The 57,671-nt window shown below is 60.3% G+C and carries 42 protein-coding genes (1 of these 42 running past the window's edge); 14 read left to right on the forward strand and 28 right to left on the reverse strand.

Annotated features, from left to right (window positions below):
• The first annotated feature begins 119 nt into the window (after positions 1–119).
• Positions 120–1,778, forward strand: coding sequence for a phosphoethanolamine transferase (locus tag VLA07_RS19285; RefSeq protein ID WP_247269155.1), 1,659 nt, complete (start codon positions 120–122; stop codon positions 1,776–1,778).
• Positions 1,779–1,905: 127 nt separating this feature from the next.
• Here the strand turns inward: VLA07_RS19285 and VLA07_RS19290 are convergent, their stop codons facing one another.
• The 11 genes from VLA07_RS19290 to VLA07_RS19340 all read right to left on the reverse strand — a co-directional run bounded on the left by VLA07_RS19290 (position 1,906) and on the right by VLA07_RS19340 (position 12,687).
• The gene (locus VLA07_RS19290) at positions 1,906–2,184 is read right to left on the reverse strand and encodes a DUF971 domain-containing protein (protein ID WP_247269154.1); all 279 of its coding nucleotides are present in this window, start codon (positions 2,182–2,184) and stop codon (positions 1,906–1,908) included.
• Entirely contained in the window at positions 2,181–3,143 is a 963-nt protein-coding gene (locus VLA07_RS19295; protein WP_333990571.1) for a HEAT repeat domain-containing protein, read from the reverse strand. Before VLA07_RS19295 ends, VLA07_RS19290 begins: the two co-directional genes overlap by 4 nt.
• On the reverse strand, positions 3,140–3,988 hold the full coding sequence (locus VLA07_RS19300; RefSeq protein WP_333990573.1) for an ABC transporter ATP-binding protein: 849 nt from the start codon (positions 3,986–3,988) through the stop codon (positions 3,140–3,142). Before VLA07_RS19300 ends, VLA07_RS19295 begins: the two co-directional genes overlap by 4 nt.
• On the reverse strand, positions 3,988–4,770 hold the full coding sequence (locus VLA07_RS19305; protein ID WP_115989635.1) for an ABC transporter permease: 783 nt from the start codon (positions 4,768–4,770) through the stop codon (positions 3,988–3,990). Before VLA07_RS19305 ends, VLA07_RS19300 begins: the two co-directional genes overlap by 1 nt.
• A gap of 137 nt (positions 4,771–4,907) precedes the next feature.
• Complete coding sequence (locus VLA07_RS19310; protein ID WP_333990577.1) at positions 4,908–6,311, reverse strand: ABC transporter substrate-binding protein; 1,404 nt, start codon at positions 6,309–6,311, stop codon at positions 4,908–4,910.
• Positions 6,312–6,562: 251 nt separating this feature from the next.
• Positions 6,563–6,808 carry a 4Fe-4S dicluster domain-containing protein gene (locus VLA07_RS19315; protein ID WP_007959413.1) on the reverse strand — a complete coding sequence of 82 codons (246 nt, stop codon included), beginning with the start codon at positions 6,806–6,808 and terminating at the stop codon, positions 6,563–6,565.
• Between the two features lie 25 nt (positions 6,809–6,833).
• On the reverse strand, positions 6,834–8,564 hold the full coding sequence (locus tag VLA07_RS19320) for a fumarate reductase/succinate dehydrogenase flavoprotein subunit (RefSeq protein ID WP_333990584.1): 1,731 nt from the start codon (positions 8,562–8,564) through the stop codon (positions 6,834–6,836).
• Between the two features lies 1 nt (position 8,565).
• Positions 8,566–9,312 carry a GntR family transcriptional regulator gene (locus tag VLA07_RS19325; RefSeq protein ID WP_247269149.1) on the reverse strand — a complete coding sequence of 249 codons (747 nt, stop codon included), beginning with the start codon at positions 9,310–9,312 and terminating at the stop codon, positions 8,566–8,568.
• 223 nt (positions 9,313–9,535) lie between these two features.
• The gene (locus tag VLA07_RS19330; RefSeq protein WP_333990587.1) at positions 9,536–10,504 is read right to left on the reverse strand and encodes a Gfo/Idh/MocA family protein; all 969 of its coding nucleotides are present in this window, start codon (positions 10,502–10,504) and stop codon (positions 9,536–9,538) included.
• A 25-nt stretch (positions 10,505–10,529) separates the two neighbouring features.
• Positions 10,530–11,417: a Dyp-type peroxidase gene (locus VLA07_RS19335; protein WP_027613656.1), complete on the reverse strand. Its 888-nt coding sequence runs from the start codon at positions 11,415–11,417 to the stop codon at positions 10,530–10,532.
• 232 nt (positions 11,418–11,649) lie between these two features.
• Complete coding sequence (locus tag VLA07_RS19340; RefSeq protein ID WP_333990589.1) at positions 11,650–12,687, reverse strand: AraC family transcriptional regulator; 1,038 nt, start codon at positions 12,685–12,687, stop codon at positions 11,650–11,652.
• A 210-nt stretch (positions 12,688–12,897) separates the two neighbouring features.
• On the opposite strand from VLA07_RS19340, the gene VLA07_RS19345 reads away from it, so the two are divergent.
• From VLA07_RS19345 to VLA07_RS19355, 3 genes are all read left to right on the forward strand, one after another.
• A complete protein-coding gene (locus VLA07_RS19345) occupies positions 12,898–13,845 on the forward strand; it encodes a SphA family protein (protein WP_333990590.1) in 948 nt (315 codons plus the stop codon).
• Between the two features lie 253 nt (positions 13,846–14,098).
• Positions 14,099–14,293 carry a type II toxin-antitoxin system RelB family antitoxin gene (gene relB / locus VLA07_RS19350; protein ID WP_095136765.1) on the forward strand — a complete coding sequence of 65 codons (195 nt, stop codon included), beginning with the start codon at positions 14,099–14,101 and terminating at the stop codon, positions 14,291–14,293.
• The gene (locus VLA07_RS19355) at positions 14,226–14,567 is read left to right on the forward strand and encodes a type II toxin-antitoxin system RelE/ParE family toxin (RefSeq protein ID WP_222019420.1); all 342 of its coding nucleotides are present in this window, start codon (positions 14,226–14,228) and stop codon (positions 14,565–14,567) included. The genes relB and VLA07_RS19355 overlap by 68 nt, the downstream gene beginning before the upstream one ends.
• 49 nt (positions 14,568–14,616) lie before the next feature.
• On the opposite strand, the gene VLA07_RS19360 is transcribed toward VLA07_RS19355, so the two are convergent.
• From VLA07_RS19360 to gspG, 10 genes are all read right to left on the reverse strand, one after another.
• Positions 14,617–27,114: a filamentous haemagglutinin family protein gene (locus tag VLA07_RS19360; RefSeq protein WP_333990593.1), complete on the reverse strand. Its 12,498-nt coding sequence runs from the start codon at positions 27,112–27,114 to the stop codon at positions 14,617–14,619.
• Between the two features lie 219 nt (positions 27,115–27,333).
• On the reverse strand, positions 27,334–28,449 hold the full coding sequence (locus VLA07_RS19365; protein ID WP_330206100.1) for a substrate-binding domain-containing protein: 1,116 nt from the start codon (positions 28,447–28,449) through the stop codon (positions 27,334–27,336).
• A gap of 94 nt (positions 28,450–28,543) precedes the next feature.
• Entirely contained in the window at positions 28,544–29,656 is a 1,113-nt protein-coding gene (locus tag VLA07_RS19370; protein ID WP_333990595.1) for a substrate-binding domain-containing protein, read from the reverse strand.
• A 464-nt stretch (positions 29,657–30,120) separates the two neighbouring features.
• On the reverse strand, positions 30,121–31,332 hold the full coding sequence (gene gspF / locus VLA07_RS19375) for a type II secretion system inner membrane protein GspF (protein WP_333990597.1): 1,212 nt from the start codon (positions 31,330–31,332) through the stop codon (positions 30,121–30,123).
• Positions 31,332–32,738, reverse strand: a complete 1,407-nt coding sequence (gene gspE, locus VLA07_RS19380) for a type II secretion system ATPase GspE (protein ID WP_333990599.1) — start codon at positions 32,736–32,738, stop codon at positions 31,332–31,334. The genes gspF and gspE overlap by 1 nt, the downstream gene beginning before the upstream one ends.
• 184 nt (positions 32,739–32,922) lie before the next feature.
• Complete coding sequence (gspD, locus tag VLA07_RS19385) at positions 32,923–35,307, reverse strand: type II secretion system secretin GspD (RefSeq protein ID WP_333990600.1); 2,385 nt, start codon at positions 35,305–35,307, stop codon at positions 32,923–32,925.
• Entirely contained in the window at positions 35,304–35,852 is a 549-nt protein-coding gene (gene gspM, locus VLA07_RS19390; protein WP_333990602.1) for a type II secretion system protein GspM, read from the reverse strand. The genes gspD and gspM overlap by 4 nt, the downstream gene beginning before the upstream one ends.
• On the reverse strand, positions 35,845–37,029 hold the full coding sequence (gene gspL, locus VLA07_RS19395; RefSeq protein WP_247269138.1) for a type II secretion system protein GspL: 1,185 nt from the start codon (positions 37,027–37,029) through the stop codon (positions 35,845–35,847). Before gspL ends, gspM begins: the two co-directional genes overlap by 8 nt.
• Positions 37,026–37,979, reverse strand: coding sequence for a type II secretion system minor pseudopilin GspK (gene gspK, locus VLA07_RS19400; protein ID WP_333990605.1), 954 nt, complete (start codon positions 37,977–37,979; stop codon positions 37,026–37,028). The genes gspL and gspK overlap by 4 nt, the downstream gene beginning before the upstream one ends.
• Before the next feature lie 8 nt (positions 37,980–37,987).
• Positions 37,988–38,446, reverse strand: a complete 459-nt coding sequence (gene gspG / locus VLA07_RS19405) for a type II secretion system major pseudopilin GspG (protein ID WP_027613117.1) — start codon at positions 38,444–38,446, stop codon at positions 37,988–37,990.
• A 148-nt stretch (positions 38,447–38,594) separates the two neighbouring features.
• On the opposite strand from gspG, the gene gspI reads away from it, so the two are divergent.
• A complete protein-coding gene (gene gspI, locus VLA07_RS19410; protein WP_333990608.1) occupies positions 38,595–38,969 on the forward strand; it encodes a type II secretion system minor pseudopilin GspI in 375 nt (124 codons plus the stop codon).
• A 233-nt stretch (positions 38,970–39,202) separates the two neighbouring features.
• Here the strand turns inward: gspI and VLA07_RS19415 are convergent, their stop codons facing one another.
• Positions 39,203–39,562: a DUF6124 family protein gene (locus VLA07_RS19415; RefSeq protein WP_007968533.1), complete on the reverse strand. Its 360-nt coding sequence runs from the start codon at positions 39,560–39,562 to the stop codon at positions 39,203–39,205.
• 720 nt (positions 39,563–40,282) lie between these two features.
• Here VLA07_RS19415 and VLA07_RS19420 point away from each other — a divergent pair.
• Positions 40,283–42,598 (forward strand): P-loop ATPase, Sll1717 family, encoded by a 2,316-nt coding sequence (locus tag VLA07_RS19420; protein WP_333990611.1) that lies wholly within the window; start codon positions 40,283–40,285, stop codon positions 42,596–42,598.
• Positions 42,599–42,664: 66 nt separating this feature from the next.
• On the forward strand, positions 42,665–44,092 hold the full coding sequence (locus tag VLA07_RS19425; protein ID WP_333990613.1) for a hypothetical protein: 1,428 nt from the start codon (positions 42,665–42,667) through the stop codon (positions 44,090–44,092).
• 238 nt (positions 44,093–44,330) lie between these two features.
• On the opposite strand, the gene VLA07_RS19430 is transcribed toward VLA07_RS19425, so the two are convergent.
• Positions 44,331–44,762 carry a type II secretion system protein N gene (locus VLA07_RS19430; protein ID WP_333990615.1) on the reverse strand — a complete coding sequence of 144 codons (432 nt, stop codon included), beginning with the start codon at positions 44,760–44,762 and terminating at the stop codon, positions 44,331–44,333.
• 132 nt (positions 44,763–44,894) lie between these two features.
• Here VLA07_RS19430 and gspH point away from each other — a divergent pair, with 132 nt between their 5' ends.
• Complete coding sequence (gspH, locus tag VLA07_RS19435) at positions 44,895–45,347, forward strand: type II secretion system minor pseudopilin GspH (RefSeq protein WP_247269122.1); 453 nt, start codon at positions 44,895–44,897, stop codon at positions 45,345–45,347.
• Positions 45,344–45,952: a prepilin-type N-terminal cleavage/methylation domain-containing protein gene (locus tag VLA07_RS19440; protein WP_333990617.1), complete on the forward strand. Its 609-nt coding sequence runs from the start codon at positions 45,344–45,346 to the stop codon at positions 45,950–45,952. The genes gspH and VLA07_RS19440 overlap by 4 nt, the downstream gene beginning before the upstream one ends.
• A 328-nt stretch (positions 45,953–46,280) precedes the next feature.
• Here VLA07_RS19440 and VLA07_RS19445 read toward each other — a convergent pair whose 3' ends face one another.
• From VLA07_RS19445 to VLA07_RS19455, 3 genes are read right to left on the reverse strand one after another with little or no spacing between them, the layout of a single operon-like run.
• The gene (locus VLA07_RS19445) at positions 46,281–47,219 is read right to left on the reverse strand and encodes a FecR family protein (RefSeq protein WP_333990618.1); all 939 of its coding nucleotides are present in this window, start codon (positions 47,217–47,219) and stop codon (positions 46,281–46,283) included.
• Between the two features lie 31 nt (positions 47,220–47,250).
• Complete coding sequence (locus tag VLA07_RS19450; RefSeq protein ID WP_027613107.1) at positions 47,251–47,802, reverse strand: RNA polymerase sigma factor; 552 nt, start codon at positions 47,800–47,802, stop codon at positions 47,251–47,253.
• A complete protein-coding gene (locus tag VLA07_RS19455) occupies positions 47,799–48,464 on the reverse strand; it encodes a secretin and TonB N-terminal domain-containing protein (RefSeq protein WP_333990621.1) in 666 nt (221 codons plus the stop codon). Before VLA07_RS19455 ends, VLA07_RS19450 begins: the two co-directional genes overlap by 4 nt.
• Before the next feature lie 207 nt (positions 48,465–48,671).
• Here VLA07_RS19455 and VLA07_RS19460 point away from each other — a divergent pair, with 207 nt between their 5' ends.
• A complete protein-coding gene (locus VLA07_RS19460) occupies positions 48,672–48,986 on the forward strand; it encodes a hypothetical protein (RefSeq protein ID WP_108590594.1) in 315 nt (104 codons plus the stop codon).
• Between the two features lie 157 nt (positions 48,987–49,143).
• Here the strand turns inward: VLA07_RS19460 and VLA07_RS19465 are convergent, their stop codons facing one another.
• A complete protein-coding gene (locus VLA07_RS19465) occupies positions 49,144–49,584 on the reverse strand; it encodes a carboxymuconolactone decarboxylase family protein (protein ID WP_333990626.1) in 441 nt (146 codons plus the stop codon).
• A 312-nt stretch (positions 49,585–49,896) separates the two neighbouring features.
• Between VLA07_RS19465 and pdxR the strand changes: the two genes are divergently transcribed.
• From pdxR to VLA07_RS19485, 4 genes are all read left to right on the forward strand, one after another.
• Complete coding sequence (pdxR, locus tag VLA07_RS19470; protein ID WP_247269021.1) at positions 49,897–51,330, forward strand: MocR-like pyridoxine biosynthesis transcription factor PdxR; 1,434 nt, start codon at positions 49,897–49,899, stop codon at positions 51,328–51,330.
• A 123-nt stretch (positions 51,331–51,453) separates the two neighbouring features.
• The gene (locus VLA07_RS19475; protein ID WP_003225668.1) at positions 51,454–51,747 is read left to right on the forward strand and encodes a putative quinol monooxygenase; all 294 of its coding nucleotides are present in this window, start codon (positions 51,454–51,456) and stop codon (positions 51,745–51,747) included.
• Positions 51,748–51,943: 196 nt separating this feature from the next.
• Positions 51,944–52,345 carry a cupin domain-containing protein gene (locus VLA07_RS19480; RefSeq protein ID WP_115989607.1) on the forward strand — a complete coding sequence of 134 codons (402 nt, stop codon included), beginning with the start codon at positions 51,944–51,946 and terminating at the stop codon, positions 52,343–52,345.
• A gap of 241 nt (positions 52,346–52,586) precedes the next feature.
• Positions 52,587–53,300, forward strand: a complete 714-nt coding sequence (locus VLA07_RS19485) for an ATPase (RefSeq protein WP_247269019.1) — start codon at positions 52,587–52,589, stop codon at positions 53,298–53,300.
• A 165-nt stretch (positions 53,301–53,465) separates the two neighbouring features.
• Here VLA07_RS19485 and VLA07_RS19490 read toward each other — a convergent pair whose 3' ends face one another.
• Positions 53,466–57,671 carry the 3' portion of an NAD-glutamate dehydrogenase gene (locus VLA07_RS19490; protein WP_333990633.1) on the reverse strand. Its footprint extends 690 nt past the window's final position, so 4,206 of the gene's 4,896 nt are visible here — the last part of the coding sequence; its start codon lies off the right edge, out of view — the gene reads right to left on this strand; the stop codon is at positions 53,466–53,468.

Consider the following 57,671-nt stretch of genomic DNA (forward strand, 5'->3'; position numbering starts at 1 on the left):
ACAGGGTTTTGCGTTGACCTGAGTGTTTGTTACAGGATGTTTACGAATTTTTTACTATTGTTCTTCTACAGTTACGCGCGTTTCCGCGCGTGTTCTATTCGAGTAGAGGAATGTCTGTAATGGCTTTGGGCAAAGGACTGCGTTTACCGTCCATCACTTCAACCCGTCTGGTGCTGCTGTTTTCCCTGGCACTGGTGGCGCTGTACAACCTGGCGACCTGGAAGGCGCTGGGTACGCTGATCACCCTGCAAGGTGCACACAAACTGGCGTTTTTCGCTTCGTTCGGCCTGTTCCTGTGGGCGGCGATCACCCTGCTGCTGACCCTGGTGTCATTTCGCTGGACGCTGAAACCGGCGCTGACTGTGGTGGCCCTGCTCTCGGCCTGCGCTGCGTATTTCATGAACGAATACGGGATCACCATCGACACGGTGATGATCCAGAACGTGTTCGAAACCAATCCCGGCGAAGCCGCTGCGCTGTTCAACGGCAAACTGCTGGCTTACGTGTTGCTGCTCGGCGTGCTGCCGGCGGCGTTGATCTGGCGCTGGCCGGTGCGTTATCGGCCGTTCTTTCGCGGCCTGCTCAACAAGCTGCTGGTGATTGCCGCTTGCGTGCTGGTAATCGGCGCCTCGGTGGGCGCGTTCTATTCGACCTATGCGCCGATCTTCCGCGAAGAAGACAAGCTCACCCACTTCATCAACCCGACCAACTACATTTACGCCATCAGCAAATACACCAAGCAGCGCCTGGGTATCAAAAAGCACTTTGTGGTGCAGGCGATCGGTGAAGACGCGGTGATGAGCGCCAAAGCCGCCAGCCGCGAGAAGAAGTCGCTGATGGTATTTGTGGTCGGCGAAACCGCCCGCGCCGATCATTTCTCGCTGAACGGCTATGCGCGCGAGACCAATCCCGAGCTGAGCAAACTGGACATCCTCAACTTCACCCAGGTGCACTCCTGCGGCACGTCCACGGCAGTGTCGGTGCCGTGCATGTTCTCGATGTTCCCGCGTGAGGACTACAGCGACAAGAAAGGCAAAACCTACGAAGGCCTGCTGGATATCCTGCAACGCGCCGGCGTGCAAGTGCTGTGGCTGGACAACAACAGCGACTGCAAAGGCACCTGCCTGCGCGTGCCGCACCGCGACATCGCGAAGAACCAGCCGGGGCCGTTCTGCGACGGCAACAACTGCCTCGATGAGGCGCTGCTGGCCGACCTGCAAAGCTACATCGACAGCCTCAAGGGCCACGCGATCATCGTGTTGCACGCCGACGGCAGCCACGGCCCGGAATACTACGAGCGTTATCCGCAAGCGCTCGAACGCTTCAAACCGATCTGCCACACCAATCAGTTGGGCAGTTGCAGCCGCGATGAACTGGTCAACGTGTACGACAACACGATCCTCTACACCGACCACTTCCTCGCCAAGGTCATCGAGTTGCTCAAACGCAATCAGGACACCCTGGATACCTCGATGCTGTATGTCTCCGACCACGGCGAATCGCTGGGTGAAAACGGCCTGTACCTGCACGCCGCGCCCTATGCATTGGCGCCGGAAGCGCAGACGCATGTGCCGATGGTGATGTGGTTTGGCAACAACACGCTGGCGCAACTGGGCATTGATCGCGATTGCCTGCAAGGCAAGACCGGGCAGCCGGACCTGAGCCATGACAACCTGTTTCATTCGGTGCTGGGGTTGTTCGAGGTGAAGACCGCGCTGTATCAGCCGGGGCTGGATGTGTTTCGCGGGTGCCGGCCAGCCATGACGGCTGCGCAGTAACCCGGAGTTGCACCTATACCCTTGTAGGAGTGAGCCTGCTCGCGATAGCGGTGTGTCATTCAACAATGATGTCGGCTGATACACCGCTATCGCGAGCAGGCTCACTCCTACAAGGGGCTGTGGCACATCAAGAATCGAGTTGTGCCAGATAGTCCCACGGGTAGATCCCGCGTTGATGGCCGTCGCTGAACACCAGTTGCACGCCGTAGCCCTGCGGGTTGATCTCGATCAGGCGAACACGCTCATCCACCAGCGGAGTCACACCTTTCAGGCGAAACGCGCGGCACTGCGAGCACGGGCACTGGCGGCGCAGTTCGGCGTGATTGAACAGCGATTCGCGGCCGTCCGGCCAGCTCAGGCGCAACGTCTGCCGGCTCTGCGAATTGCCCACCGCCAGCGGATTCATTGCAGCTGACTCAGGGCAATCCGCACCGCTTTGCGCACTTCCGGGTCGCCGTCATCCTGCGCCGCCTGCAACGCCGCCACCGCGCCGCGATCATGCAACTCACCGAGGGCCAGCGCAGCTTCCTTGCGCAGGTTGCTGATGCGATGGCCGAGGGTCTCGATCAAGGCGTCCAGCGCCGGTGCAAAACGCAAGCGACCGAGGCTGCGGGTAGCACGCAGACGCACTTGCCAGTAGTCATCGCCGAGGGCTGCGATCAACGCCGGACCAGCGTCGCTGTGGCCGACCTTGCCCAGCGTCGTGGCCGCCTCTTCACGCACTTGCCAGGCATCGTCCTGCAGCGCTTGACGCAGGGCTGGCAGCACCTCGGCGCCGGATGCCAGACCGAGGGCACCGGTGGCGGCGCGGCGCACTTCGGTGTCCGGGTCGGCGCTGGCCAGACGCGCCAGAGCCGGCAGTGCGTCGAGCTGCTTGAGCCAGCCGAGCACACCCACGGCTTCGCGGCGCACATTGGCATCGGCATCGCTCAATGCGGTGATAGCAGCCGGCGCGGCATCGGCGAAACGCAACTCGCGCAAGGCACGGAACGCGGCGATTCGCACACTGACTGCGGCATGATCGGTCCACGGCAGAATCACCCGGCCTGCCGCTTCACTCTTGAGCAGGCTCAGGCTTTGCGCGGCGGCGGCCTGCACTGCCGCAGATGGATCGGTCAGCGCCTGACACAGCGCAGCCACCACCGGTTCGTCTTCCCACGCTTCCAGCAGCCGCGCAGCTTCGGCGCGGACTTCTTCGGCCGGATCTTCGCTCAGTCTTTCGACCAGCCACAGCAATCCGTCTGGCTCCTCCAGATCCGCCAGTTCGATCAGGGCAATACGTCGCACACCGGCATCGTCTGCGGTCAGACGCGGTTGCAGGGCGAGGATGTCGTCGTTATCGGTCACAGCAAAAAATGAGGTCATAGGGCAAATCGCGGCAAAGGGTTTTCGGGAGGCAGACCGAGCGGATTGAGGCGCGGCAGCGGTCGGGGGTTGTCGTGGCGCAGCAGGTCGAGGCAATGGCGCTTGAGGCGGGAGAATTCGGCACTGGTTACCAGCTCAGTGGTGCGCGGACGCGGAAAGTCCAGGCGCAGGTCTTCGATGATTCGCCCCGGACGTGCGCTCATCACCAGCAAGCGGTCGGCGAGAAACAGCGCCTCGTCGATATCGTGAGTAACGAACACCACGGTGGTGCGAATCCGTGTCCAGATGTCCAGCAGCAGTTCCTGCATGTTCAGGCGGGTCAAGGCATCCAGCGCGCCGAACGGCTCGTCCATCAGCAGCAGCCGTGGACGGTTGACCAGCACCCGGGCGATTTCCACCCGTTGCTGCATGCCGCCGGAAAGCTGATCGGGCCAGCGCTCGGCGAAGCCGTCGAGGCCCACCAGTTTGAGCATTTCATCGGCCTCACGCTGGCGCTCGGTTTTACCGATTCCGCGCATCTTCAGGCCGAAAGCCACGTTGTCGCGCACCGTGCGCCACGGGAACAGCGTGTGATGCTGGAACACCATGCCGCGTTGCGGCGACGGCCCGGACACCTCGCCGCCATCGACTTTGAGGCTGCCGGTATGGGCGCTCAAGTGTCCGGCGAGTGCGCCGAGCAAGGTCGACTTGCCGCAACCGGACGGGCCGAGAATGCACACGAACTGGCCCGGTTCGATCTGGCAATCCAGCCCCTGCAAGGCCTCGAAGGCTTGCTGCCCCTCACCGAGAACGATCGACAACTGGCGAATATCGATCCGCCCTTCGGGGGTTTGCATTGCGCTCATCAGGCTTTCCCTCGTGGTCGATGCCAAGGCGTGAACAGCCCGCCCAGGCGCTTGATCAGCAGACTGCTGCCCATGCCCAGCACACCGATCAGCAGCATGCCGACGACGATGTCAGCGTAGTTCTGAATGGTGTAGGACTCCCAGGTGTAGTAGCCGATGCCGAACTGGCCGGAGATCATCTCGGCGGTCACCAGACAGAACCACGAGGTGCCCATGCCGATGGCGAGGCCGGTGATGATACTCGGCGCAGCACCCGGCAAAATCACTTCCAGCAGAATCGCCCGGCGCCCTGCCCCGAGGCTTTTCGCCGAGGCGATCAGCCGTGGATCAACGCCTTCGACGCCGTGCACGGTGTTGAGCAGGATCGGGAACAGCGCACCGGTGAAGGTGATGAACACCATCGACAGCTCCGACGACGGGAACATCAGGATCGCCAACGGAATCCACGCCACCGCCGGGATCGGCCGCAGCACTTCCAGCGGTGGCAGCAACAGGTCTTCGGCCCATTTCGAGCGGCCGATGGCCAAGCCCAGGGCAATGCCGATGATCAATGCCGCGAGATAGCCAGCGAACACGCGGCCGAGGCTCGCGCTCAGGTGCTGCAGCAGCTTGCCGGAGTCGCCCAGACCCAACGCCGCTTCGATCACCGCCAACGGGGTTGGCACGTTGGCGAAGGTGACCAGGCCGAGGTTCCAGTGGTGGCTCGCGGCGAGTTGCCAGAACAGCAGGCAGAGCAGCAAAGAAGCAGCCCTTGGAACCCAGCGTAAATAAGATCGGTACACAATTTTTCCTCTCAACCCAAATCCCCTGTAGGAGTGAGCCTGCTCGCGAATGCGGTGTGTCAGTTGTTGATGTGTTGTCTGACACAACGCTATCGCGAGCAGGCTCACTCCTACAGTTGACCGAGTTGTTCTGCGGGTTAGCGGGCAGCCACGGCCTGGGTCGTGGCGTCGGTAAAGTCGAAGACCTTGCCACCCTGCGCCGCCGCATATCGCTGGGCCTGGCCCTTGAGCAGAAACGCGCTCAAGCGGCCCTTGGCATCGCTGGCGAACCACGCCTGATCGGCGAGCAATTTGATCCCGCTGTCACTGGCCTGGGCATACACCGCGCGGATGTTTTTGCCTTCCTGTTTCAGAGCGGCCAACGCGGTGAAGGCCGATTCGGCGGAGGCGTACTGGCGTACTTTGTCTTCGCCCCGCACCCAGATTTCGGCGACGTGGCTGAAGTCGGTGATGGCTTTGCCGGTCACCGCATCCAGCGCTTTCAACGGCGTTTGCGCGTAGTTGGCGAGTTGCGCGGTGTAGTCCAGATTCGAGGCCTTGAAGGCGGCGCGGATGTACTGATCATCGATGAAGGTGTTGAGGTCGAGGCCACGATCGGCCTTCTTCAGCAGCTTCAGGGTGTCGATCGCGGTGCCCACCGCCTGACGGTATTCCGGCTTCCAGCTCAGGTCGCGGGTCTGCACGCCGAGCGGGCCGTGGAACAGGTAGTTGACCTCGGCATCAACGCCGGTGACCTTGGCGATCAGCTCGCTGTACTTCTCAGGCTCAGCAGCCAGCAACTGATTGGCCTCGATGCTCGCGCGCAGGTAGGCGACAACGATTTCCGGGTACTGTTTCGCGTAGGCCTGATCGACCAGCGCGCCGTGGAAAGTCGGCGCATTGGCCTGGGCGCCGTCGTAAATCTTGCGGGCGAAACCACGGCTCGGGAACAGTTCGGCGAACGGCACAAAATCGGCGTGGGCGTCGATCTTGCCGGCCTGTAATGCGGAGCCGGCGACTTCCGGCGGCTGAGCGATGATGTTCACGTCTTTGAGCGGGTCCCAGCCCTGCTCCGCCACCGCGCGCAGCAACATGCCGTGGGCGGTCGAAGCGAATGGCACCGAGATGGTCTTGCCCTTGAGTTCACTCAACGACTGCACTCCGGACGCGCTCGGCACCACGATGCCGTTGCCACTGCCCTTGATGCTGCCCGACAACACACTGATGAACAGGCTGTGCTTGCCGGCGGTTTCGAACGCCACCCCGTTGAACGCGCCGGGGAAATCGGCCATGGCGCCGAAGTCGAGTTTGCCGGCGACCATCTCGTTGGTCAGCGGCGCACCGCTGGTGAAGTTTTTCCACTGCACGTCGTATTTCGCGTCTTTGTAGGCGCCGTCGTGCGGCAGGTATTTGTCGAGCAGACCGAGCTCGCGAATCAACAGCCCGCCGGCGGCGCAGTTGATGGTGGTGTCCTGAGTGCCGATGGCGATGCGGATGGTTTCGGCCGAGGCCGACAGGGTGAATGAAGCCAGTACCAGACCGGCGATTGCTGCACGCAACATGGTGTGTTTCCCCTCGAATCATTTATTGGATGTTCGTCTCCGCCGCGATCAGGGCGCGGTGGGAAACGAGGGGTTTCGGTTATTCCAGCGTCCGGGGTATGCCGGATGGCTTTTTGAGTTACCAACATTCCAGTGTGGGAGGGGGCTTGCTCCCGAATGCGGTGTTTCAGTCAATAAGGATGCCAGCCATGCCGGCCTCTTCGGGAGCAAGCCCCCTCCCACAGGGGATCTCCTGTCTGCTGGTATTTGTATCAGCGCAGGAGATAGGGGATTTCGACTTTCACCGCGCCGGTCGGGCAATCCTTTTCGCAAGGCATGCAGTACCAACATTCATCAAATGCCATATAGGCCTTTTGGGTGGCCGGGTTGATCGCCAGCAGGTCCATCGGGCAGACGTCGACGCACACGGTGCAGCCCTTTTCGGCGATGCATTTGTCTTCGTCCACGGTGACCGGGGCGTTAGAGCGGAAGAAGATTTCCTGGGCTTGATAGGCCATGGTTCAGACTCTCTCTGGTGATGCATCAAGCGGCGAACGCGCCCACCCGCAAGCGGTCGTAAGCCTGCATTTCTTCGGCATCGAGCGGGATGATGTACGGCTCGACAGGTTTCTTGAAACTGGTCATGCGGCCGTCTTCGCCCTTCTTCAAATGACAGTGGCAGAACCACTCACTGTCATTGCGCTGCGGGTGATCGACGCGGTAGTGGTACAGGCCCCAGCGGCTCTCGGCGCGGAACAGCGAGGCGCGTGCGGCCATTTCCGCGCAGTCGCGGATCACGCTGGTTTCCATCGCGCGCATCAGTTCGTGGGCGTTGTTGGCCTTCATCTGATCAAGGTCGCGCTCGATGTCGCTGAAGCGCTGCAAGCCGATCTGCATTTTTTTGGTCACTTTCGGCGGTTGCAGGTAGTCGTTGACGAAGCGCCGCAGCTTGTACTCGACCTGTGCCGGCGGCAGACCCTGTTCGCGATCCAGCGGTGCGTAGACCCGCGCTTTCTCTGCTTCGATCTGCGCGGCATCCAGCGCCGAGAACTCGCGCCCGGCGACAAAATCCGCCGCGTTGTGCCCGGCAAACCAGCCGTAGGTGAACGCGCCGAGCATGTAGTTGTGCGGCACGGCGGCCATGTCACCCGCCGAGTACAAGCCTTTCACCGAGGTTTCGGCCCGCTCGTTGACCCACACCCCGGACGCCGAATGGCCGCTGCAAAAGCCGATCTCCGAGATGTGCATCTCGACCATCTGCGTGCGGTAATCGGTGCCGCGATTGGCGTGGAACTGACCACGACTCGGGCGCTCGTTACTGTGCAAGATCTCTTCGATGTTCTGGATGGTTTCCTCGGCCAGGTGATCGAGTTTGAGGAACACCGGGCCGTTGCCGCTTTCCAGTTCCTGGTGAAACTCCCACATCATCTGCCCGCTCCAGTAGTCGCACTCGATGAAGCGTTCGCCCTTGTTGTTGGCGGTGTAGCCGCCGAGCGGGCCGGTCACATAGGCGCACGCCGGGCCGTTGTAGTCCTTGATCAACGGGTTGATCTGGAAGCATTCGAGGTTCGCCAGCTCGGCCCCGGCGTGATAGGCCATGGCGTAGCCGTCGCCGGCATTGGTCGGGTTTTCATAGGTGCCCATCAGGTAGCCCGAGGACGGCAGACCGAGGCGACCGGCCGCGCCGCACGCAAGAATCACCGCTTTGGCCTTGATCACATGGAAATCGGCGGTACGGCAATCGAAGCCCATCACCCCGTTGACCGCGCCCTCCGCGTCGGTGAGCAAACGGGTGCAAACCAGACGATTGGTGATACTCACCCGCGCGCGTTTCAACTGGCGGTAAAGGACTTTTTTGATGTCGTGCCCTTCCGGCATCGGCAGCACGTAGGCGCCCATGTGGTGGACTTTTTTCACGGCGTAATCGCCGGTTTCGTCCTTCTCGAACTTCACGCCCCAGCGATCCAGTTGCTCGATGGTTTCGAAGCTGTGAGTGGCATAGGCGTACACCGCCGCCTGATTGACGATGCCATCGTTGGCGATGGTGATTTCCTTGGTGTACTGCTCCGGCGTCGAGTGCCCGGGGATGATCGCGTTGTTCAGGCCGTCCATGCCCATGCTGATCGCGCCGCTGCGTTTGACGTTAGCTTTGTCCACCAGCAGCACGCGCAAGTCGCGGTTCTTCTCTTTGGCCTTGATCGCCGCCATCGGGCCGGCAGTGCCGCCGCCGATCACGACGATGTCGTATTCCTGTTCCAAGGTCTTGCGAGTCATGTCACGCCCCTTTTTGCCGGTCGATCCGCAGGCGGTACTGGAACGCATCGCCACGGTAGTAAAGATGTTCGAAGTCCAGCGGCTGGCCGTTGGCATCGTGGGTCAGACGCTCGATGCGCATGATCGGCGAGCCGGCCTCGACGTTCAGTGCCTGGGTCAAATCGCTATCGGCCAGCACCGCGTCGATCGCCAGATCGGCGTGGCCGAGGGCGATGCCGCAGTCGTTTTCCAGAATCAGGAAGATGTCGCGAGTCACCAGATCGGCCTTCTCCAGCCGTTCGCCAATCGCTTTGGGCAGGTAGGTGATTTCCAGCGAGATCGGTTCGCGGTTGATCAGCCGAACGCGTTTGATCTGCGCCACGGTCTCGCCTTCGGCGACTTGCAGGCGCTCGGCGACACGTTTGTCGGCGGGGATGAATTTGAAACTGCGCAGGCGGTTGATCACCTCGTAGCCGCGCCCGGTCATGGACTCGGCGAGGCCTTGCAGGCTGCTGACGTTTTGAAAGGTCTTCGGCTTGGCGACGAAGGTGCCCTTGCCGTGGATCTTGAAGATCAGCCCTTCTTTCTGCAGATCGCCCAGCGCCTGGCGCACGGTGATGCGGCTGACTTTGAACAGCGTGCCGAGCTCACTTTCGGACGGCATCTGGCTGTCTTGCGGGTATTCGCCATCAAGAATGCGTGAGCGCAGGACGTCGCGCAGTTGGGTGTGCAGCGGGACACTGGGTAAGGAGAGAACGTTATCGGTCATCAGGGATCACTTGTTATAACGAGTTATGACGTGATCTTAGAGACGTTATGACAAGCTTGAGAAATATTGTTTGGGCATAACCTTAGACACGACGACACACAGACTCTTGTGGGAGGGGGCTTGCTCCCGAAGGCGGTGTGTCAGGCGATGTAAATACCAGCAATGCCGGCCTCTTCGGGAGCGAGCCCCCTCCCACAAGGAAATGGTGTTGTGGTCTGGAGCATCAGTGCCGTTTGAGGATCTGGTCCATCACCCAATCGGTTTTGAGGGCTTGTTCGGCGACGGCCGGATGCTGCGAATCGCCACGAATATGCGCATTCATGCCCAGCACGTGATGCCACTGAATGTGCTCGTGATGGGGGATTTCCAGGCTGATCTGCTCATCGGCGAACAGCTGCACCGGATGCTCGTCAAACACGGAGAACGCGATCCGACCCTGACTGCCGATAATCTCTACCCGATCCTCGCGCCGATCCGCCACAAAGCTCCAGCAACCCATGCCCAGCGCGCCCGAGGCAAACCGCCAACTGGCGCTGACCGCATCTTCCGCCGCATACAACCCGGCCTGGCGCGCAGTAAAACCGGCGACTTCGACGATGTCGCCGAGCAGGTACTGGAACAGGTCGAAACCATGGCTGGCCAGATCGGCAAAGTAGCCGCCGCCGGCCACGCTCGGGTCGGTGCGCCAGTTGGCGCTGCCGTGCAGATCCGCCGCCGACGGGGCCTTGGTCAGCGTCCAGCTCAGGTGCCGCACCTCACCGATGCGGCCCTGCGCCAGCCATTGCCGCACCTGGGCAAAGCGCGGCAACGAACGGCGGTAGTAGGAAACGAACAGGTGCAGACCAGCATCAGCAAACGCCTGCTGCATCTCGCGGCTTTGTCCGGCGTTGAGCGCCATCGGTTTCTCGACGCAGCAATGCTTGCCGGAGGCAGCAACTTTCAGGCTGTAAGCGTGGTGGCTGTCGGGGGGCGTGGCGATGTACACCGCGTCCACCTCGGGGTCCTTGATCAGCGCATCGACATCGGTGTAGACCCGGGCGATGCCATGGCGCGCGGCGTAATCGGTCACCGCTTCAAGACGCCGGCCCATCACCGCCACCAGCGCCGAGCCGGGCGCCTTGTAGAAGGCCGGCCCGCTCTTGCGTTCAGTGACGCTGCCGCAACCGATCATGCCCCAACGCACCACGTCCATGGTCAACTCCCTGTGTTTGAACCAATCAGCCGATGCGCAACGCGCGCAGATCGAGGTGGCCGTCCTTCAGCGGCGGGCACCAGTAGTAGCCGCCGGTGATCGGTCGGCTGATGCGGTACAGACCGTCAGTGATGCCGTCTTCCAGACCGCTCATGCGCCGCAGTTGGGCCTCAAAGGCGTCCAGCGAAAAACCGAAGGCGAGGAACATCAGGCCGGCGCGATCACCATCGATCCACGGCATCGAACGGCGTACGACGAAGGCTTCGGGGGCGAAGCTTTCCTGGGCGGTACGTTTGACGTGGGCGGAGACTGGCGCGTCGTCAATCTCTTCGTTGTCGCTGAGGCGACGGCCCATGATGTTGTCCTTGTCTTCGGCAGACAATTTATGGAAACCCTTGAGGTCGTGCTGCCACTGCTGGATCGCGGCGAAGCTGCCACCGACCAGACCATCAGCGCCCTCGCCCAGCAACGCGGCGGCAATCGCGGCGTCATCGTGCGGGTTTTCGGTGCCGTCTTCGTAGCCCGTCAGGTCATGGCCGTCCTTGTGGCGGAAGGCTTCCTGCATGTCTACCAGGCGCAGCGCCGGGGCCAGCGCGGCTTCGAAGGCGTGGCAGCGATTGAGCAATTCGCCACGATCGACACCGTGCAGCCAGACCCACAGTGCGTGCTGGGTCGACGGGTTTTCCACGCCGACGCCGCTCATGGCCGGAAAGCTGCGCAGACCGTCGATTTGCACGTTCAGGGCTTTGGTCAGGGATTCACCGAAACCGATCACAGCCGACTTGCCGTCCACCAGATTCATCAGGTTGTCGATCGCCTGCGGCAGTGCTTCAACAGACGCAAGGGCAAAAAACAGGTGACGTGCTTGCGCAGGAACAGGGGTGGCGAGAATGCCCGGCTGGTAGTAACTCATGTGAACTCCTTGGGAAAGTGCGCGGGAGTTTACCTGTGGCCGGAGGGTTTGTGGGGCTGAAATACTGATGAGTGGCGCACGGAAGCCTGTGGCGAGGGAGCTTGCTCCCGCTCGGGGGCGAAGCACCCGCAAACCCCGCCGGCATGGTGTGTCTGGAGAAATGGCGTGGCAGGTTTTGGGTCTGCTGCGCAGCCCAGCGGGAGCAAGCTCCCTCGCCACAGGGGACCGATGTCTAAGCGGTGCTTGCATCCTGTCGCCACGCACTCGGGCTCATCCCCGTCCAGCGCTTGAACGCCCGGCGAAAGCTGCGCACGTCGCTGTAGCCAACTTCTTCAGTGATGCGCTCGATCGGCATGTCCGGATTGGCCAGCAGACTCATGGTGCGCGCCTGGCGCACCTGTTCCAGCAGCGCCTCGAACGTCAGCGCATGCTCGGTCAAACGGCGGCGCAAGGTGCGGCTGCTCATGTTCAGGTCGCCGGCGATTTTTTCGATATGGCTGCCTCTGCTCAAGTCCCGGGCAATCGCCCGCTCTACGGCCTGAATCAGATCGAGTTTCTGGTGCACCTGCGCCGCTTCCAACTCCAGCAACGCAACCGCCTGACGCAACGCCAGCGAATGATGATTGGGCAGGTTGACGTCCAGCCACCGGGCATCGATCAGCATGCGATTGTGCAGGCAGCCGAAGCGCACATCGGGCCCGAGCAAGCGGTGGTATTCGCTCAGATAATCCGGTGCAGCGTGCACAAACTCCACGGCGATCGGCTTGAAATCAACTCCGGCCAAGGCCCGGCCATATACCAGCAGGCTGGCGAAAAACTCTTCGACGGCGAACACCTGCACATCGGCAAACGGCAAGCGACATTCGGCATCGAGATGTACCTGATCGCCAATCACATCGACGCTGGACACCACGATTCCGCCGGAGGTGTGCTGATGGCGAATGCCGAGGGCAAAGGCATCGCGCAAGGTCTTGCACAGCGAAAGCACATGCCCGAGCAGCCCCAGCGTACCCAACACATTCTGCGCGCCGACCCACAGCCCCAGGCCCTGATTGGGCAGCACTTTGAGCGCCCGTTGAATCATCGCCACGGCCTGGCGGTAGGAAATCCGCTGCGCCGGATCCTGCAGATCTTCGAGGGTGAAACCCAGGCCACGGCACAGGCTTTCGGGGTCGATGCCTTTGTTGTGCACGACTTCGGCGAGGGTTTGCAGGAGGAACGGCGAGACCAGCGCCAATTCGAAAGTGGGGTCTTGGACTTTTACGTTCATGGGGGCTGACATTCCGGATCACGCTTGATTGTTATTTTTGTAACCGGTTATGTCGAAGGAAGTTAGCACAGGGTTGGCCGACTGTCCGCAGAAGTCCCCCTAACTGTCCGCCAATACCCTGCCCCGTCGGGCGCCAAGCGCTTATTTCTATGGTGCCGGACGTTCTGCGTACCGGCGCCACGTCCCACCACAATAATAATGAGGACAGCCATGAGCCCGAACCGCGCCACTTTCCCCTTGCGTCTGGCACTGACCTTGCTCGGTTGCACCGCGTCCCTGCCGGCCCTGGCCACCGAAGCCGGCGTCGACAACATCGGCCCCGGCACCGACGGGTTCTTCATGCTGCCGCTGGAAGTCGACAGCCTTCCGCAGAACATGGTCGCGTTCAACCTCTACTACAACCATTACAAGTCGACCAAGCTCAACATCAGCTCGTTGGGCGGCAAGGTGCCGAATGTCGAAATCGAATCCACGGCGGTGATCCCGCGTATTGATTACCTGAGCCCGGTGCGCGTGTTCGGCGGACGTCTGGCCGGCTACATCGCCCAGCCCTGGCTCAAGCAGGAAGTCTCGGTATTCGGCCTCAGCGATACCCGCGAAGGCATGGGCGACACCACCGTTGCGCCGATCATCCTGTGGGACATGGGCAAGAACCTGACCCTGGGTGCTGCCGTGGAGATCACCGTGCCCACCGGCGAATACAGCGTCGATCGGCTGGCCAACACCAGCAACAATTTCTACACCTACAAGCCGCTGTTTTCCTTCACCTGGCTGCCGACCGACAAGACCGAAGTGTCGATGAAGACCACTTACAGCTTCAACGAGAAGAACAAGGACACCGACTACAAGTCCGGGCAGATCTTCCACTTCGATTACTCGGCCAGCTACAAGATCACCGACGATGTGATGCTCGGCCTTAACGGCTATTACCTCAAGCAGACCACCGACGACAAACAGTACGGCCACACCGTGCAATTCGCCGGGCAGGATGTGGACGACGGCGTGCGCGGCCAGGTATTCGCGATCGGCCCGGCGTTGCATTTCACCTTTCTCAAATACGCCAGCGCGGAGATTCGCTGGGCCAAGGAGTTTGACGTGGAGAACCGGCCAGAGGGGGAAATGTTGTGGGCGAAGGTGAGTATTCCGTATGCGTTCTGAGTGCATTTGTAGGAAGGTGCGCGCGGATTTGTAGGCTGGCAACCTGAAAAACAGAGTGGAGGAATAGGCCTACAACGGCGGTCGAGATTGCCGGACAACGGAGGGAAACGTCCGGCAGACTCCAAAGGGGCGCTTGCAGATACTGGGCTTCGTTATCCCATGGTTCGTCGAGAGCTCATGGGGTACATCGTCTGCCAGTGACGACAATGGGCCATTCCCCCTTAAACTGCTGAGATTGATCACGGAGATCACTATGAGCTTATTACTTTCCCCGTTTTACTCTGACTTCGAATCCGAAGAAGAGGCAGAGAGCTACGATCGCTGGTTTCGTGCCAAGGTACAGGAGGCACTCGATGACCCCAGCCCTGGCATTCCCCATGATGAAGCTATGGCAATGCTTGACCAGATGCTGGAAGAGATGCGCAGGAAGCGCCGCGCTGCTGCTTGAATGGAGCGATCAAGCTCTGAACGATCTGGCTGACATTATCGATTACGTTGAACAATACAACTCCAACGCTTCCGTGGCTCTACAGCACAAGGTTGGTGCAGCAACGCAAAGGCTTTCATCAATCCCCTATGGTTACCGGGCCGGTCGAGTGCCAGGCACTCGGGAAATGGTGGTCAATCCGAACTATCTGCTGGTCTATCGAGTGAACGGGCGCATCAAAATACTGACGTTAGTCCACACCCGACGACAATACCCACGAACCTCATCAACATAAAAAAAAGGGCGGCCAAAAGGCCGCCCGAAGCGTACTACACGAGAGTCTTTCACAACGTCAGTTGCCCACGCTCCTCTTCGGTCAACTGCTGCTTGGCCTGTTCATCCAGCGCCCCCGCACCCAGCACCTGCACCGGGCTGTTCGGGTTATACCCCGGCGTACGCGCACGACTGGCACCATCACTGCTCGGCGCCAGTTGTTCGTTGCCGAAACTCAGCACCTGCACGGTAAACACCGACGCCTGGTTCTGCCGTGCTGCTGCCTGCTGCTGACGGGCCACGTCCTCAGCGGCCTGGGTTGCCGAAGATGCCGCCGAACTGGCCGAGGTGATCGCCCCGGTGTTCACCGCAGCCACCACCGGTACGCCACTGGTCTTGCCTTGCACGGCGATGTTGGCGGCGTTGACCACGGTCAGCGCGGCGATGTTGACGTTGCCCGAGACACGAATCCCCGCCTCGCCCGCATCGATGGTGCCCAGCGGCGCGATCAGGTCGATGTCGCCGGGTGCGACTTCGGCAATCGGGTTAAGGGTGGCGATACCCGCACCGGTGCTCGGCACCGATGGCGACAGGGTCACGTTGCCCCAAGTGTCATAGACACGTTTCGGCGGGGTGTAGACCACGGTGGTTTTCGAGCCGCGACCGGCGTTGATGTCGCCCTCGGCCGACCAGCCGAGGATCGAGCCGCCGAAGGTGGTCATGATCCGGCTCTGCCCCAGCAGAATGCTGCCCTGCGAGTAGAGCTGAATGTTGCCCGAACCCTGGGTGATAATCCCGGCGGTGGACGGTGGTGCTGCGCCTTCGATGCCGAACACCTGACCGCCGCCCGGCGTGAGCATCTGGATATCGCCGCCGAACAGCGTCTTGACCCCTGCTCCGCCATACAGCGTGATGTCGCCGTCGTAACGCAGCGGATTGCCCGCCACATCGGTGCTCGGGAACAGTGCGGCGATGGCGTTGCGACCGCGCAGATAACTGCCTTTGCGCGGGCCGTCAGCGTCGTTGTATTCCAGGCCGCCAGCGCGCAGTTCGGCGAAGTACACCTGGCGCGCAAAGATCGCCTGCTCGGCACTTGGCAGCGCGGCATAGAACGCCTGTGCCTGCTCCGCGTTGCCGCTGAAGCCGTAGCCGAGCGTCAGCCAGCTCTGCAACTCGTCGAGGTAGGTCTTGACCACTTTGCCCGGCTGGCCGTTGAGAGAGGCATTCGGATCAGCAAGGTTCTGCGGGCTCAGGTAACGGGCGATGAACTTTGTGTAATCCGGCCCCTGCGCGCCTGCGCCCGCCTGCAATACCACGCTGGCACCAGGCCGCAGATCCCCGGCCACTATCGAGCCGAGACTGGTGATGCTGGCGCGGTTTTCCATCAGGATGTTGCGCCCGGCATTGATATCCAGCGTTCCAGGTCCGGCGATATCGAAGCTGCTGTAGAGAATGTCGCGGCCCGCCGAGACGCGCGATACATCTCGCAGGTCATTGTGGACGAACAGGTTGCCGGTGGAGTTGATGCCTTCCCGACCCACGCCCATCTCATCGGGCTGCACGGCTGTCGGTCGACCCAGGTTGGTCCCGGATGCCACGATGTCGCGGCCGGCAATCATCCAGACAGGGCCTGCTGCTTCGTACCAAGTGCGTTTCGAGGTATCGAAACTCAACGTCTCACCACTGCGTATCCCCACCAGATCGCCGGTCAGGGCATAGAACCGTGCCGGCCCTTGCACATCATTCAAACCGGAATAGCTGTCGGGCCCAAAAGCGAACAATGGATAACGCGAATTACCATCCGGTTTAACACCGTCACTGCCGTAGTTGCTGGTGAGTGGCTTGTTGGGGTTATTGCTGGCAAAGGCCAGAAATGACGGCCTGAACGGCGTGGCGATGGCCAGCGGACTGGCACCGGACTGATTGATCGCATAGCCGCCGGCGTAGATCGACTCACCAGCCAACAGTTCGAGCTGTCCGGATGTCGAAGGGGCCAGCAACAGTGAATAAGCGATTGTCCGTGACAAGTCGCGCTCGCTGTAAGCCGCCGAGGGCCCGGCATAAATCGACCCCTGCGCCGCCACCGCCCGAAGAATCGACGGGTACACAAAACGTCCATCGGTGGACGACGAATTGGCACCGCTCACAGGGGTGAGATTGGCGTTTGCCTCGGCCAATTGAGTACTGGGCGTGAGATTGCCCCCAGCGGAAAACAGATCGATGGCCGTGTGGTCGGTCCACAGCGAAAAGCCGCTCAGGATGCCGCCAGTGCGGATATTGCCGTTGTCATCAAGCAGTGGCGTGGCATTGAGCAGGCGCACACGTCCGGGGTCTGCCGCACCGCCCAACACCAGGTCTCCACGGGTACTGAGGCTCATGCCCGAATCGCCGGGAATCAGTATCAGGCCACCGGAGGCATTGCTGGTCGTCGAGGTGAACGGATCCAGCGGTCGGGTTTCACGGACATCATGCAACTGCGAGTTGGCACCGTATTGCAGATTGATGCCGCCCAGTGCCCCTCCGGTCAATTGCGCTGCACCGCGCAAGTTGATCAGTGCGCCTTGCAGGTCGTGCCTCGGCGGCTGAGTCCCGTTATCCCCGGCCCGCGCTTGCAGCGATGGATTGAGTGCGCCGCCGAGGTGAATGTCCATGTCGCCACCGCCGGTCATCTGCACGCTGCCATCGCCGGCGACACGCCCGGTGCTGCCGACGGCAACGATCAGCCCTTGGCTGCGCGGATAATTGACCGCATCGCCCAACGGTCTGAGCATCCCGGCGTCGCCACCGGCACGCAGGCTGATGTTGCCGCCGCCCAGGGTGCCGAATCCGGTGAAGCCGACCAGGTAAGGTTCGGTATTACTGTCAGGCGTCATCAACCGAGTAGCGTAACTGCCAAAGTTGATCCACCACGCTGTGGGCACATCCGGGTTGCCCGTGCCTTGGCGCCACAACCAGTTGCCCACTGACGCACTGGCGATCTGTTCGCGGAAACCGCCATTCACCGATTGTGCTTTCGTGCCGACGGAATCGCCGGAAACCGAGCCACCGGCATTGATTGTCAGGTTGCCGCCCATCTGCGGATACCAGGCCTGATAGAGGCTGTCGCTGCCACCGTCGACCCATTTTTCATAAGCGGCACCGGAGCTGCCCAACACCGAATTGCTGTCCGACAGATGCCCACGTTTCTGGTTGTACAACGGATCGACGTTCGCTGATTGAGTGCCGGCGGTATAAACACCGAACGGTGAATCCATGCTGAGGTCGCCGGCAGCCATCAGATCGAGATCGCCTGTACCGGTGCGCAGCACACTGAACATCTGACTGTGGGCCTTGGCGGTTGTACCGGGATTATTGCCGATGCAGAACTCCGGATAGATTTCACAAAGGATCTGATACTCCTCGGGAACGGGTTCGTAGTCAGGTCCCTGACCATTGCCCGGCGCCCAGACCCAACGTGCCATCGGCACACAGAGCCCTTCCACCTGCGCACAGATCTCCAATTGGTCATCGGGCACAGGGTAATATCCCGGAAGGTCATACGGATTGTCGGGGGCCCACACGAGTATCCCCGTTGCCTGGGTAAGCGTGACACCGTAATGAGTGTCCGCCAGCCGCAGATTGCCATCGGTGGTCACAGGCTTCACGGCACGGCTGTCGGCCGCAGCAAGATCTGCACCCGCCACCACGCGCATCGACCACGACGCACTGCCCGACGGCAGCATGCTGGCCAGCGCCCAGTTCTTGCCCTGTTGTGTGCCGTTGAACGGCCGCAACTCGATCAGCGAAGTGCCTTCGGCGAGCTTCACATCGGTCATCGACGGAATCAGCGAACCGCGCAGCAAGGCCAGTTCGCCCTTTAATTTCACTCCGGAGAACGTAGTCAGGTCTGCATCGTAAACGCTGGGCAACGGCACACCCTTGGGCCAGTTCAGCGCTTGCAGGGCGGTGGCCTTGTTCAAACGGATCCCGGCACCCAGGCGAGTGTCAGCAGGCAACGTCACGCTGTCGCTGAGCAGCGTACCGGCGGCGTACAGCAGATGACCGTTGCTGTCGTGAATCGCCCCCGCCAACACCGTGCCGGCGCTGAAGGTATACGCCTCGTTGAGCACAGCTTGAGTCGGCAGCAACGTGCCACTGGCCAGAACCGCTGGTTGAATCGTCACGTCGTAATTGAGTGTCGCCCCCAGCGGAAACTGCGTGCCCTCGGCCAGCGTCACTCCGCTGCCCGGCACGATCAGATCGCCGCCGAACGGCTGCACACCGGCAATCAGTTTCCAGCCGGCATCGTCCTGGGTTTCCGGCGGCGGCGCGAAGCCGTCATTGATGCTGCCGTAAATATCGAGGTTGCCACCGGCGCGAATCACCAGGCTGCCCGCCTCCCCGGAACCATATACAGAAGGGTTCGGCTGCGTGTGCGGATTGAGGCTGGCGTAACGGTAACCGGACAAATCCAGATCGCCCTCCACCACCAGATCACTGTCAGCCGTCTTGCTGGCGATCTCCACACCGGGCCGCAAATGGAACACATCGGCATACGTGGCGTTGTTCAGCCCGGCGAGTTTGCGTTGCAGCAGATCGTTATTGCCTAGTGCGGCGTTGATAAAGTCATTGCTGTCGCCGTGAATGCGTTCGAGCATGGCCTGATCGATGACTTGATACGCTCGGCCACTGACCGCCGGATCGACACCATCGCGGGCATCGGTGTAGCGGCGCATACCGTTGAGGCCGATGGAGCGAGCGCCCTGAATGGTCAACACACCACTGGCGTCGATGGCGATGTCATTGCTGCCCAGACGCGGCGCGTTCAGCTCCAGCGTACCGCGCAGCATTCCATCGTGTTGCCCGGCAAGGAAACCGGGCACGGCATCAGTGCCGTGGCGCAAATCGATCCGCGCGCCGTTGCCCAGCGTGAGCAAACCATCGCCGGAACTCAGTTCGACCGTGGCACGGTTGGGCGCATCGATGATCTCGCCGTAGCTGTCGACCCGCAGCACGCGACCATGGGCATCGAGCACGCTGCTGCCAGTCAGCGTCAGGCCATTTTTCGCCGACAGACGAATGCTGCCGACACGCTCGCCGCTGGCATCGATCAGACCAGCCACCGTCAGGCTGCCATTGTCCACCGAGACATTGATTTCGCCGGCCTTGAGACCGTCGCCGATCACCAGATTGCCTTGCTTGAGTTGCAGGCTGCGGCTGCCGTACACCTGCCCGGCGTTCAGACGCTGATTGAGCGCGGCGAATTGCTCGGTGGCGTCACCTCCCAGGCGCTGCGCGCGAATGTCCACGCCACCGGCTTTGTACGGCACCAACGTGCCCCCGGCGTCGTAGTAACCGCTGCTGGCGCCGACAATCTCGCCTTGCAGATCGACCATCCCGGCCGCATCGGCCAGCGCGACGACGCTGAGGTTACCGGCCTGATTGTTCTTCGCCGACAGGTCGATCCGCGAGCCCGCAGCCTGACGGATATTGCCGTTGGCGCTGTACAGCGAGACATCGCCGCCCCAGCTGTATTTGCTGACATCGTTGAACGGCAAGGTACGTCCGGCCAAGTCCAGCACCGCACCATTGCCCAGCGTCAAATCGCCCTCGGACTTGACGGTCAGCTTGCCGCTGGCCAAGGCGATACGGCTGTCGAGCACGACATCGCGGGCTTCAAGGTTCAACTCCGCCCCCAAGGCATTGGCCACCCCGGCAGCCCCGGCGCCGCTGAGCGTCAGGCTGTTGCCGGCCTTGAGCAGGCTGACCGATGCCGCCTCACCGGTGAGCAACGGCGTGCGCAGGTTCAGATTGCCGCCACTGTAGCTGTAACCCTTGAGCGGATCGTAGGCGCCCTGCTCCTGATACACCGCCAGGCTGCCCTTGTGATTGGCGGTGATGCGCTCGCTGGCGCTGAGGTTGACGTTGGCAAAACCCAGCGCCAGACGATTGTTCTGATCCAGACCGCTGGCCTGAGGCATCGGTCCGTAACCCAGTTCGATCCGCTGGGCCTGAATGTCCAGCGTGCCGCTGCCGGTGCCCGCACCACCCGTGATGACAGCGCCAGGGCTCTGGGTAGCGCCGTTCCAGATCAGGTTGGCAGTACGAATGCTCGCCACATCGTTGGCATCGCCCAGACCATAGATCGCCGGGGTGACCAGCACCAGGTTCTGCAGTTTGCTCTGACCGGTCTGTGGATCGATCGTGTCGAGGCTCACGCTGCCGTAGAAATTGAAGGCATCGCGGGTGGTCAGGCTCAGGGTTTCCAGCGCTGGCGCGCCATATTGGATGTCGCCACGCAGCAAGCGGTCGAGTACGTTCTGGTTGAGCGTGAGGCCGGCGGGCACGCGGCTGCCCGCCGCTGCAAGTGCTTCGGCGCTGCCGGTATTGACCGAGCCGACCGACAATGCCAGATGACGGGTGCCGAAACGCACCGCTTCACCGAGTTCGAACTGGTTATCCGTGGCAGCAGTGATACTGCCGTTCGAATACAGCAGGGCCGGATTGTTGCACGCACTCGCTGCGCAAGTGCCGATCCGGATGCTGCCCGCGCCGCTGATGCCGCTGGCCGCTTCCGGCGCCAGCACATTGGTCCAGCCGTTGGAAACGACCAACAGGCTGGAACCTTTCGGCTCATAAACGTAACCGGCCAGCGAGTCGTAGGCCACGTTGCCACGCCCCAGCGTATTGATCCCGCCTCCCGCCTCGACCGTGATGCCGCCAAGCGTTGACGTGGTGCGCAGCAAGACTTGCGGCGCGGATAGAATCGCCCCTTCACGCAAGACAATACTTTCACTCGCGCCCAGGAAGCCGATGATGTTAGCGGTCGTGTTGTACAAGACATTCGGCATCGCACCGATGGTCAGCCGCCCCGCGTTGAGGCTGTTGAGCGTGTCGGCGTACAGCGACACGCCGTTGAAACCCGGTGTCGATGCACGGCCCGCACCCAGTATCTCGAAGCTGCTCCCGGCGTTGCCGCCACGTACCACCGCCGTGCCGGCCATGCCGCCCTCGGCAGCCTCGAACAGCGTGCGCCCGTTGAACTGCAAAGCGATGTCTTGCTTGCCGCCGGAGGCCAGGCGCAGATCCAGTGTCTTGCCGTCCATCGGTGCCAGCGCACGCGGCACACCGCGCCGGGCGGCGTCGCTCTGGATGAATTGAGAGAAACCGGTTTCGTTGTACTGCGAGTAACGACGCAACACATCGGCTGACGTGAGAATCAACTGACTGGCCAGGCTGTCACGCAGGCCGGTATTGGCAATCGACATCTGCCCGCTGCTGGTCCATGAACCATTGCGCAGTGGCAACGCCCCCGTTGTCACGCCGGGTGTTGCCTGACCGTTTACCTCAACCCGGAACGCACCAGGCATCAGGGCAAACGTTGACGGCAACAGTGTGTAAGTACCCGCCGCCAACCCCGGCACACCGGCGCCAATAGTGATCTGCTGGCCAATGCGCGGATCGCCCGCACCCGCTTCGGCCAGCATCGGCGCGTAGCTGCTCTGGTTGCCGGGCACGATGGCATACACCGGGTTGCTCGCCAGCCCCGGCAGGCTGAAGGTGCCGTCAGTCGCAGTGCGCACCAGCGGGTTGAAACGTGCATCGGTGGAACCCCCGCGACCGGACACGAAACCGGCGCCACGCAGATCGCCACCGCCGGACAGGTCGATGACCGCACCGCTTTGCACATCGGCGAACTGCGTGCCGATCGACACGCCTGATGTTTCGCCGGAGATGCCGTTGAGCACCACGGATTTGCCGTTATAGCGATAGTCGATACCGTCCGTGGTGCCACCGTAGGGCATGACCAGGCCAGCGCCGCTGACCGAGGTCAAGCTGCCCGGCAAGAGGCGAACCTCGTGAGTGGTGCCGAGCAAATCGTCACCCAATACGATCTTGCCCAGCGGTGCACGCAAGACACCGCCCTGTTCGATGTACGCGGCGGAAAAAATCAGCTTTCCGAATGCCGAGTACGGCACCGCAGTCGGTGCCGCGCCGTGGCCGCTGATCCGCAAGGTGTGTTCGGAAACCGGGACCGCGCCCTGATAACCGGCACGCACCTCAGCCTGAATGCCGGTGGCGGGATAGATCTGCGCCGCACCGAGGTTCAAGTCGCCCGGCGTCCACAGCCTGGTTTTCTCCGCACCATCATTCGGCGCGAGGAAGCGCAGGTCGCCGCTGCTGTCGAGGCTCACCAGACCGAAAGCCCGACGGCTGTATTCAACGGCCGGCGCCTGCCGTTGCAGGATCGAACCCTGAGTCCCGAAGGACAGGCCATTGCCCACGTCCAACAGGTTCGCGGAGGCATTGAACGTCGCGTCGGACAACCGGGTCGTCGGGCCAGGGAGCAGTCGTGGGCGCATCATGCTGAAGCCGGCAAAGTAGGTGCCCACACCCGACAGGCGCAGGTACGGAGCAGTCAAGTCGATCCGTGCCGTGCCTTTGGAATTCTCGGCGAGAGACAGCGCTGCGGCGAACAGACTGAGGCTCTGATTCATGCGCAGATTGACGTCACCGTCAAACGACAACAGGCCGTTGCTCAGCAGGCTGAGATTGTCGAAACCGCCCGTCATCAAGCCATCGGCACTCAAGCGGGCCTGACCGTAACGCAAGCCATCGGCGCCTTCGCCGGGTTGCAGGTTCGCGGGCAGCAGCCCGTTCCCTGCCGCCTGACCAATGATCATTTCCCTCGGTGCCCGCACCGCGTTGCTCGCCGAATCGGAATACAACGGCGTCTCCAGCGCCAGTTCCAGACGACCACCGGCCGCCCCGACGCCACCCGCCGCCGCACGCAAGTTGCCTTCAACGAAAAGACCGTTATAAGAACTCAAACTGATGCGCCCGCCGTCCGTTGCGATACGCGTCGGGCCTTGACCGGCGATATCCAGAACGGCCTCGGTGCCCGAGGCATCCAGCCGCGCGCCCGGACGTACAATCACGTAGGCATCGGCAGCCGTGGCGGTTGCCAGTTTCGAATCGATCTCGCCGCCGATGATGAGGCTGCCGCCCTTGCCGACCTGCCCGTAAGTGCGGCCCAGGGTGTCGGTCGCCGTATTGGCACGCCCGGCGACATCCAGCACGGCCTGCTCGCCGATCCAGATCGAGCGGTCATGTGCGTTCGGATCCGCCGCTTGAATCGAGGTGGCCGGCTGGATCGAGCCGAATTGTTGCTGACGAATATCGATCGTGCCGCCCCAGGCATTGAGTTCACCATCGACGGTGATCTGCCCGGCACCGCGCAGCTTGATACTCTGCCCCAGGTCGACGCTGATGCGCGAGCCACGGCCCAGGGTCAGGGGGCTGTTGGCCGCGTCTATCAGACCGACCAGCGTCGCGCCACCTTGCAGTGTCAGGCTGGCGCCGGCGCGTTGGGTCAGCACGCCCTTGGTCGGGTTTTCCTGGAACAGCGTCGGTGTCCACAGTTCCAGCGCCGTTCGCGGATCGGCGCCACTGACCTGGTTGGGTGCCGCATCACCGAAACGGTACACCGGCAGGGTCACATCAATCGCGGCGCCTTCGGCAACGTCGAGCCCGTTGAGACCGATCAGGTTGTAGGCGGAGAACCCCTTGCCGAACAGGTCAGTGGACAGTTGCAGGGTATTGTCTGCCAGGGCTTTATCCGTCTGGCCGACGAGAATCCTGTTGGCCTGCACCGTCAAGGTGCCGCCGCCCGTGACGCCGTAACCGCGCAGTTCGCCATTGAGGTTCAGATGCGATGTGCCCGGCGCGGAAATGGCACTGGACTCCAGCGTCAGATCACCGCCCTTGCCACCCCGGGTCTTACCGTTAGCGAGCACAGCGCCGCCGGAGGACACATCGAGCAGACTGCCTGCGCCCATATCGATATCGCCACTGCTGCGGATCGACAGCAAACCGCCATTGAAGTACGCCAGACTCGCACCATCATCCGGGTTGGTGCGCAGGTTGCTCCACACGCCACGGGTATCGAGTTGCACACCGTCGGCCACAGTGACTTGCGTCGCCTTGCCGACCTTCGCCGTGAGCCGAGTGTCAGCGGTGTCGCTACTGAGAAACTGATTGAGCACGTTGCCCAGACGCAGGCTACCGCCACGCGCGGTCAGGTCGGCGCCGATCTGCACATCCGGGGAATACAGGGTGATGTCGCCACCGTTATCGACCGTCAGCGCGCCGTCAACAACCACCTGATCCCTGGCTGCAACCTTGAGGGCACCCAGACGGACGCCGTTGAGTTGATCGTTATCGAGATACAACTTGCCCTTGCGCGACTCGGACACTGCGGCGCTCAGGTTCAGATCACCGTCGGCGAGCGGACGCTCGCCACCAATCTGCACCTGATCCAGCGTCGGATTGAGGGTGTAGAGCAGGCCATTCGACGCCGCGACGAAGGTCGGGTCGTAACTGCCGACGATCAACTGCGCCCGCCGGGCCAGCGCGGTCTGGCTCTGCTGATAGCCGTCGAGCAGCGGTTTCGGCGCCTGATTCTGCCGCTCGCCCTGATACACCTCGCCGATCATTTGCCCGTCGAGAACGGCGTTGGCCGTGGCGATCACCAGTTGCCCGGCATCGCGGCCCACGGTGTAACCCGACTCGAAACGCGAGCGCGGGGCAATCAGCGGGCTGTAGTAATAACGGGTCTGGCCCCAGCGTTGGCTGCTGTCTTCATAGCCTTTGTACAGGCCGGTGTAGAGCAGGTCCCCCGGAGCACGCGACACTTCATACAACTTGCCGTCGGCGCCACGCAGCCAGCTCTGGCGGATCTCGCCGCTCTGCACATCCAGAGTGCCGCCGGACAGGTTGATCAACGAACCCTTTTCAGTCACCACGTCGTTGCCGGCAAAGCTCACCGTGCCGCCCTGGGCCATCCACTCGCCGACGCTGTGCCCTTGAGTGCCGAGATAACCGCCGACTTCCAGCAAGCCACCGGCGGTGTACCAGCGATCCGTGGCGTAGCCGTTGGTGCCGGCCGGCACATACACCAGATCGCGCACATCGACCCAGATGTCATTGCTGTTGAGCGCGCCCTTCTCGCGGTTGACCGAGGCATCGCGCTGCTCGTTGCCTTGCACGTTGATCTTGATGCTGTTGTTTTCCATTGCCACTTTGACGCCGAGGGCACCGGATACATCGATCATCGCGCCGTCGCGCACCAGGCTGCGGCGTTGTGCATTGACCGCGACCTGGCCGCCGGTGGCCAGGGTGATCGAGCCATTCTGGAACTCGACACTGCCGCCGCTCTGAATCTCGATACGCGACTGGTCGCCACGGATCCGGTTATTCGCCGTGACGCCCGTCAGCGCGGCCTGATGCTGGCTGTCGAGGGCGGTCAGGTCACTGCTGTCGAGCATGATGGCCGTGGCGCTGCCCTGCCCCAGCGTCACGCTGCCGTTAGCATCGGTGCTCGGGTTGGAGAGGTGAATCGTGCCCCGCGTCGCCACTGACGTGCTGGCGAGCAACACACCGTTCTGCACGACCTCGTGCCCAGCCATTGTGATGTCACCGGTAGACGACTGGATCAGTCCGTTGTTAGTGACTTTGCCCGTAAGGGCACCGGCCTTGAAACCCGGTATGACTTCGTTGCCGAAGGTGGTGGACAGCGCATTGCCTTCGGTGCCCGAGCCTTTGCGGATGTAGAAACGGTCGCCGGCCGCCAGCACGGTCTGGCCCTTGATGGTGTTGATGTTGCCGTCGTTCTGTACGTCGCTGCCGAGCAGCAAGGCATAACCACCGGCAGCGGTGGACGATGCCGGCTTGTGGGTGTCGATGGAGGCACCGCGTTCCACCAGCACCTTGCCTGCGGCATCGGTGAAGGTCGGCTGGGTGCCGGTGCTGTCGAAATACAGCCCACGATCACGGAACTGGATATCGGTGATGCTGGCGGCAGCGGCCACCAGGTTGCGCACGTTGACCTGACTGCTGCCGCTGAACACGATGCCGTTGCGGTTGATCAGCATCACCGTGCCGTCGCCCTTGATCTGGCCCTGGATCTGGCTGGCCCGGGCATTCGGATCGTTGACGCGGTTGAGCACCGCCCAGTTCGACTGCTGGGCGAAATCGACCGTGGTATTGCGACCGACGTTGAAGGTTTCCCAGTTGAGAATGGCCTTGTCGGCGGTCTGCTCGATTGTCACTGTGGTTTTGCCATCGACCTGGGTCTGCTGCGGGCCCTTCGCGTTCTGCCAGCCTTGAGTCAGGCTGTTGTCGACCTTCAAGCCACCCTCGCCCAGGCCGTCCGGCACGAACTGCACCGTGCCCAATGCGGCGGCTCGCCCGGCCGCCTGCGCCGCCTGTTGTGCGGCAATCGCGGCAACCGTGTTGTTCAGCGTCTGAATCGAGCGCTGCAACTGCGCATTGGCCTTCTGCTGCTGGGCCAGCGGCGGTGTCATGCCCGGCAAGCCACCCACGCTCGGACGTGCCGCCGCAGCCTGTTGCGCTGCGCCCTTTGCCGCAAACCAGCCCGAACTGAACGCCGTCTGCGCCTGCGCACTGCCCGCCACCAGACACAACGCCACCGCGTGTGCCAACGGCTTGAGCAGCCAAAGCGACGGCTCGACGGTTTCACGCTTGGAGGACAGAACGTGGGTACGACGACGGGATGGGCGAGCGAGCATCACTACGAGATCCTTTTTGATTGCCACACTTTGGTTGCCAAAGATGCCGCAGGCCTGCAAAAACCTGCTGTTACGTCATAGGCAGTTGGCGGAGGGCGCGACCGAACGGATGTCACACAAACTTCATGTCGGGGGAGTATTCGCGCAATCTGCGGGACGGAATGCCGGGCGAATAAAATGGCGGTCCCATAAAGAGCCCGCCATTGAGTTTCAAGATTTTTAGTTCAGAGGACGGCCAATGCCGTTGCAAACGCTGGGGTTGTTGATATCGAGGTTATTGCCGGTCGTGTTAGTGACGAAGTTGGCGATGACCGCGTTCTTCCAGGCATAAGACATGGCAATGAATTTATGGGCCTGAGTCGCGACGTTGTTGCCGGGAATACTGTAGTGAGCTGCCAGAAAGGCCTTAACTTCCGCTGCAACTGCAGCATCTTTATAGCATTGGCCGAAGATGAAATTGGTGTACCCCGCCAGTTTGTAACCTTGCGTCGGATTGGCTACCACAGGCGACCACCTGGCCGGATTACCCGCATCAGAGAATGTGACCGGTGGACTTAAATATGCCAACGCCGCCAGGACATACGGATTCGTCGGCTGGATGCCATTGATGCGAGCAACAACCGCGTTGCTGGTTGCATCAACGTGGTCCGGGCCGGCATAACCGATGGAACCATCGACAGCGTTTACGGCCTGCACAACATCCTGGTCATATTCCACCGCAACCCAATTTACGGGTATTGAGGAATAGGGTATGCGTGCGACAGTGAATCGCGCATCGATCGCGAACTGCGTTGGGCAGATCGAGTTCAAATGGCGGGTCAGTATCTCCGTATCGCCACTCGCCTCCTTCTGGAAGACAATGCGAATAGCAGTGGTGTCCGAGGTGCCCAGTAGAGAACCCCACGTGGTTTTACTACCCGAAAACACCTCGCACAGCTGATTATCAGACAGGTTCAGCGCAGTCTGGCCAGACTTTCTGTAAGGGATAGCCACCGACGTGATAACCGACGGCAGCTGGATCAATGGACCGTATGAAGCACCATATTGCCTGGAATAGGTCAAAAGTTCCGAGGCAGTCAGAGTGGAGTCACTGGCCGCAAAATGCACCGTCCCGGTTTGACCCAACCGCATGGGATCGTTAGTCAGAAAGGCCTGTTTTCCGTAGCCGCTTCCTGCTGCGGCGTATTTGAAGGTGGCCGGCAATATGCTGTCCCCCGAGCCCGTGTAGAGTTTCGCCGGGATGGTTGCTCCCCCTCCGATCACCGTCACCGCCATCACCTGCCCCGAAACCAGCGCCGCCGACACCAGTGCGGCCACTCCAATACGTTTGAACATGTTCAATCTCCTTATCGAATGCCCCCCAACGGGAGCCAAAAAAAATGACAGCCCCGAAGGGCTGCCACCGTTACAGCTGACTAAACCAACCTGCTTACAAAGGACGACCGATAGCGTTGCAGACGCTGGCGTTGTTGATGTCCAGGTTGTTGCCCGAAGTGTTGGTGATGAAGTTGGCGGTTACAGCGGTTTTCCAGGCGTTAGGCACGGCGACGAACTTGTGGGCCTGGGTCGCAGTGTTGTTGCCCGGGTTGCTGTAGTGCTGGGTCAGGAAGGCTTTGACGTCCGCGGCCACGGCTGCATCCTTGTAGCACTGACCGAAGATGAAGTTGGTGTAGGCAGCCAGTTTGTAACCCGAAGCCGGGTTAGCCACCACTGGCGACCAGTTGGCAGGGTTTGCAGCCTGGGCCGGGGTCGAAGGAGCGGACACCGACGACAGTGCGAGGGTGACGTTGAGCGAAGTTGGCTGAACGCCGTTAACGCGAGCAACAACAGCGTTGCTGGTGGCGTCGACACCGTCCGGACCGACATAACCGATCGAGCCGTCAACCGCGTTCACGGTAGTGGCGACATCAGAAGTGTTGGCGACGCCGACCCAGTTCGACGGCAGTGCCGAACCGGCTGGCAGACGCGCGTTGGTGAAGGTCGAGTTGGTAGCGAACTGAGTCGGGCAGACCGAGTTCAAGTGACGGCTGAGGATTTCCGAAGTGCCGCTGGAAACGTTGCGGTAAACAACACGAATCGGCGTGGTGTCGGTCGTGCCGAGCAGCTGGCCCCAGGTGGTTTTGGCACCGGAGAACGCATCGCACAACTGAGCGCTGGTCAGGTTCAGCGCAGTCTGACCGGCCTTTTTGTACGGGATGGCAACCGAAGTGGCCACCGACGGCAGTTGAATCAGCGGGCCGTACGAAGCGCCGTAGGTGGTGTTGTAGGTGCTGATTTCCGCAGCGCTGAGGATCGAATCGCTACCGGCAAAATGCACGGTGCCGGTGGTGCTGAAGCCGGCCGGGTTGTTGGTCAGGAAAGCGATCTTGCCGGCACCGCTGCCCACGGCGGCGTAGCTGAAGTTGGCAGGCAGGATGCTGTCGGCCGAACCTTTGTACAGAGCGGCTGGCAGAGTGGCGCCACCACCGGTAACGGCCATGGCTTGAGTGGAAGCCAGGGCGGCGACGGTCAGGGAAGCGGCGATCAGAGTGCGCTTGAACATGAAGAATCTCCTTTTCAACGATGGTTGTGAACACAGGTTTTCAGGGGTCTTGCATGACGCTGAAAGACTCACCGCTGACCTTCGCAAGCGGGGTCCGTGGTTAAGTCGCACTGAGAAATTCGCATCTTGCGGTGACAGATAAAGGAAAAAACCTCGGGAGCTGCGCGGGGTTTTTCAGGGAGTTTTCTCGGGTGTTTGCGGGGGATTGAGAGGGGTCTGGATCAGCGGTTTGGCGCAATCAGGCTACAGCCGTTGAAGGCTGGTTGCAGATGACAGAAAGGAGAACCCGAGGATGGGGGGAATCAGGGTCGGGTGAGTATCAGGCTGAAGGGAAAATATTTGAATTTTTTGCTGTTTCGGCCGGCGTCATCGCGAGCAGGCTCACTCCTACAAATTGAAATGCATTACACCTGTAGGAGTGAGCCTGCTCGCGATGACGCCAGACCAGACACCCGAAAAATCAGCTACTGCACCAACTGGTTGATCTCAATGATCGGCAACAACACCGCCATCACAATCACCAGCACCACCCCGCCCATCACCACAATCATCAGCGGTTCGAGCAACGCGGTCATGCCCATCGCCCGCCGTTCGATATCGCGGGACAGCGTTTGCGCCGCACGTTCGAGCATCGGCGGCAGTGCGCCGGTTTTCTCGCCGCTGGCGATCAGGTGAATCAGCACCGGCGGAAACACGTTTTCCACCCGCAACGCCGCCGCGAGGTTCACCCCTTCGCGAACCTTGGCCGTAGCGTCGCTGACACTCAGGCTGAGCCGATCATTGGATAGCGTCTGCCGCGCCGCCTCCAACGCCCGCAACAGCGGCACCCCGGCACCGCCGAGAATCGCCAGGGTCGAGGCGAAACGCGCAGTGTTCAGGCCCAGCACGAACCGTCCGATCAGCGGCAGTTTCAACACCCGATGATGCCAACTCAAACGTGCCGCCGGATTGCGCAGATACAGGCGCCAGCTCCAGAAAACACCGGCGATCAGCGCCGCACACAACCAGCCCCACGCCCGAATGAAATCACTGGCGGTGAGCATCGCCAACGTCAGCCCCGGCAAGTCCTGACGCGCCTGGGAAAACGCACTGACCACCTGCGGCACCACGTAACTGAGCAAGAAAATCACAATGCCGATCGACACCAGCCCGACCACCACCGGATAGATAAACGCGGTGAGGATCTTGCCGCGCAGGTTGTTGCGTTCCTCGATGTAATCCGCCAGCCGCTCCATCACCTGCGCCAGATCACCGGACTCCTCCCCCGCAGCGATCAACGCGCGGTAGATCTCTGGAAAATCCCGTGGCCGCGCAGCCAGCGACTCCGCCAGACGCATGCCGCTGCGCACATCGGCGCGCACCGCACTGAGGGTATGGGCGATGTGTTTTTTCTCGGCCTGCTCCACCGTCGCGCTGAGCGCTGCTTCCAGCGGCAGGCTGGCGCCGAGCAGACTCGCCAGTTGGCGGGTGGCCCAGGCCAGATCGTTGTCCGACATACGCGCACTGAACAGACCTCCGCCGCCATGCTGGGCGACGTTGCTTTCCTTGTGCACCGACAACGCGGTCAAACCACGGCTGCGCAACACGCCGAACGCAGCGCCCTGACTGTCTGCTTCCAGATGCCCGGATTCGATCTTGCCGGTGGCGTCGGCGGCTTCAAAACGATAGCGATTCATCAGGCGTCCCGGGTCACACGGAGGATTTCTTCAGGGGCGGTGGCGCCGCTGCGAATCCAGCGCTCGCCGTCCTCGCGCAGGCTGAACATCCCGGCCTTGGACGCTGCCGCACGCAAGGCCTGCTCCCCTGCCCCTTGGTGAATCAGGGTGCGGATGTCGTCGTCGATGCAGAACAATTCGTGGATGCCGGTGCGGCCGCTGTAGCCGGTATGGTTGCAGGCAGCGCAGCCCACCGGGCGCCAGGTGCCCGGCGCTGCTGAATCTTCCTGTTTGCACTCTTTGCAAAGGCGCCGCACCAGCCGCTGGGCCAGAACGCCGAGCATCGACGAAGCGAGCAGAAACGGCTCGACACCCATGTCGATCAAGCGGTTGACCGCCGACACCGCGTCGTTGGTGTGCAGCGTCGCCAGCACCAGGTGCCCGGTGAGCGAAGCCTGCACGGCGATTTGAGCGGTTTCCAGATCGCGGATTTCGCCGATCATGATGATGTCCGGGTCTTGCCGCAGGATCGCCCGCAATGCCAGGGCGAAGGTCATGTCGATCTTGGCGTTGACCTGAATCTGGCTGATCCCCGGCAAGTCGTATTCCACCGGGTCTTCGACGGTGAGGATGTTGCTGGTGCTGGCATCGAGGCGTGCCAGCGCGGCGTAGAGGCTGGTGGTCTTGCCGCTGCCGGTCGGGCCGGTGACCAGCACGATACCGTGGGGCTGGCGGATCAGGTGATCGAGTCTGGCCAGCACCTGCGCGTCCATGCCGAGGGTTTCCAGGTGCAGACGCCCGGCCTGTTTGTCGAGCAAACGCATCACCACCCGCTCGCCATGCCCGGTGGGCACGGTCGACACGCGAATATCGATCGGCCGACCGGCTACGCGCAACGCGATGCGGCCGTCCTGCGGCAGGCGTTTTTCGGCGATGTCGAGCTGGGCCATGATCTTGATCCGCGACACCAGCGCACCGTGCAACGCCTTGCGCGGCGAGACCACGTCGCGCAGGGTGCCGTCGACCCGGTAGCGCACCACCGAATGGGTTTCGAACGGTTCGATGTGAATATCGCTGGCCTCATCGCGTGCGGCCTGGGTGAGCAAGGCGTTGATCATGCGGATCACCGGCGCGCCGTCCTGAGTGTCGAGCAGATCGGTGATTTCCGGCATGTCCTGCATCAGCCGATCGAGGTCGACTTCGTTTTCTGCTGCGCCAACCACAGCGGCGGCGCTGCCGGTATCGGCATAGGCCGTGGCGAGCAGACCATCGAGTTCGTCGTCGCGCACGCGCTTTAATGACGTTTCACCAAACTGCCGCCGCACCTCGCTGATCGACCAGCCGGGGGTCGATGGGCACACCGTCAGTACCCCGTCGCACAACAGAATGCGCTGGGCCTTGGCCCAGGCGTAGGGCAATGCACTCATCTCTTGAGGCCCCCCAATTCCCCTGTGGCGAGGGAGCTTGCTCCCGCTCGGGGGCGAAGCCCCCGTAAATCCGGGATGCAGGGTGTATCTGGAAGAATGGGGTTGCAGGTTTTGGGTCTGCTGCGCAGCCCAGCGGGAGCAAGCTCCCTCGCCACAGGAATATCAACCAGATTCAGAGTGTGTCTCATAACGATGGCCCCGACTGAATCGGCACCGCTTTGATCGTCGCGCGAGGTCCCGAGGCCGGAACCGGACTCGGCACCCCCTGCGCCGCCGTCGGCAACTGCGGCGCCTGCATGTCCGGCATTGCCCAGCTGCGTTCCGGTTGCAGGCCGCCCTGGGCGCGGCGCATGAAGTCGTAGCGGTTGAGGGTGATGCTGCGCCCCGCTTCGCTGTCACGGATGATGTACGGGCGCAGGAACACCATCAGGTTGGTCTTGGTGATCGCCCGGCGTTCGTTGCGAAACAGCGCGCCGATCCCCGGCAGCGTCCCCAGCCACGGTACCGCTTCATTGCTCTGGCTGTAGCCGTCCTGCAGCAAGCCGCCGAGGACCATGATCTGCCCGTCGTCGAGCAGGATGCTGGTATCAATCGCACGTTTGTTGGTGACGATCCCCGCCGACGTCGCGCTGGCCGACGCGCGTTCGTCGATGCTGCTGACCTCCTGATAGATATCAAGCTTGACCGTGCCGCCCTCGGAAATCTGCGGCCGCACGTTGAGCTTCAAACCCACCTCTTCACGGGTCACGGTCTGGAACGGGTTGTTGCTGGTCCCGCCGCCACCAGTAACGTAGCTGCCGCTGACAAACGGAATGGTCTGGCCGACAAAAATACTCGCCGCTTCGTTGTCGAGGGTCAGCAGGTTCGGCGTCGACAGCACGTTGGTGCCGCCCTTGCTCTTCAGCGCCCGGGCCAGCACTTTCAGGTCGAGGATCTTGCCGATGCCGGGGATGTCCACCGTGCCGTTGACGTAACCGAGGTTCAAGCCCTGCGGCAGCACATCGAGACTGGTCTTGCCGTTGAGATTGATCCCCGAACCGCCAAGATTCGCCCCGCCGATCACGCCTTTACCGCCGAGATTGCCGGTCTGCCACTGCACACCGAATTCGCTGGCATCGTCCTCGCCAACCTCGACTATCAGGCTTTCGATCACCACTTGCGCACGGCGCTGGTCGAGCAAATCGATGACCTCGCGCAGGTTGCGATACAACGGCTCCGGCGCGGAAATCAGCAAGGTGTTGGTGGTCGCATCAGCCTGAATCGTCACCCCGCCGGCGCTGAACGCGACGTTCTGCTCACTGGCCTGATTGCCGCCGCTGCTGCTGGTCGAGTTGCTGCCCTGGGCGTAACTGCCGCCAGTGCTGCCGGTGCTGGAAGTGGTCGAAGTGTTGCCACTGGTTTGCGTGCCGCTCTGCGCCCCCGAACCGCCATTGTTGTTGCCGTTGCTGCCCATGGCGCTGAGCACCGAACGCGCACTGTCGCTGGTGCCGCTGTCGCTCTCGCCAGTCAGCAGCCCGCGCAAGGCCTGCGCCAGTTTTGCCGCTTGCGCGTTACGCAAATAAACCACGTGCAGGTTGCTCGGATTGCTCTGCGCGTTGTCGAGTTTGTAGATCAGGTTGCGCGCCAGCTCGGTGCGCTCGGGGCTGCCGGCGCGGATGATGATGGTGTTGGAACGCGGGTCGCCGATCACCGCGATTTTCTGCGTCGGGTCGTTGCCCGGCGCGTCGAGCAGATCCGCGACCATCGGCGCGATGTCGGCGGCGATGCCGTTCTGGATCTGCACCACGTCGGTGTCGATCGCGCTCGGGGTGTCGATGGTCTGGATCAACTGGGCGACGCGAGTGAGGTTCTCGGCGTAATCGGTAACGACGATGGTGTTGTTGCCGGGGTAGGCATTGATCGGGTTGTTCGGCGACACGATCGGGCGCAGCACCGGAATCAGGTTTACCGCGTTCTCGTATTGCAGGCGAAAGGTACGGGTGAGCATGCCGTTCCCAGCCGGTTTGTCCGGGCTGTAGATCGGCCCGCCGAGCAGTTTCGCATCGGCTTCCGGCACCACCTGCGCGACGCCGCCGACATCGACCACGCTGAAACCCTGCATACGCAACGCCGCGAGCAACATGTCGTAAGCCTGGCGCGCCGGCACCTGACCTTCCGAGACCAGCGTCAGGCTGCCCTTGACCCGAGGGTCGACCAGAAACTGCTGGCCGGTGGAACGCGACAACGCGCGCACCACCGCTTGAATATCGGCATCGACAAAATTCAGCGTCACCGGCTGATCGCCCAGCGGATTGCTCGGCAGTGTGCTGCCGCGTGGGGCGCCGCCACTGCGTGCGCGTTCGGTGATGTTGTGCATCTGCCGTGGTTGCGGTGCGGTTTGTGCCTGGGCGCGTTGCCGATCGAGCAGCGCATCACCGCTGCGCTGGGTGTTGGCCAATGGGCGGCCGAGTTCGCTGTCTACCAGCAACGGCGGCTGATTCGGCGGCGTGGTGGTGTTGCTGCACGCGCTCAACGCCATCAGCAGCATCGGCAACGCCATGCGCGCCGGTTTGGATCCTGACCCCTTCATGAAGCTTCCTTAGCGCCCAGCGCCTGATCCATGCGAACGGTGCCTGACAATGTGCCGGCAGTGACTTCGGTCGAAGCGTTGTCGGCGCGTTGCAGACGAGCCTCGACCACTTGCAGAGAAAGCTGTGCTGGGGTGCTCAACAGCCAATCGAGCACTGCATCGGCCGGCGCCGCGTCGAACGTCAATTGCCACGCGCCGGCCTCCCCGGCCTGCAATTGATAGTGCCCGGCCAAGCCGCTGGTCTGCAGCGTCTGCTCAAGAGACTGCGCGAGACTTTGCCCTTCGGGGCGCACACTGACCTCGCGCAACAGCACTTCAAGGGCTTCGGTCTGCGCGCGCAACTTCGGGGTTTCGGCTTGCCAATAGGTGATTTTTTTCAGCGGCGGCTGAATCAATGCGACCCACACCAACAGCGCCAGCAGCACCACCGCCATGCCGCCGACCATGCGTTTTTCGCGCAGGGCCAACGCTTGCCAGCGCAGCTGCAACTGAGCGCTGAAACGCTGCCAACGGGCGCGATACACCGCGAGCGATGCCTTATTCATCTTCTGCTCCGCTGTCGTCAGCGCTTTCGTCGGGGGTGGTGACTTCGTCACTCGGTCGCAGCAGCCAGCCTTCATCGTCAGCCGTCGCACTAATCCCGACCTGGGCCAATGCGGCTTGCCAGTCCTTGTCCTTGTCATTGGCGCTGCGCCGGGCGTCGGCCAACAGACTCAACTGCAAGCTGCCGTCGACAAACGTCAGGCGCTCGACCGTGCCGGCCATGAACGGCATGCCACTGCCGGCCTGCAACACCAGCCGATTAAACGGCTGCGCCGGGTCCTCCGCCGCGCCCTTCTGCCGCGCCGCCAGTTGCTGACGGGCCTGCTGCAGCGGATTGAGGATCACCGGCAACTCGGGAAAGGCCTGCTTCACCCGTTGCGCCATCTGCGCCTTGAGCTGCTGGCCCTGACTGGCTTCGCGGGCGGCATACAGGTTCAAGCCGATCACCCACACCGCCACCGCCAAGGCGCAAAGCCCCAACGCCCGGCCCCAACCGCGATGCTCGCTGCGCTGCTGTTGCACCGCACCCTGCAAGCCCCAACCGGGCAACGGCCCGGCCCAGCGCTGCGCCTCGGCCATCGGCAATTCCGCTTCCGCCGGCGCTGCCGAACCGATCCAGTGCAGCGGCGCGCCGCAGGTCAGCAGCCAATCGCCAATCTCGTCGTCGAACAGCGGCTGCACCCGCGCCACCTGCACGCTTTCGCGCAGCAACAAATGGCCGTCCTGCCGACAGGCCACCGTGCCCGGCAGCACCGGCAAGCTGTACGCCGCCGGGTACAAGCCGCGCAGATTCAACCCGGCCTGCTTCAGCAGTTGCCCCAGATGCTGCAAACGCTGACGCGGCGCCCAGGCAATCTGCACCTGCCCCGCTTCATCCCGCGAACTGTGAGCGATGTGCATGTCATTGCAGTCGCCGAGCATCAAGGCCTGCGCCGCGCATTGCACCGCCGCTGCGGTCTTGTTGGTCGGCAATGGCGGCAGGTCGATGCTCGCCAGCAGGCTGTCCGCCGGGTGCAGAAAAATGTTGAGCGCTGGCTGCTTCGCTAACTGCCCTAGTTGGCTAAAGGTCAGGCGCTGCTCACGAATGACCTGCCCCTGACGGTCCAGCCACGCGCAGTCCATTTCACTGTCGAGACTCAACCCCGCCAGTGGCGGCAAACTCACACGCAACTGACTCATACGCCCACCCGCGACCAGATCACCTGCGGCAGACGATCCTCGCTGCGGTGCAGCAACGCATCGAGGCTGACCCGCCGCTGATCCCGCCGCGCCTCGCCACGCAGACGAAACCAGTCACTGGTGATGCCGACCTTGACGCTGGTCAGCTCCAGATTGGGCATGCGCAAACGGTTGACGAAATCACCACGGTTGATGAACCAGCGCCCGGCATCGCGCTCATTGATCAGCGCCTGCGCCCGCTCCAGCGACAACCCCGGCACATACGCGGCCAACACCGGCGCAGTGGCGGTATTGCCGTTGAGCCAGGTGGTCGCCGGAATCACCGTCAAGTACGGCGCCAGTTTGCCGATGACCGCCTCATTCACGCCCTCGACGCTGCGCAAATCATCGACACTGCGCAGCATCGGCAACTTCGGATTCTGCGGCTTGCGCGACGCATTCGGCGACGTGGCGCGGCCACTGTCAAAGGCGTTTTTGCTCGCGGTGTTTTCGGCAATCTGCGGGTTCAGCAGATACGGATAAGAGCCGATCACCCGCTGACTGATGCGCTGACTCAACCCGGCGCTGATGCCGATCAACTCGCACAACCGCTGAAATGCCTGCACCTGCGCCTCATCGACACGCTCGTTGGCCACCAGATTGCGCAGGTTGAACTTGCCCTGCTCATCCTCCAGCCGCCCCTCGAAACCCTGCGCATTCAAGCGCTGCGCCCACGGCTGATCGAGCCGGGTCAACGGATCACGCTGCCGCGCATCCCAAAGCAACTGCCGACTGATCTCCAGCCCACCGTGCAACAACCAACGCCCCTGCACCCGCTGCTGATCCGCCTCCAGCGCGCGGGTCGAAACGCTCTGCCGGGTCAACATCCCCGCCGCAATCACCGCGACCACCGCAGCAATCAGCAGCGCACTGATGATCGCCATCCCCTGCTGGGTCGATTGGCTGTTCATCGCCGGCCTTACAGCTGCCAGGAACCGATATCGGCATTCACGCCGTCGCCGTCAGGCTGACCGTCGGCACCGAGAGAAAAGATATCGATCTCGCCATTCGCGCCGGGGTTGAGGTACTGATAAGGACGACCCCACGGGTCATTCGGCAAACGCTCCAGGTACGAACGCCAGTTACTGTTCTTCGCATCCGCCGGCCGCTCCACCAGCACTTTCAAACCCTGACTCTGGCTCGGATAAGTACCGTGATCGAGGCGATACAACTTCAGCGCCTGCATCAAACCGCCAATATCCTGCTTCGCCGCCGTGGCCCGCGCCTGATCCGGCCGATCGAGCACCTTGGGCACCACCATCGCCGCCAGAATCCCGAGAATCACCACCACCACCATGATCTCGATCAGGGTAAAACCCTGCTGCCCGCGGGGCATCCGACTCGGTCGTCCGGGCTGTTTGAACTGCGCGATATCCATCTCGACATTCCCTTGGCTTGATTCGATTCGACGCGCAGTGTTGCAAGAAGATATGTCAGGGATGTTGAAAATCCTCGGGAGTTTTCGTCGTCAAGCCGTCAAGGACGCGGGTTAGGGTCGAGGGCTGTGGTTTGGTTTTGGGCCATCTATGCCTACGCGCTCCCGAGAAAGCGGATTCACCCTGATTGAAGTGCTGGTGGCGCTGGCGATCATTGCCGTGGCGATGTCGGCTGCTGTGCGTGTAGCGGGGTTGATGACGCAGAGCAGCGGGGTTTTGCGGGATCGTTCGGTTGCGATGATTGCGGCGCAGACACGCATGGCGGAGTTGCGGCTGGAAGGTCGATTGCCGATAGGACTAAAAGCGCAGGACTGTGACCAAGGACGTCTACTATTGCGCTGCGAACAGGCCATCGCCACGGCTGAAAATGGCCGATTACTCAAAGTCGGCATCCAGGTTTTCAACCGCAACCAAGACGCCCCGCCTCTGGCCCGCCTGGAAACCCTACTGAATCGCCCCCTGTAGGAGCTGCCGAAGGCTGCGATCTTTTGATCTTGATCTTTTAAAACCAAAATCAAAAGATCGTCCGATCGCGGCCCGAGTCTCCGGCAGCTCCTACACAAACATCTCAGGCAACAAAAACAACGCATGCCCCACACGACATCCGCAATCAGCCTGAAACCCTGTGGGAGCGAGCCTGCTCGCGAAGGCGCCAGAATGAACACCCGATCAATCACCGGGTGTCCCCGACACCTACATCACCCCGGCAACTGCAAATTATCCAAAGCCCGATTCACCGCCAACTCCCCGAGCATGATCAACTGCGCAATCCCCGCCAGCGCGTGCCGCTGCGACACCGGCAACAAACTGGCAATGTTCTGCGCGAGGGTTTTGGCCGAAGCGAGTGTTTCACTGGCATCCACCAGCAGCTCTTCGGTTTTGTTGTCCGCCGTCACGGCATACATCCCACGGTGTTTACGTGGCGGCGGCGTGGAACCGGGCGGACAGAGGTAATGGTCGAGCGCGCGGTCGGCGGCTTCGTGGAGTTTTTTGGAATCGATGGATTCGTAGGGGGAAACCGAGGCGGTTTCGGGCGGGTTGGGTGTTGGTTTGATCATGGTGAAGCTCCATTTTTATACCTGGTGGAACCACCAAAACCCGTCGCTAAACAAGTAAGGGTGGCAGCTGTACGCGGGTTAGCGAACCGAGAGGTATAAGACCCGGCAGACCCGAAGGTCTCCCACGCACAGCCACCATATCGTCGTCGCAAACGTCTGCGACAAACTGGAGCGTCGTTGTACTTATACCTGGTCGGGTCGCTAAACCCGGTCGCTGGGTTGCCAGCGACACGTAGACGATAAAGACCAGGTACAAAGCGCACAAGCCGGCGGATTCTGGCGTAGCTGTAGGCAAAGGCGCAAGGATATGTAGCCTGAGAGAGTGTTTGGAGATGTCTTTTTAAACATTGGCGTTTATCGGGACCTCATTCCGTTACGTACCCGCGACAGACCCTTCCCCTCATGCCGGGAAATAATTTCTAGGACGAAGGCCCAACAAACGCGGCCATCATTGCATGGGGCCTGCGGAGGCAGGCTGTCCGAACGCTCGATCATCTCCAGAGTCTTGTATCAGCTAAAAGCGGCCGTTCAAAAAATTCTATCGAGGCATGATGCCAACGCGACCTTCCCACCGATCTAAGATCAGCTCAATCCGGAGCTCTGGACAGAGTGGTGGCAAACAGCTAGCTTGGATCGTATAACTGGTTGCAAACGATTGGGAGTGGAGCGTTGCGAAAATGCTCTTTATAAGCAAAAAAGACCTTTAAACAGGGATTTGTTATGGCCAAATTTTCTGGCTTCTTCGCTTATGCAGCTTCACCTAATGAAATTGGTCAGACTATTGAACGAGCTATACTTGTAGCTAACGAAAACAACAACCTATCTATAAAATCCTGGCGAGCATTAGATATAGTCGGTCAATTTATCGCAGGGGAGGTTTTAACTGGAATTAAACAAGCAGACCTCTTTGTCGCTGATATTTCCGTCCTAAACTTCAATGTCACTTATGAAATAGGATTCGCAATAGGAATAGGTAAAAGAATTCTAATCACTCGAAATGAAAGCATAAAAGAGGGAACTCCTTCAATTCGAGAAATAGGAATATTCGACACCTTGGGGTACAAAACATACCAAAATTCAGCGGACTTAAGCGAGTTCATAAAGACAGCAATTATTTCAGCCCCGATACCAATACCCAATAGAATAAATAACAAGTCCCCTGTGTACTTGCTTGAAGGGCTGCATAAAACAGACTGGGCTACGCGCATTGTTTCCCGCATAAAAAAAGCAAGATACCTCTTCAGATCATTCGACCCTAATGAACAACCAAGGCTTTCTGCGAACGACGCGATTAGTCAAATATCGCAGTCCCATGGAGTAGTAATACCCTTGTTATCTTTTCGATCTGTCGGTGCTGAAACCCATAACATGCGGGGTGCTTTTCTTGCTGGCTTGGCTGATGGAATGGGTAAAGCACTCTGTATCTTGCAGGATGGCGAAGGTCCCGTTCCAATTGACTACCGCGACTTTGTAAATACTACCTTTCATCCGAATGACATTAACGACTATATAGCGGATTTCGCAGGACGCGTAGCCGAATCCTTTCAACAAGACGTTAAGCTGAACATAGCTACAAACGATACATTTTTACAGTCTCTAGATCTAGGCGCAACCTCCGCAGAAAACGAAATGCGGACGCTAGAATCCTACTATTTAAAGACGGATCCTTTTTTAAAATCTTTAAGAGGTGAAGCCAACATTGTAGTCGGACGAAAAGGCTCTGGAAAATCAGCCATATTTCTACAAGTGCGCGATAGAGAACGCAACAAAAATGGAAATATTGTTTTAGATCTCAAACCCGACGGCTACAAGCTAATTAAATTCAAGGAACTGATTTTATCTTTTTTAGAGGAGGGCACTTTTCAACACACTATCATGGCATTCTGGGAGTATGTCTTACTTTTGGAAATATGCTACAAAATCTTAGAAAAAGACCGTGAGGCCCATATACACAACCATCATCTTTACGACCCATATCAAAAATTAGCCAAACTTTATAACAGCGAAGGATACGATAGCGAGGGTGATTTTTCAGAAAGGATGAGCATCCTTATGGAAAAGATAACCACTGAATATCGGTCGAAGCATGGCACCGCCACCGAAGTTAGACTTTCAACAGGCCAACTTACTGAACTCCTCTATTGCCATGACGTGAAGCAGCTTACAGAGCAAATCATAGAATACATGAGACACAAAGATGTTTGCTGGCTACTATTTGACAATCTTGATAAAGGGTGGCCAACCTCTGGACTACAAGTAGAAGACTTGCTAATAGTAAGAGCGCTCATTGATGCAACAAAAAAAATCGAGCGTCAGTTCGGCAGATCAAGCGTTGTTGTGAACACTATCGTTTTCCTTCGAAATGACGTCTATGAACTTCTAGTGAAAAGCACATCGGATCGCGGCAAAGAAGCAAAAGTTCTTCTTGACTGGACTGATCCTGACTTACTTCGAGAGCTTATTAGATTAAGGATTGTCGCCAACAACTTTACCGGGAAAGAGCAGTTCCAAGGTCTTTGGCCGAAGCTCTGTGTAAGCCACTTTGACGGCGAAGAAAGCTCCCAGTTTCTAATCGACAGATCTCTAATGAGGCCAAGATTTCTTTTAAATCTCATCAGCCAATGTAAAAGCTTCGCCATAAACTTAAATCACGAGCAAATAGATAGTGACGACATCATAAAAGGAATGGCAGCTTACTCAACAGATCTACTTATAGACATAAATTATGAAATAAGAGATGTAGAAAGCCATGTGGACGATATCTTGTATGCCTTTATAGATAGCAAAGCAATATTAAGCAAGACAGAAATCCACTCAGCCCTGAAAGATTTCGGTGTAGATGAGTCACTAATTGAAAAGATATTTGATCTACTTCTCTGGTATGGTTTTATTGGCCTAGATATTGAAGGAGATGCCAAATACATTTACAACTTCAACTACAGCGCCCAACTTATGAGCGGAGTAATAAAGAAAAAACCGGACATATCCTACATCATAAACCCAGCCTTCTGGCCTGCATTAATGATAAAAAACTAATTTACTAGTCGCCTAGGTCATTTTTCGCAGCCGAGCTAACACATCCGTCAAAGAAGGGAATCATCGATGAACAAATTAATTCAAAAACCACAAATGCAGTTAGTTGACCCGCAAGCACAGATGATTGTGGACGTACTGCAAAGTATTGGACTACCGCACGACAATATTATTGCGTCTGCTGAAGACAGAGCCATCATAGGGCAGAGCTTGCCAGCACTTATTGAGTCACTACCTCCCGAAGCCAAGCAAGGTGCTAGATATCTCTCAAAATTTGTAGTAGGCGCGGGATTCGGTCTTTTCGATTATTCCCTCAACGCAATATGGAACGAAGTAGTCCTAGACCTTCACAAAAAAGTTATAGCTTACGGCCTTGATATTTTCTACGACGCAGCCATTGGCGGAAAAAACAGAGAGTTTTATCAAACAGAGGAGGATCTTCGCTCAGTAAAGGATTCGACGCTGCTTGATACATGCCGTAAACTTGAACTAATAAGCGAAACCACATCTAAAAAACTAAAACATATGCTTGACATGCGGAATGACATAGGCATTTCGCACCCAACTAATTACACTATCAATGCTTATGAATTACTAGCTTGGCTTACAAACTGCATTAAAGATGTCCTGAAAGACCGACCTACAGAGTCCGCACTACAGGTTCAGGCATTTATTCAAAACTTACGCAGTTACACCCAGCCGCTAGACGCCGCCAATCTTGCTGGAATAACCTTAAAAATCAATGAGCTCGCTTCTCACCACTGTGGGAACGTTCTGAGAACAATGTTTGGAATATACGTAGCTCATGATACGGACCCACAAGTTCGAAAAAATATTTCACTTTTATCTATACCTGTTTGGCGTGCAAGCAACGATGATTTCAAATATCGCCTTGGCCTGACATTAGAAGGATACAATACAAATCTTCACAAAGATAAATATGATCTTGGTGCTCAGTTTTTCCAGGTTGTCAACGGTAATGCCTTCCGTTCAAACGCAGAGCGTGCAATCTTAGTTGATGGCCTGGTCGACACATTGCTAGAAAAACATCACGCTTGGGATAATTATCACCATGAAGCCCCTGTAGCTGATGAGATCATGTCTTATATCCACAACCAGCAAGATATACTACAGAACTTCGGCCCAAAACTGATAAAAGTATTTCTCATGTGTCGTATTGGTAATGGCCGAACATATAACAATGGAGTTTCGCCACGAGGCGCAGAATATTATGACCGACTCCTTGTTTTATTAGGAGACGCTTGGGCTCCATCAGCACTTGCGGCTTTAACCTCATACGAGATACAACTCCAGTTAAGCGAAGAGATTTGCCGAAAACAAGCATGTAAAGCTTTAGAAAAGCTGAAATCAGGTGTAGTCAATCAGCGATTGCTTGAATGCATCGACTTTCTCCTTGCCAATATACCGGGCAATGGCAAAGCTCCACTTGATAGCCGGTTCAAACAGCTGACATCAGGATATTTAACGTGGTCATAGTTTTGATCCAGAAAAAGACAATTTACCCCCTTATATAAATAACTTAAATTCAGCTTATATTCACCTGACAAGCCCGCATACCTAATGAAAAATGGTCTGACGGGCTTTTCATAATTCTCTTGGGTACGGCTCATCTCGCTGTAATTACTAAATTACAGAATCTTGCTCCGCCTATCTAATGGCAGGAAAATATGGCATCTGTCTAAACCATAAAACCAACTTCCTTCAATATTAGAAATCACGGCCTCACCAACCTAGGCATCTCCACCCCCTCCCCCAACCTCTCCACCCCCAACCTCACCCTCTCCCCCCCCTGCTCAACCACCACCCCATCCCCCTCCACAGCCACCAACTTCACCCCAGGCCCCACCCCCTCCCCCTGCAAAAAACTCCTCGGCGGCCCATCGTTCAAACTCAAAATCGCCACCGCCCCGCGACTGCCCGCCATCACCCCGCTCACCTTGATGTCCACCGGTGCCGTCTGGTTGGAAAACCACTGCAACGCCGGGCTGTCACTGCGCGCCGCGAGCATTTGCGGGGGCGCTGGTGGGGTGTGGGATTCGGCGGAGGTCAGGAGTAGCGCCGACCAGGTCGCGACGCCGACTAGGGCGGCGAGCAGTGCGAGGGCCTGGACGGTTTGCGGGGGGGATATGCGGGTGGTGAGCATCATGGGCTGAATCTCCTTTTAGTCCCTGCTGACAGGCTACGCGGCAATTCTCACGGTTTTATTTCACACGTCTTACATGTTGGCCGTGCAGGATGCTTTTTTGGACGGGGCAGGACGCAACGGAGCGCGCAACCGATGAAGGTGGGCAAGCAACAGGGCTTTACGCTGATCGAGTTGATGGTGGTGCTGGTGATCATCGGGATCGCCAGTGCGGCGATCAGTCTGAGTATCAAGCCGGATCCGCTGCAGTTGCTGCGCAAGGACGCCGAGCGTGTGGCGCAGTTGCTGCAGGTGGCGCAGGCGGAGGCGCGCGCGGATGGTCGGCCGATTGTTTGGGTGAGTGATGGCAAGGGCTTTCGGTTCAGTCGGCGCAGTGACAGTGGTCGGGGGTTTGAGCATTTCAAGGATGACCCGCAGTTGCGGCCGCGCAATTGGCAGAGTCCGAAGCTGGAGGTGCGGGTGGAGCCGAAGCAGAAGGTGGTGCTCAACGCCGAGTGGATCAATCCGCCGCTGCAATTGACCTTGTCTGACGGGCTGAATCGGCTGAGTGTGCTGCGCGATGCCAGTGGAAGGATCAGTGTGCAATGAACGATCAACGGGGCTTTACCCTGATCGAGGTGATGGTCGCGATTCTGCTGATGGCGGTGGTCAGTTTGATTGCCTGGCGCGGGCTGGACAGTGTGACGCGGGCGGACAGTCATTTGCAGGCGAGCAGTGAGCAGAGTGACAGTTTGTTGCGGGCGTTGAATCAGTTGCAGCGTGATGTGGAGATGCGTGCGGGGATTGAATTGACCGAGCCGAAGAAGGTTGGCGTGGATGATGAACCGCCGAGTGCGCCGCCTGCGCTGACGGTGCGGAGCAGTGACAGCAAGGGGTTTCGGCTGGACATTATTCGCAGTGCGGCGGATCAGCCTGGGGCTTTGCAGCGGGTGCGTTGGTGGGTCAAGGGGGATACGTTGTATCGGGCGGTGGCTGAGGCGCGCAGTCGTTATCCGTTGCCGGCGCCGGGGGCTGGGCTGGCGGTGTTGCAGGGGGTGAGTGATGTGCAGGTGCGGGTTTGGGAGGTGGATAAGGGTTGGCGGCAGTTGAGTGGGAATCGGCGGGAGGATCCGTTGGGGTTGGAGGTGCGGTTGACGCGGGAGACGGCGCAGGGGGTGGAGCGGTATCGGCAGGTGATGGGGCCGTTGGAGTAGTCAGCATCGCCGCAAAACCCTGTGGGAGCGGGCTTGCTCGCGAATGCGGTGGGTCAGTTGATGATGATTTGGCTGAGTGGACGCCTTCGCGAGCAAGCCCGCTCCCACAGTTGGATTGGGTTTGGTCAGTTGGGGAATGGTTGGCATGTGAGCTGTCATCGCTGGTAGGTCAGCTCCCACAAGCCGGTAGATATTGGTCGGCTGTCGGGCCGTCATCGCGAGCGGGCTCACTCCTACAAGTGGATGGTATGCAGTCTGAGAGAGATGAGTTGGCTGGAAGGCCGCCTTCGCGAGCAAGCTCGCTCCCACAGGGAGTGGTGGGATTGGGTTAGCTGAGGACGACGACGCCGCCGGGAAGTTCGGTGCATTTGACGCCGTAGGCGTCGCGGATCAGCAGGGCGACGCCGGCGAGTTGGTCGAGGCTGAAGCGGGCCTGGACGCGGCGCTGGCCGAGTTCGCGGTTGAGCAGCAGCAACATGCCTGGGCGGTAGCGGTTGATCTCGTCGATCATCTGGCTGAGGGTCGCGCCGTTGAATACCAGCACTTGTTGGCGCCAGTTCATTACTGCGGCGGTGTCGACGCTCTGCACCGCGCCCACCTGTTGCCCGTCATAGGTCAGTTGCTCACCCGGCTGCAAACGCAGACTGCGGCCATCGACATTGACGTCCACCGAACCATCCAGGCAGGTCACGCAGACTTGCTGATCGGTGTTACGCAGGTTGAACCGCGCCTGACTCGCCCGCAACCACCCGCCCCCGGCCTGCATCGCCAGTGGCAACCGCGCGGTCTGTACTTCGACTTCGCCGCTGACCAGTTCGAAACCCTGCACGCCGTCATCGCCGGAGCGCTGGTTAATGCGGGTTTGTGTATTCAGTTCCAGGCTCACGCCATCGGCCGGTTCGACCCGGCGCTGCTCGCCGACTTCAGTGATGTAATCGGCGCCGAGGCCACCAAAGCCACCGGGAATCGTCCCGCGCACCAGCATGAACGCCGCCGATGCAGCGATGGCGCCACCGAGAAACGCGCGCCGGCCGAAGCGCCGAGGCGACTGCAGCATTTCAGCGGCAGGCTGCAGGTTGTGCCACAACACCTTGGCCTCTTCGAAAGCGCGGGCATGTTCGGCGCTCTGCGCGCACCAGTCGCGCAAGGCGCGGGCGTCGGCCACGGTGGCGCGGCCGGAGGTCAGCAGGACCAACCAGTCGTGGGCTTCGCTGTGCAGATTGTCGGCCGCCGATGGCTTGGCAGGTGTCAGTCGAAAGATGTTCAAACGCGCAGATTCTCAACGAATTGATCGGGCACTATTCAGATGACGGTTTTCCGGCCCCGCGACCGAACCGCTGAAACACTTTTCTTTCCAGTTTCGCTGCGCAGAAGCCCAATGCGGCTTTGATTTCCTTCTCGACCATGCGCGTGGAGATGCCGAAGCGCTGGGAAATTTCCAGGTGCGGCGCCTCCTCCAGCCGCGCTGCGATGAAGATTCGGCGACGCCGCGCTGGCAGTTCGTAGAGGGCGCTGAGCAGCGACTGGATTTCCTTCTGCCCACCGACCACCCGCGCCGGATCCAGCGCCTCGTCGCCGATCTGCAGCAGCTCTTCGACTTCCTCGCCGGTGAGCAGGCGCGCATCGGCCTGACGGCGGTCGGCGGCGATGTTCAGGGCCATGCGATAGAGGTAGGCATTGGGCCGCAGCAGGTTCGGCGGCGTTTCCATGCGGTCGACCCGCAGGTAGGTTTCGTGCAGCACGTCGTTGGCCAGGTCTTCCGAGCCGAGACGGCGGCGCAAGCGCACCCGAAAGTCCTCGTAGGACGTCAGGAACAGCTGGACCATCGAACCTTGTCCGGTGTCTTTCATCCCCCGGAAACTCCTTCCCATTTGGTGCATTCCATGCGTTTCCCTGACGACTCCGGTAACAACAGCAACGTGACCGGCTGGCGCAACGCGCTGGGCGTCGGCCGGTCGATTCTGAGATTGCGAAAGCTCTCTACCAGCGCGGTATCGCGCCGTACATCACCGGTGGTGGTGACCAACCGGTTGTGCTGCACCACGCCGTCCCGCCCGACCCAGACCTGCAACACCGCGCGATAACTGCCCGGACGAGTCAGCGGCGAACGGCACAGGTTGCGCTCGATCGCCGCTTGCACCGCGGTGGCGTAGCTGCGACTCACGGCGGCGCTGGCCGGGGTGGTTTTGTCCGGGGCCGACGGCACGTCCTCGACCTGCGCCACTTGCAGGGTGAACGCATCGTCGCGGGCATAACGCGCCATCAGGCCGCTGCCGCCGAGCAAACGGCGCAGCGCATCGGCAGCGGTGTATTCGCCATCGACCGCCAACGAGCGCCGGCCACGACTCAACTGACTGTCGACCAGCACCGCAACGCCCGTGGCGTGGCTGTACTGATCCAGCGCCCGGGCCAGATCCTGCGCCGGAATGTGCAGCGTCATACGCAAGTCCGCCGGCACCGGTTCGGCTGTCGCCGCACCGCTGAACCAGCCAAGCAGCAGCCCCAGACTCACCCGGCGCACGAGAGTCGCTGAACGCTGAAGACCGTCCCTGGAACTGCCTCGCTGCACGGCTGACGTACCCCTGAAAACCGTCATCCTGATGACTGTTTATGAATCTGGTGTGACGGGCGGTGCAAAAAAACCATCACGGGATTCGCGCGAGGCTTGCACTAGACTGCATTCAGAGAACGGCCGCTTCGGGCCGGCCAGGAGGCTTGCATGAAATCACTGTGGAAAATCGCCCTCGGCGGGCTGCTGCTGAGCGCTTTCGCCAGCGCCCACGCCGAACAGCCGCTGGGCTGTGTGGAGGTGACGGTGGGCGGCTACAAGGCGCCGAATTACGATTGTCTGAGTCAGCAGATGGGCAACAATCCCGAAGGCGCTGCGGCTGCGCAGAAGAATCAGGAAGCGCTGAATGTGCCGGTGAACAAGCGGCCACCGAATCAGGTTGGGCTTGCAACCCCGGCCGCAACTGGAACACGCATGGGCAACACCTTCGGCACCTCAGTCAAACCACAGCGCCCACCAAACTGAAAACCAAACTTTGTGGCGAGGGAGCTTGCTCCCGCTGGGGTGCGCAGCGCCCCCAAACCTGCCGAACCGGTTTTGACTGACAGACCGCATGCAAAGGTTTTGCGACTGCTGCGCACCCCAGCGGAGCAAGCTCCCTCGCCACAGGGTTATGTGCACGTCAGTCGCTGGGGGTCTGGCGGAAGCTTACTGCAAGGCGATTCCAGCTGTTGATGATGGTGACGGCCATGGTCAGATCCACCAGTTCCGCCTCACTGAATTGCGCTTTGGCCAACTGATAAACATCGTCCGGCACGTGACTCTCGGCCAACAGCGTCACTGCCTCGGCCCAGCCCAGTGCGGCGCGTTCACGGGGGTTAAAGAAGCCGCTGTCGCGCCACACCGCGATCGCATACAAGCGCCGCTCACTCTCCCCGGCCCGCCGCGCGTCCACCGAGTGCATGTCGGTGCAGAACGCGCAGCCGTTGAGCTGCGAAGCGCGGATCCTGATCAGTTGCAACAGTGGCGCCTCAATGCTCAGGTCGCTAGTCAGCGCCTCCATGGCGATCATCGCTTTCATCGCCTTGGGCGATGCGTTGTAGTAGTCCAGACGCGGGGACATGGCAGCTCTCGGGAAGCGGAATGATGAGTTCACGGTAAGCGCAGAGCTGCCGGCGTTACAGCCCCAATTCCACGGAAAACCGCTACACCACTGCCCCCCGGCCAAACACACAACCTTGTAGGAGTGAGCCTGCTCGCGATAGCGGTCATTCAGTCACCGCCATGTTGGATGTGCCGACCTCATCGCGAGCAGGCTCACTCCTACAAGGGGGATGGTGACCAATTTCGGGTTTTTGTGCTGCGCAACTACTGCCAATCACGCAACAGCGGTAATCTGGCCGACACTTCAATCGCCCTCCGGAGCCGCGTCGGTATGGAACTTCACGTCGTGATCAATGGCCGCAAGGACCTCGCCGGCCAGCTATACAACCAGCTGCGCGGCGCCATCGAGTCCGGGCGTCTGGCCGCCGGCACGCAGTTGCCGCCCAGCCGTCTGCTGGCCGAGCAACTGGGGATCTCGCGCAAGACCATTTCCGACACCTACGCGCAGCTGACTTACGAAAATTTCCTCACCGGGGTGATCGGCAAAGGCACCTACGTCAACGCCCGCCCGGCGCAGATTCAGCGCAAGCAAAGCCACACCGAACTGGCCAGCGCCGAGGTGATCGAGCGTTGGCGCAATCTGCCGGTGTTCTTGCGCCACCCGTCGCTGGAAGGTTCGTTGCGCTATGACTTCATCGGCGGCGCCACCAGCAAGGGCCAGTTCCCGCATGACGACTGGCGCCGTTGCGTGTCGCACGCGATGCGCCAGATGGCCGGCTCCAAAGGCTTCTACAGCGTGCCCGAAGGCCTGCCGGCGCTGCGCAATGCGATTGCCCGGCACATCGCGTTTTCGCGCGGGATCAACTGCCAGGACGAAGACATCGTGGTGTGCAACGGCGCGCAGCAGGCGCTGGACCTGATCACTCGCGTGCTGATCAGCCCCGGCAGTCGGGTGGCGATGGAAGATCCGGGGTATCCGCCCGCGCGGTTGCTGTTCGGCACCCACGGCGCCGAAGTGGTCGGAATCCCGGTGGATGCCGAGGGGATTGTGGTCGAGCAGATTCCCGAGGGCACGCGGATGATTTACGTCACGCCGTCGCACCAGTTCCCGCTGGGCATGCCGATGAGCCAGGCGCGCCGGGAAGCCTTGCTCGCCCGCGCTTATGAGCTGGGCGCGATCATCATCGAGGACGACTATGACAGCGAATTCCGCTACGAAGGGCGGCCGACGGACTCACTGTTCAGCCTTGATCAGCGCGGCATCGTGGCCTACGTCGGCACCTTCTCCAAGACCCTGCTGCCGGAGCTGCGCCTGGGTTACGCGATCCTGCCGCCGGCGATTCTCGAAGCGGTGATCCGCGCCAAACAACTCACCGACCTGCACGCCTCGACCCTGCCGCAATGGGCGCTGGCCAAGTTCATTGCCGAAGGCTGCCTGCTCAAGCACATCCGCCGTTGCCATACGATTTACGCCCAGCGCCGCGAACGGATTCTGGCGCGCATGGCCGGTGATCTTTCGCCGTGGCTGGAGGCGATTCCGCCCAGTGCCGGGTTCCACATGGCGGTGTTGTGCAAGGTGCCGATCGACCTGGCGCTGGTGATCGAACTGGCGAAAAAAGTCGAGGTCGGGCTGTATTCCATCGACGGATTCCATTACCGGCAACCGGTGAAGAGCGGTCTGTACTTCGGCTTCGGCGCCATTGAAACCCTCGATATCGACACCGCTCTGGATCGCCTGCGCGACATTCTGCAACAAGTGGCGTGAATGATTGGTCTGGGCGATTAACCGCCGATTGGTTATTGGTGATCAGCAGGTGCAGGCCTATTCTGCACAGGCGTTATCCCTCAATGAGCAGGATTCGTCCGGCCTGATTCAGGAGTGTGAGCAATGTCCAACGAAGTGATCAACACCGTACAGGTGCGCGCCGCCGCCGGGCGTTCGGAAGAACTCGGCCGGCAGTTGCAGAAGATCGTCGACACCTTGCGCCAGACACCGGGTTGCGACGCCTACATGGTCGACCGCTGCCCCGAGGACAGCCAGCGCTGGACGGTGAGTGCACGCTGGCAGTCGGAAGCGGCAATGCAGGCGCACTTCAACCGGCCCGAGGCGCAGGGGTTTATCGACCTGATTGATAGCCGCTTGGCAAATAGTGTGGATTTCAACAGTTTCCCGATCGTCTGATCTGCCCCCTTCGCGAGCAAGCCCGCTCCCACATTGGAATGCAATCAACTGTGGGAGCGGGCTTGCTCGCGAAGGCGTATTCAGCCGCACCGCCGAACGACTGATTGGTCACCCGATCTTCCCGAATATTGGCCGTTTGAATACCCCACCCCGCAGACTACTGTGGTCACCACCCCTCCCCAACTGGTGATCCAAGATGAAAGCCCTGCACCTCTTCACCGCCGTTCTCGCCCTGTCCATGTCTGCCGCCGCCCTGGCTCACGACCCATCCGAGAAAGTCACCGTCCTGCAAGACCAAATGCTGAAAAACGCCCCCGGCAAGAAAGCCATGATGATCGAAGTCGACTACAAACCCGGCCAGTCCTCGATCGCCCACAAACACGACGGCACCGCCATGGCCTACGTGCTCGAAGGTGAAGTGATTTCCCAGGTCAAGGGAGAACAGCCGATCACCTACAAGAAAGGCCAGTTCTGGTACGAACCGGCCGGCTCCGAACATCTGGTGTCGAAAAACGCCAGCAACAGCAAACCGGCGAAGTTGCTGGTGTTCATGGTGTTGGCCCCGGACGAGCAAGTACTGATCCCCTTGAAAAACTGATGGTTGTTGGCACAGCCATAAATAAAAAGGCGCAAAACACTGTTTTGCGCCTTTTTATTTCCCGAGGCAATTAACCGATTCGCCTTAAAGCCAATAAAACTAATGCATCGCCACAACTCGAAAAATTGTCAGCTTATTTACAGGTTGGCGGGTTTAGTCTGAATCAACTGTCGTGCGCCCGTCACAAACAGCCGCGACAACGCTGACTTTCCGACTGAAGTTGCTTCACGGGAGATTCACCATGAAACTTGCCTTTGCCAGTACCCTGGCGATATCGGTTTTAGCCTTGTCCGCCTGTTCAGTACCCACCGCGCCGAAAGCGGTGTCGTCCCTCGATACCCTGTTCACCCAACCGGTCGGCCGCAGCAGCGCCGCCCAGGTGCAAAGCGGTCCCGGCGTTTCACTGGGCGTGGTCTACAGCCCCAGCACCCTGACCAACCGCGAATATCTGCGTGACTATCAGGCCAACGCCGGCACCGGTTTCGGCCAGAGCCTGCTGGTGCAGCCGATCCACGACGCCTACGTCAACACCTCGAAACCGGACATGGCCGTGGACTGGGTCAAGGCCTCGCTGCAACGGCAGTTCGGCTCGGTCACGGTGTACCCGGACATGCAGAGCCTGCGCGCGGCGCACCCCGATGTGGTGGCGATCGTCGACACCCACAGCCAGTTGATTACCTCGCGCAGCTCCGACATTAAGGCCGATGTCAGCGCGGATTTTTATGATGCGAAGTTGAATTACATCGGCACGGCGAAAGGTTCGGAGGCCAAAGAACTGACACCGGTTTGGGCGGACTTCAAACGTTCGGAAGAGATCGTCGCTGATATTAATCAACAGCAGGATGTGCAAGTGCGGGCGCTGCAGAAGTTTGATCAGTCGCTGAGTAATTTATTGACCAGACCGACAGATAAAGTGTCGATGCTGGATAACAAACAAGCACATAAGTTGTATTGATAGTCAGGCCCTCATCGCGAGCAGGCTCACTCCTACAGGGGGAAAACGCATTCCAACTGTAGGAGTGAGCCTGCTCGCGATAAGGCCGGAACAAACACCACAAAATCCAGACATAAAAAAGCCCCGGCATCTCACGACACCGGGGCTTCTTCATTCAACCACTACTCAGGCCAGTTCAAGCTCGGCATTCGCAGCAGTCGCAGGCACCACCGCCTGACCGCTCAACGCGAGGTCAAGCAGCTCACGGTTGGCCACGGCGTACATGGCGTAGTCGGTGCCGCTCGCAGCACGGATTTCCACCAGCATGGCGCGCCAGCGCTCGATCATGCTTTCGTGCTGTGCCATCCACAGCGCCAGGCGTGCTTCCACGTCCTGAGTGCCGTCGCCCTGTTGCAGGACGGAGATGGTGATCGCACGTTGCTGCCAGTCCACATCATCACGGAACGCTTCACGGGCCAGGGCCTGCCAGTTGTTTTCAACCGGCAGCGCGCTGATCTGTTGCAGGTACCAGGTGATGTCCAGCGCACTGCCCACGGCGAAGTAGGCCTTGGCCACTTCGGCCGGATCCTGGCCAGTGACGTCGGACGCTTCGATGATCGGCAGCAGGGTGTACAGGTGCGAGGTACCCGCCACCATACGCGCCAGCAACTCCGGAACACCGGCCGCGACGTAAGCCTGATAACGCGCCTGCCAGTTTTCGCGGATTTCGCCGCTCAGCAGTTCGTCGAGCTTCAGACCCAGCTCCTTGAGGTGCGGACCGAAGTGCGCGACGTCACGGGCAGCGTTCTGCTCGTTGCGACGGGCACGCAGGAACCAGCGGGTAGCACGGCGGCCCAGACGCATCAGCTCGTCCATCAGCTCCAGTTGCACGTCAGCGGAGACCTGATAGTCCAGCGCTTCGATCTGACGGAACCAGTGCGGGAGGTGGAAGATGTCACGCACGATCACGTAGGCGCCGGCCACGTTCGCCGGGCTCATGCCGGTCGACTCTTTGAGTCGTTGAACGAAGGTGATGCCCATGTGGTTGACCAGATCGTTGGCGATCTGGGTGCTGACGATCTCGCGCTTCAGACGGTGACGACGCATGGCTTCGGAGAACTTGCTGACCAGGGTCGGCGGGAACGCCGTTTCCATGTCGCGGGTCAGGTAGTCGTCGTCCGGCACCAGCGAGTTCAGCAGCTGTTCCTTGAGGTCGATCTTGCTGTACGAAATCAGCACCGACAGCTCGGGACGGGTCAGGCCATGGCCTGCCGCAACGCGCTCGTTGATCTGCTCTTCGGTCGGCAGGAACTCGATGGCACGGTCCAGCTTGCCACGGCCTTCCAGATCGCTCATCAGACGCTTGTACTCGGCAATGCGCTCGTAGGCACGACGCGCCGCCAGGGACAGGGCCTGGGTCTGCTTGTAGTTGTTGCCCAGCACCAGACCACCGACTTCGTCGGTCATGCTCGCCAGCAACTGGTTGCGTTGCTTGTCGGTCATGTCGCCGGCCTGAACCACTTCGTTCAGCAGGATCTTGATGTTCACTTCGTGGTCGGAGCAGTCCACGCCACCGGCATTGTCGATGAAGTCGGTGTTGGAGCCGCCGCCATTCAGACCGAATTCCACGCGACCCAGTTGGGTCATGCCGAGGTTACCGCCCTCGCCCACGACTTTGCAGCGCAGCTCGTTGCCGTTCACGCGCAGTGCGTCATTGGCCTTGTCGCCCACGTCGGCATGGCTTTCGGTGCTGGCCTTGACGTAAGTGCCGATACCGCCGTTCCACAGCAGATCCACCGGCGCCTTGAGCAAGGCGTTCAGCAGTTCGGTCGGGGTCAGCTTGTCGGCCTTGATGTCGAAGCGTTCTTTCATCTGCGGCGAGATGGCGATGCTCTTCGCGCTGCGCGAGAAGATGCCGCCGCCTTCGGACATGATGCTGGTGTCGTAGTCGGTCCAGGCCGAACGCGGCAGGTCGAACATGCGCTGACGCTCGACGAAGCTGGTCGCCGGGTTCGGGTTCGGATCGATGAAGATGTGCATGTGGTTGAACGCGGCAACCAGTTGCAGCTTGTCCGACATCAACAGGCCGTTACCGAATACGTCACCGGCCATGTCACCGACGCCGACCACAGTGATGCTGTCTTCCTGAACATTGATGCCGCGCTCGCGGAAGTGGCGCTGTACGCCGACCCACGCGCCCTTGGCGGTGATGCCCATTTTCTTGTGGTCGTAACCGGCGGAACCACCGGAGGCGAACGCGTCCCCCAGCCAGAAGCCGTAGTCGATGGCGATGCCGTTGGCGATGTCGGAGAAGGTCGCAGTGCCCTTGTCCGCTGCCACCACCAGGTACGGGTCATCGTCGTCATGCCGCACGACGTTGGCCGGCGGTACCAGCGCGCCGTCTTTCAGGTTGTCGGTGATGTCCAGCAGACCCGAAATGAAGATGCGGTAGCAGGCGATGCCCTCGGCCGCGATCTCGTCACGGCTGCCGCCCAGTGGCAGACGACGCGGCAGGAAGCCGCCCTTCGCACCCACCGGCACGATGACCGAGTTCTTCACTTGCTGGGCTTTCACCAGACCGAGGACTTCGGTACGGAAGTCTTCTTCACGGTCGGACCAGCGCAGACCACCGCGCGCAACGTTGCCGAAGCGCAGGTGTACGCCTTCGACGCGTGGCGAGTAAACGAAGATTTCGAACTTCGGTACTGGCTTCGGCAGCTCTGGAATCGCGTGCGGGTTGAACTTGAAGCTGAAGTACGACTTGTTCTGGCCGTTGGCATCAGTCTGATAGAAGTTGGTGCGCAGGGTGGCTTTGATCAGGTCCAGGTAACGACGCAGGATGCGGTCTTCGTTGAGCACCTGAACATCGTCCAGTGCGGTCAGAATCGCCTGTTCCAGACGCTGTTGCTTGTCTTCCAGATCATCGCTGCCCAGCTTGCGCGCCAGGTAGAAACGGGTCTTGAACAACCGGGTCAGCTCGCGAGCGATGTCGGTGTGGTTGTTCAGGGTGCTGGCGATGTAACCCAGGTCGAAGCCCAGACGAATCTGCTTCAGGTAACGCGCGTAGGCACGCAGCAGCGCCACGTCGCGCCATGGCAGACCGGCGGTCAGCACCAGACGGTTGAACGCATCGTTCTCGGCATCGCCACGGACGATGTGGACGAACGCGTCCTGCAGGGTGTCGTTGAGTTGCTGGATGTCCAGCTCCAGACCTTCCGCCGCGGTGAACGCAAAGTCGTGGATCCAGAACTCGCGGCCGTTGGTGTGGCGCAGACGGTACGGGAACTCACCCAGCACCCGCAGGCCGAGGTTTTCCAGAATCGGCAAGACGTCGGACAGGGCCAGCGGGGTGTCGGCGTGGTACAGCTTGCAATGCAGCTCGCGCTGACCGGACACCTGGCCCAGCGGCTGATAGAAGCTCATCACCAGTGGATTTTTTTCGTTCAGGCTCAGCAGGTGCTGCATGTCGACCACGGCCGAATGCGCCGCGAAACGCTCGCGGTAGCCGGCCGGGAAGCCTTTCGGGAAATCCGCCAGCACGTTGGTGCCGTGGGCTTCGCCGAAGCTTTCGACGGTCAGTGCGGCGTAGTCGTCCTGCCAGCTGCGGCAGGCCTGTACAACTTCTTTTTCCAGCAGCAGCGGATCGATGTCGATGCGGTTCTTCGGATCGACGCGCAGGATCAGTTGCACGCGAGCCAGCACGGACTCGGAGAAGAAGGTCCAGAACTCGCAGTCGGTGGCCTTCAGGCGCTCCATCAGCACCTGCTGGATCTTCTGGCGCACTTCGGTGGAATAGATGTCGCGCGGCACGTAGGCCAGGCAGTAGCAGAAGCGACCGTACGGGTCTTTGCGCAGGAACACGCGGATCTTGTTGCGTTCCTGGATCTGCACGATCGACATCACGGTGCTGAACAGTTCGTCGACCGGAGTCTGGAACAGGTCGTCACGCGGCAGCACTTCGAGCACCTGCGCCAGTTCCTTGCCCAGGTGAGCCTTGGACTGGAAGCCGGAACGGCGTTCGATTTCTTCGACCTTGCGACGGATGAACGGAATGACCCGCACGCTCTCGCCATACACCGAGGAGGTGTACAGGCCCATGAAGCGGTGTTCCTTGATGACGTTGCCGTCAGCGTCGATTTCACGGATCGACACGTAATCCGGGTAGGCCGGACGGTGTACGCGGCTCGGGTGCGCAGCCTTGGCGAACGACAGCAGGGTCGGTTCGCGCAGGTAGTTCACTGCGTAGTCTTCGATGTGCCGGTCTTCGTTGGTCAGACCGGTGCGCAGCAGTTTGGTCAGACCGAGGAAGGAGTTCTGGTCGTATTCGATATGGCCGCCATCGGCCTGATCGACAACGGTGAACTCTTCGTAGCCGAGGAAGGTGAAGTGGTT

Origin of the sequence: Pseudomonas sp. S3(2024) (assembly GCF_036861315.1) — a bacterium.
GTDB lineage: Bacteria > Pseudomonadota > Gammaproteobacteria > Pseudomonadales > Pseudomonadaceae > Aquipseudomonas > Aquipseudomonas putida_A.

Bases quoted from the DNA above. Each gene is read 5' to 3' on its own strand.
- VLA07_RS19465 (WP_333990626.1), bottom strand. From the start codon at position 49,584: ATGTCCCCGCGTCTGGACTACTACAACGCATCGCCCAAGGCGATGAAA.
- VLA07_RS19370 (WP_333990595.1), bottom strand. From the start codon at position 29,656: ATGTTCAAGCGCACTCTGATCGCCGCTTCCCTGACCGTCGCCGCCCTG.
- gspL (WP_247269138.1), bottom strand. From the start codon at position 37,029: ATGAGTCAGTTGCGTGTGAGTTTGCCGCCACTGGCGGGGTTGAGTCTC.
- VLA07_RS19450 (WP_027613107.1), bottom strand. From the start codon at position 47,802: ATGAAAGACACCGGACAAGGTTCGATGGTCCAGCTGTTCCTGACGTCC.
- VLA07_RS19310 (WP_333990577.1), bottom strand. From the start codon at position 6,311: ATGTTGCGTGCAGCAATCGCCGGTCTGGTACTGGCTTCATTCACCCTG.
- VLA07_RS19320 (WP_333990584.1), bottom strand. From the start codon at position 8,564: ATGACTCGCAAGACCTTGGAACAGGAATACGACATCGTCGTGATCGGC.
- gspH (WP_247269122.1), top strand. From the start codon at position 44,895: ATGAAGGTGGGCAAGCAACAGGGCTTTACGCTGATCGAGTTGATGGTG.
- VLA07_RS19355 (WP_222019420.1), top strand. From the start codon at position 14,226: ATGAAGCTATGGCAATGCTTGACCAGATGCTGGAAGAGATGCGCAGGA.
- pdxR (WP_247269021.1), top strand. From the start codon at position 49,897: ATGGAACTTCACGTCGTGATCAATGGCCGCAAGGACCTCGCCGGCCAG.
- VLA07_RS19300 (WP_333990573.1), bottom strand. From the start codon at position 3,988: ATGAGCGCAATGCAAACCCCCGAAGGGCGGATCGATATTCGCCAGTTG.
- VLA07_RS19460 (WP_108590594.1), top strand. From the start codon at position 48,672: ATGAAATCACTGTGGAAAATCGCCCTCGGCGGGCTGCTGCTGAGCGCT.
- VLA07_RS19325 (WP_247269149.1), bottom strand. From the start codon at position 9,312: ATGACCGATAACGTTCTCTCCTTACCCAGTGTCCCGCTGCACACCCAA.
- VLA07_RS19475 (WP_003225668.1), top strand. From the start codon at position 51,454: ATGTCCAACGAAGTGATCAACACCGTACAGGTGCGCGCCGCCGCCGGG.
- relB (WP_095136765.1), top strand. From the start codon at position 14,099: ATGAGCTTATTACTTTCCCCGTTTTACTCTGACTTCGAATCCGAAGAA.
- VLA07_RS19345 (WP_333990590.1), top strand. From the start codon at position 12,898: ATGAGCCCGAACCGCGCCACTTTCCCCTTGCGTCTGGCACTGACCTTG.
- VLA07_RS19330 (WP_333990587.1), bottom strand. From the start codon at position 10,504: ATGGACGTGGTGCGTTGGGGCATGATCGGTTGCGGCAGCGTCACTGAA.
- VLA07_RS19335 (WP_027613656.1), bottom strand. From the start codon at position 11,417: ATGAGTTACTACCAGCCGGGCATTCTCGCCACCCCTGTTCCTGCGCAA.
- VLA07_RS19290 (WP_247269154.1), bottom strand. From the start codon at position 2,184: ATGAATCCGCTGGCGGTGGGCAATTCGCAGAGCCGGCAGACGTTGCGC.
- VLA07_RS19285 (WP_247269155.1), top strand. From the start codon at position 120: ATGGCTTTGGGCAAAGGACTGCGTTTACCGTCCATCACTTCAACCCGT.
- gspG (WP_027613117.1), bottom strand. From the start codon at position 38,446: ATGGATATCGCGCAGTTCAAACAGCCCGGACGACCGAGTCGGATGCCC.
- VLA07_RS19425 (WP_333990613.1), top strand. From the start codon at position 42,665: ATGAACAAATTAATTCAAAAACCACAAATGCAGTTAGTTGACCCGCAA.
- VLA07_RS19315 (WP_007959413.1), bottom strand. From the start codon at position 6,808: ATGGCCTATCAAGCCCAGGAAATCTTCTTCCGCTCTAACGCCCCGGTC.
- gspD (WP_333990600.1), bottom strand. From the start codon at position 35,307: ATGAAGGGGTCAGGATCCAAACCGGCGCGCATGGCGTTGCCGATGCTG.
- gspK (WP_333990605.1), bottom strand. From the start codon at position 37,979: ATGAACAGCCAATCGACCCAGCAGGGGATGGCGATCATCAGTGCGCTG.
- gspF (WP_333990597.1), bottom strand. From the start codon at position 31,332: ATGAATCGCTATCGTTTTGAAGCCGCCGACGCCACCGGCAAGATCGAA.
- VLA07_RS19480 (WP_115989607.1), top strand. From the start codon at position 51,944: ATGAAAGCCCTGCACCTCTTCACCGCCGTTCTCGCCCTGTCCATGTCT.
- VLA07_RS19440 (WP_333990617.1), top strand. From the start codon at position 45,344: ATGAACGATCAACGGGGCTTTACCCTGATCGAGGTGATGGTCGCGATT.
- VLA07_RS19420 (WP_333990611.1), top strand. From the start codon at position 40,283: ATGGCCAAATTTTCTGGCTTCTTCGCTTATGCAGCTTCACCTAATGAA.
- VLA07_RS19485 (WP_247269019.1), top strand. From the start codon at position 52,587: ATGAAACTTGCCTTTGCCAGTACCCTGGCGATATCGGTTTTAGCCTTG.
- VLA07_RS19295 (WP_333990571.1), bottom strand. From the start codon at position 3,143: ATGACCTCATTTTTTGCTGTGACCGATAACGACGACATCCTCGCCCTG.
- gspI (WP_333990608.1), top strand. From the start codon at position 38,595: ATGCCTACGCGCTCCCGAGAAAGCGGATTCACCCTGATTGAAGTGCTG.
- VLA07_RS19360 (WP_333990593.1), bottom strand. From the start codon at position 27,114: ATGCTCGCTCGCCCATCCCGTCGTCGTACCCACGTTCTGTCCTCCAAG.
- VLA07_RS19430 (WP_333990615.1), bottom strand. From the start codon at position 44,762: ATGATGCTCACCACCCGCATATCCCCCCCGCAAACCGTCCAGGCCCTC.
- VLA07_RS19340 (WP_333990589.1), bottom strand. From the start codon at position 12,687: ATGAACGTAAAAGTCCAAGACCCCACTTTCGAATTGGCGCTGGTCTCG.
- VLA07_RS19365 (WP_330206100.1), bottom strand. From the start codon at position 28,449: ATGTTCAAACGTATTGGAGTGGCCGCACTGGTGTCGGCGGCGCTGGTT.
- VLA07_RS19415 (WP_007968533.1), bottom strand. From the start codon at position 39,562: ATGATCAAACCAACACCCAACCCGCCCGAAACCGCCTCGGTTTCCCCC.
- gspM (WP_333990602.1), bottom strand. From the start codon at position 35,852: ATGAATAAGGCATCGCTCGCGGTGTATCGCGCCCGTTGGCAGCGTTTC.
- gspE (WP_333990599.1), bottom strand. From the start codon at position 32,738: ATGAGTGCATTGCCCTACGCCTGGGCCAAGGCCCAGCGCATTCTGTTG.